73 protein-coding genes and 1 tRNA gene (2 of these 74 cut by a window edge) are annotated in these 50,250 nt (G+C 61.7%); 33 read left to right on the top strand and 41 right to left on the bottom strand.

Annotation, left to right across the window (positions count from 1 at the left end; genetic code table 11):
- The 3 genes from CIT25_RS03755 to CIT25_RS03765 all read left to right on the top strand — a co-directional run.
- On the top strand, positions 1-381 hold the 3' portion of the coding sequence (locus CIT25_RS03755; RefSeq protein WP_095483213.1) for a hypothetical protein. The gene continues 237 nt to the left of window position 1, outside the view; the window shows 381 of its 618 coding nt (coding positions 238-618); the start codon falls outside the window, past its left edge; it ends in the stop codon at positions 379-381.
- 3 nt (positions 382-384) lie between these two features.
- The gene (locus CIT25_RS03760) at positions 385-1,230 is read left to right on the top strand and encodes a 23S rRNA (adenine(2030)-N(6))-methyltransferase RlmJ (RefSeq protein ID WP_095483214.1); all 846 of its coding nucleotides are present in this window, start codon (positions 385-387) and stop codon (positions 1,228-1,230) included.
- A 132-nt stretch (positions 1,231-1,362) separates the two neighbouring features.
- A complete protein-coding gene (locus CIT25_RS03765) occupies positions 1,363-1,815 on the top strand; it encodes a hypothetical protein (RefSeq protein WP_095483215.1) in 453 nt (150 codons plus the stop codon).
- On the opposite strand, the gene CIT25_RS03770 is transcribed toward CIT25_RS03765, so the two are convergent.
- Positions 1,785-2,126, bottom strand: coding sequence for a transcriptional regulator (locus CIT25_RS03770; protein WP_167391031.1), 342 nt, complete (start codon positions 2,124-2,126; stop codon positions 1,785-1,787). The two genes, CIT25_RS03765 and CIT25_RS03770, sit on opposite strands and share 31 nt — an antisense overlap.
- Positions 2,127-2,387: 261 nt before the next feature.
- Here CIT25_RS03770 and CIT25_RS36140 point away from each other — a divergent pair, with 261 nt between their 5' ends.
- The 4 genes from CIT25_RS36140 to CIT25_RS03785 all read left to right on the top strand — a co-directional run bounded on the left by CIT25_RS36140 (position 2,388) and on the right by CIT25_RS03785 (position 4,738).
- Entirely contained in the window at positions 2,388-2,573 is a 186-nt protein-coding gene (locus CIT25_RS36140; protein WP_158302506.1) for a hypothetical protein, read from the top strand.
- A 116-nt stretch (positions 2,574-2,689) separates the two neighbouring features.
- Entirely contained in the window at positions 2,690-3,169 is a 480-nt protein-coding gene (locus CIT25_RS03775; RefSeq protein WP_095483217.1) for a histone, read from the top strand.
- A gap of 335 nt (positions 3,170-3,504) precedes the next feature.
- Positions 3,505-4,101: a glutathione S-transferase gene (locus tag CIT25_RS03780; protein ID WP_095483306.1), complete on the top strand. Its 597-nt coding sequence runs from the start codon at positions 3,505-3,507 to the stop codon at positions 4,099-4,101.
- 25 nt (positions 4,102-4,126) lie between these two features.
- Complete coding sequence (locus CIT25_RS03785; RefSeq protein ID WP_206072913.1) at positions 4,127-4,738, top strand: Pr6Pr family membrane protein; 612 nt, start codon at positions 4,127-4,129, stop codon at positions 4,736-4,738.
- Between the two features lie 137 nt (positions 4,739-4,875).
- Here CIT25_RS03785 and CIT25_RS03790 read toward each other — a convergent pair whose 3' ends face one another.
- The gene (locus CIT25_RS03790) at positions 4,876-5,526 is read right to left on the bottom strand and encodes an outer membrane protein (RefSeq protein ID WP_095483218.1); all 651 of its coding nucleotides are present in this window, start codon (positions 5,524-5,526) and stop codon (positions 4,876-4,878) included.
- 407 nt (positions 5,527-5,933) lie between these two features.
- On the opposite strand from CIT25_RS03790, the gene CIT25_RS03795 reads away from it, so the two are divergent.
- From CIT25_RS03795 to CIT25_RS03815, 5 genes are all read left to right on the top strand, one after another.
- Positions 5,934-6,710: an SDR family oxidoreductase gene (locus CIT25_RS03795; RefSeq protein ID WP_095483219.1), complete on the top strand. Its 777-nt coding sequence runs from the start codon at positions 5,934-5,936 to the stop codon at positions 6,708-6,710.
- Positions 6,707-8,797, top strand: a complete 2,091-nt coding sequence (gene uvrC, locus CIT25_RS03800; RefSeq protein ID WP_095483220.1) for an excinuclease ABC subunit UvrC — start codon at positions 6,707-6,709, stop codon at positions 8,795-8,797. The genes CIT25_RS03795 and uvrC overlap by 4 nt, the downstream gene beginning before the upstream one ends.
- Before the next feature lie 97 nt (positions 8,798-8,894).
- Entirely contained in the window at positions 8,895-9,491 is a 597-nt protein-coding gene (pgsA, locus tag CIT25_RS03805) for a CDP-diacylglycerol--glycerol-3-phosphate 3-phosphatidyltransferase (RefSeq protein ID WP_095483221.1), read from the top strand.
- Position 9,492: 1 nt separating this feature from the next.
- Complete coding sequence (moaD, locus tag CIT25_RS03810) at positions 9,493-9,750, top strand: molybdopterin converting factor subunit 1 (protein ID WP_095483222.1); 258 nt, start codon at positions 9,493-9,495, stop codon at positions 9,748-9,750.
- Position 9,751: 1 nt separating this feature from the next.
- On the top strand, positions 9,752-10,240 hold the full coding sequence (locus CIT25_RS03815; RefSeq protein ID WP_095483223.1) for a molybdenum cofactor biosynthesis protein MoaE: 489 nt from the start codon (positions 9,752-9,754) through the stop codon (positions 10,238-10,240).
- 34 nt (positions 10,241-10,274) lie between these two features.
- On the opposite strand, the gene CIT25_RS03820 is transcribed toward CIT25_RS03815, so the two are convergent.
- From CIT25_RS03820 to CIT25_RS03835, 4 genes are read right to left on the bottom strand one after another with little or no spacing between them, the layout of a single operon-like run.
- Complete coding sequence (locus CIT25_RS03820; RefSeq protein WP_095483224.1) at positions 10,275-10,772, bottom strand: DoxX family protein; 498 nt, start codon at positions 10,770-10,772, stop codon at positions 10,275-10,277.
- A 2-nt stretch (positions 10,773-10,774) separates the two neighbouring features.
- On the bottom strand, positions 10,775-11,575 hold the full coding sequence (locus tag CIT25_RS03825) for an HvfC/BufC N-terminal domain-containing protein (RefSeq protein WP_095483225.1): 801 nt from the start codon (positions 11,573-11,575) through the stop codon (positions 10,775-10,777).
- Positions 11,562-12,485, bottom strand: coding sequence for an MNIO family bufferin maturase (gene bufB, locus CIT25_RS03830; RefSeq protein WP_095483226.1), 924 nt, complete (start codon positions 12,483-12,485; stop codon positions 11,562-11,564). The genes CIT25_RS03825 and bufB overlap by 14 nt, the downstream gene beginning before the upstream one ends.
- A gap of 33 nt (positions 12,486-12,518) precedes the next feature.
- Positions 12,519-12,842 carry a BufA1 family periplasmic bufferin-type metallophore gene (locus CIT25_RS03835; protein WP_095483227.1) on the bottom strand — a complete coding sequence of 108 codons (324 nt, stop codon included), beginning with the start codon at positions 12,840-12,842 and terminating at the stop codon, positions 12,519-12,521.
- A gap of 282 nt (positions 12,843-13,124) precedes the next feature.
- On the opposite strand from CIT25_RS03835, the gene CIT25_RS03840 reads away from it, so the two are divergent.
- The gene (locus CIT25_RS03840; RefSeq protein WP_095483308.1) at positions 13,125-13,886 is read left to right on the top strand and encodes a YbaY family lipoprotein; all 762 of its coding nucleotides are present in this window, start codon (positions 13,125-13,127) and stop codon (positions 13,884-13,886) included.
- Between the two features lie 146 nt (positions 13,887-14,032).
- Here CIT25_RS03840 and ndk read toward each other — a convergent pair whose 3' ends face one another.
- The 3 genes from ndk to CIT25_RS03855 form a co-directional block, all read right to left on the bottom strand.
- A complete protein-coding gene (gene ndk / locus CIT25_RS03845; RefSeq protein WP_095483228.1) occupies positions 14,033-14,455 on the bottom strand; it encodes a nucleoside-diphosphate kinase in 423 nt (140 codons plus the stop codon).
- A gap of 102 nt (positions 14,456-14,557) precedes the next feature.
- Complete coding sequence (gene bluB / locus CIT25_RS03850; RefSeq protein ID WP_095483229.1) at positions 14,558-15,193, bottom strand: 5,6-dimethylbenzimidazole synthase; 636 nt, start codon at positions 15,191-15,193, stop codon at positions 14,558-14,560.
- Between the two features lie 197 nt (positions 15,194-15,390).
- Positions 15,391-16,083 carry a glutathione S-transferase family protein gene (locus tag CIT25_RS03855; RefSeq protein WP_095483230.1) on the bottom strand — a complete coding sequence of 231 codons (693 nt, stop codon included), beginning with the start codon at positions 16,081-16,083 and terminating at the stop codon, positions 15,391-15,393.
- Positions 16,084-16,254: 171 nt separating this feature from the next.
- Between CIT25_RS03855 and CIT25_RS03860 the strand changes: the two genes are divergently transcribed.
- Both CIT25_RS03860 and CIT25_RS03865 read left to right on the top strand, forming a co-directional pair.
- Positions 16,255-16,767, top strand: coding sequence for a DinB family protein (locus CIT25_RS03860; protein ID WP_095483231.1), 513 nt, complete (start codon positions 16,255-16,257; stop codon positions 16,765-16,767).
- A gap of 185 nt (positions 16,768-16,952) precedes the next feature.
- Positions 16,953-17,901 (top strand): IS630 family transposase gene (locus CIT25_RS03865; protein ID WP_095483232.1). Its coding sequence is split into 2 segments (ribosomal slippage): positions 16,953-17,288 and positions 17,290-17,901, totalling 948 coding nucleotides; the frame shifts between segments, so codons are not numbered across the junction.
- Between the two features lie 17 nt (positions 17,902-17,918).
- Here CIT25_RS03865 and CIT25_RS03870 read toward each other — a convergent pair.
- The 3 genes from CIT25_RS03870 to CIT25_RS36775 all read right to left on the bottom strand — a co-directional run bounded on the left by CIT25_RS03870 (position 17,919) and on the right by CIT25_RS36775 (position 20,731).
- Complete coding sequence (locus tag CIT25_RS03870; protein ID WP_095483233.1) at positions 17,919-18,221, bottom strand: DUF982 domain-containing protein; 303 nt, start codon at positions 18,219-18,221, stop codon at positions 17,919-17,921.
- Between the two features lie 157 nt (positions 18,222-18,378).
- Positions 18,379-20,460, bottom strand: a complete 2,082-nt coding sequence (locus CIT25_RS03875) for an ATP-dependent helicase (protein ID WP_095483234.1) — start codon at positions 20,458-20,460, stop codon at positions 18,379-18,381.
- A 100-nt stretch (positions 20,461-20,560) separates the two neighbouring features.
- Entirely contained in the window at positions 20,561-20,731 is a 171-nt protein-coding gene (locus CIT25_RS36775; RefSeq protein WP_095483309.1) for a hypothetical protein, read from the bottom strand.
- A 131-nt stretch (positions 20,732-20,862) separates the two neighbouring features.
- Here CIT25_RS36775 and CIT25_RS36780 point away from each other — a divergent pair, with 131 nt between their 5' ends.
- From CIT25_RS36780 to CIT25_RS03910, 5 genes are all read left to right on the top strand, one after another.
- The gene (locus CIT25_RS36780) at positions 20,863-21,036 is read left to right on the top strand and encodes a hypothetical protein (protein WP_095483235.1); all 174 of its coding nucleotides are present in this window, start codon (positions 20,863-20,865) and stop codon (positions 21,034-21,036) included.
- Between the two features lie 392 nt (positions 21,037-21,428).
- Entirely contained in the window at positions 21,429-23,306 is a 1,878-nt protein-coding gene (locus tag CIT25_RS03890) for an ABC-F family ATP-binding cassette domain-containing protein (protein ID WP_095483236.1), read from the top strand.
- Between the two features lie 48 nt (positions 23,307-23,354).
- Positions 23,355-25,463 (top strand): molybdopterin oxidoreductase family protein, encoded by a 2,109-nt coding sequence (locus CIT25_RS03895; RefSeq protein WP_095483237.1) that lies wholly within the window; start codon positions 23,355-23,357, stop codon positions 25,461-25,463.
- Between the two features lie 57 nt (positions 25,464-25,520).
- Positions 25,521-26,219, top strand: coding sequence for a DUF2270 domain-containing protein (locus tag CIT25_RS03900; RefSeq protein ID WP_095483310.1), 699 nt, complete (start codon positions 25,521-25,523; stop codon positions 26,217-26,219).
- A gap of 369 nt (positions 26,220-26,588) precedes the next feature.
- Positions 26,589-26,861 carry a DUF680 domain-containing protein gene (locus CIT25_RS03910; RefSeq protein ID WP_095483239.1) on the top strand — a complete coding sequence of 91 codons (273 nt, stop codon included), beginning with the start codon at positions 26,589-26,591 and terminating at the stop codon, positions 26,859-26,861.
- Between the two features lie 186 nt (positions 26,862-27,047).
- On the opposite strand, the gene CIT25_RS03915 is transcribed toward CIT25_RS03910, so the two are convergent.
- The 5 genes from CIT25_RS03915 to purM form a co-directional block, all read right to left on the bottom strand.
- Complete coding sequence (locus CIT25_RS03915) at positions 27,048-27,563, bottom strand: SixA phosphatase family protein (RefSeq protein WP_095483240.1); 516 nt, start codon at positions 27,561-27,563, stop codon at positions 27,048-27,050.
- A 71-nt stretch (positions 27,564-27,634) separates the two neighbouring features.
- Positions 27,635-27,928, bottom strand: a complete 294-nt coding sequence (locus tag CIT25_RS03920) for a type II toxin-antitoxin system RelE/ParE family toxin (RefSeq protein ID WP_095483241.1) — start codon at positions 27,926-27,928, stop codon at positions 27,635-27,637.
- Positions 27,921-28,211 carry a type II toxin-antitoxin system ParD family antitoxin gene (locus CIT25_RS03925; protein WP_095483242.1) on the bottom strand — a complete coding sequence of 97 codons (291 nt, stop codon included), beginning with the start codon at positions 28,209-28,211 and terminating at the stop codon, positions 27,921-27,923. The genes CIT25_RS03920 and CIT25_RS03925 overlap by 8 nt, the downstream gene beginning before the upstream one ends.
- A 58-nt stretch (positions 28,212-28,269) precedes the next feature.
- Positions 28,270-28,980: a phosphoribosylglycinamide formyltransferase gene (gene purN / locus CIT25_RS03930; RefSeq protein ID WP_095483243.1), complete on the bottom strand. Its 711-nt coding sequence runs from the start codon at positions 28,978-28,980 to the stop codon at positions 28,270-28,272.
- Positions 28,977-30,041 (bottom strand): phosphoribosylformylglycinamidine cyclo-ligase, encoded by a 1,065-nt coding sequence (purM, locus tag CIT25_RS03935; RefSeq protein WP_095483244.1) that lies wholly within the window; start codon positions 30,039-30,041, stop codon positions 28,977-28,979. The genes purN and purM overlap by 4 nt, the downstream gene beginning before the upstream one ends.
- Before the next feature lie 622 nt (positions 30,042-30,663).
- Between purM and CIT25_RS03945 the strand changes: the two genes are divergently transcribed.
- The 3 genes from CIT25_RS03945 to hdaA are packed head-to-tail and all read left to right on the top strand — an operon-like array spanning position 30,664 to position 33,102.
- Positions 30,664-31,221: a CDP-alcohol phosphatidyltransferase family protein gene (locus CIT25_RS03945; RefSeq protein ID WP_095483311.1), complete on the top strand. Its 558-nt coding sequence runs from the start codon at positions 30,664-30,666 to the stop codon at positions 31,219-31,221.
- Positions 31,193-32,392, top strand: coding sequence for an AI-2E family transporter (locus CIT25_RS03950; protein WP_095483246.1), 1,200 nt, complete (start codon positions 31,193-31,195; stop codon positions 32,390-32,392). The genes CIT25_RS03945 and CIT25_RS03950 overlap by 29 nt, the downstream gene beginning before the upstream one ends.
- A gap of 5 nt (positions 32,393-32,397) precedes the next feature.
- Positions 32,398-33,102 (top strand): DnaA regulatory inactivator HdaA, encoded by a 705-nt coding sequence (gene hdaA / locus CIT25_RS03955; protein WP_095483247.1) that lies wholly within the window; start codon positions 32,398-32,400, stop codon positions 33,100-33,102.
- Here the strand turns inward: hdaA and CIT25_RS03960 are convergent.
- Positions 33,099-33,563 carry a hypothetical protein gene (locus CIT25_RS03960; RefSeq protein ID WP_095483248.1) on the bottom strand — a complete coding sequence of 155 codons (465 nt, stop codon included), beginning with the start codon at positions 33,561-33,563 and terminating at the stop codon, positions 33,099-33,101. The two genes, hdaA and CIT25_RS03960, sit on opposite strands and share 4 nt — an antisense overlap.
- A 343-nt stretch (positions 33,564-33,906) precedes the next feature.
- Here CIT25_RS03960 and CIT25_RS03965 point away from each other — a divergent pair, with 343 nt between their 5' ends.
- Complete coding sequence (locus CIT25_RS03965; protein WP_095483249.1) at positions 33,907-34,164, top strand: type II toxin-antitoxin system Phd/YefM family antitoxin; 258 nt, start codon at positions 33,907-33,909, stop codon at positions 34,162-34,164.
- Positions 34,161-34,544: a type II toxin-antitoxin system VapC family toxin gene (locus CIT25_RS03970; protein ID WP_095483250.1), complete on the top strand. Its 384-nt coding sequence runs from the start codon at positions 34,161-34,163 to the stop codon at positions 34,542-34,544. Before CIT25_RS03965 ends, CIT25_RS03970 begins: the two co-directional genes overlap by 4 nt.
- A 268-nt stretch (positions 34,545-34,812) precedes the next feature.
- On the opposite strand, the gene CIT25_RS38055 is transcribed toward CIT25_RS03970, so the two are convergent.
- A complete protein-coding gene (locus tag CIT25_RS38055; RefSeq protein WP_280953346.1) occupies positions 34,813-34,941 on the bottom strand; it encodes a hypothetical protein in 129 nt (42 codons plus the stop codon).
- Between the two features lie 51 nt (positions 34,942-34,992).
- The gene (locus CIT25_RS03980; protein ID WP_095483251.1) at positions 34,993-35,994 is read right to left on the bottom strand and encodes a GlxA family transcriptional regulator; all 1,002 of its coding nucleotides are present in this window, start codon (positions 35,992-35,994) and stop codon (positions 34,993-34,995) included.
- Positions 35,995-36,122: 128 nt separating this feature from the next.
- On the opposite strand from CIT25_RS03980, the gene CIT25_RS03985 reads away from it, so the two are divergent.
- Positions 36,123-36,950, top strand: coding sequence for an alpha/beta fold hydrolase (locus CIT25_RS03985; protein WP_095483252.1), 828 nt, complete (start codon positions 36,123-36,125; stop codon positions 36,948-36,950).
- A gap of 129 nt (positions 36,951-37,079) precedes the next feature.
- Here CIT25_RS03985 and CIT25_RS03990 read toward each other — a convergent pair.
- The 21 genes from CIT25_RS03990 to CIT25_RS04080 all read right to left on the bottom strand — a co-directional run bounded on the left by CIT25_RS03990 (position 37,080) and on the right by CIT25_RS04080 (position 46,452).
- Positions 37,080-37,153 (bottom strand) — tRNA-Ser (locus tag CIT25_RS03990).
- Positions 37,154-37,264: 111 nt separating this feature from the next.
- Complete coding sequence (locus tag CIT25_RS03995; RefSeq protein WP_095483253.1) at positions 37,265-37,825, bottom strand: GIY-YIG nuclease family protein; 561 nt, start codon at positions 37,823-37,825, stop codon at positions 37,265-37,267.
- Positions 37,818-38,870 (bottom strand): site-specific integrase, encoded by a 1,053-nt coding sequence (locus CIT25_RS04000; RefSeq protein WP_095483254.1) that lies wholly within the window; start codon positions 38,868-38,870, stop codon positions 37,818-37,820. The genes CIT25_RS03995 and CIT25_RS04000 overlap by 8 nt, the downstream gene beginning before the upstream one ends.
- A 181-nt stretch (positions 38,871-39,051) precedes the next feature.
- The gene (locus CIT25_RS04005) at positions 39,052-39,429 is read right to left on the bottom strand and encodes a hypothetical protein (RefSeq protein ID WP_095483255.1); all 378 of its coding nucleotides are present in this window, start codon (positions 39,427-39,429) and stop codon (positions 39,052-39,054) included.
- The gene (locus CIT25_RS04010) at positions 39,426-39,809 is read right to left on the bottom strand and encodes a hypothetical protein (protein WP_095483256.1); all 384 of its coding nucleotides are present in this window, start codon (positions 39,807-39,809) and stop codon (positions 39,426-39,428) included. The genes CIT25_RS04005 and CIT25_RS04010 overlap by 4 nt, the downstream gene beginning before the upstream one ends.
- On the bottom strand, positions 39,806-40,201 hold the full coding sequence (locus CIT25_RS04015) for an HNH endonuclease signature motif containing protein (RefSeq protein WP_095483257.1): 396 nt from the start codon (positions 40,199-40,201) through the stop codon (positions 39,806-39,808). Before CIT25_RS04015 ends, CIT25_RS04010 begins: the two co-directional genes overlap by 4 nt.
- Complete coding sequence (locus tag CIT25_RS04020) at positions 40,202-40,396, bottom strand: hypothetical protein (RefSeq protein ID WP_095483258.1); 195 nt, start codon at positions 40,394-40,396, stop codon at positions 40,202-40,204.
- A complete protein-coding gene (locus CIT25_RS04025) occupies positions 40,393-40,797 on the bottom strand; it encodes a recombination protein NinB (protein ID WP_095483312.1) in 405 nt (134 codons plus the stop codon). Before CIT25_RS04025 ends, CIT25_RS04020 begins: the two co-directional genes overlap by 4 nt.
- A gap of 55 nt (positions 40,798-40,852) precedes the next feature.
- On the bottom strand, positions 40,853-41,332 hold the full coding sequence (locus tag CIT25_RS04030) for a hypothetical protein (protein ID WP_095483259.1): 480 nt from the start codon (positions 41,330-41,332) through the stop codon (positions 40,853-40,855).
- Between the two features lie 228 nt (positions 41,333-41,560).
- Positions 41,561-41,770, bottom strand: coding sequence for a hypothetical protein (locus CIT25_RS04035; protein WP_095483260.1), 210 nt, complete (start codon positions 41,768-41,770; stop codon positions 41,561-41,563).
- Positions 41,767-41,955 (bottom strand): hypothetical protein, encoded by a 189-nt coding sequence (locus CIT25_RS04040; protein WP_095483261.1) that lies wholly within the window; start codon positions 41,953-41,955, stop codon positions 41,767-41,769. The genes CIT25_RS04035 and CIT25_RS04040 overlap by 4 nt, the downstream gene beginning before the upstream one ends.
- A gap of 258 nt (positions 41,956-42,213) precedes the next feature.
- Complete coding sequence (locus CIT25_RS36145) at positions 42,214-42,387, bottom strand: hypothetical protein (RefSeq protein WP_158302507.1); 174 nt, start codon at positions 42,385-42,387, stop codon at positions 42,214-42,216.
- On the bottom strand, positions 42,387-42,680 hold the full coding sequence (locus tag CIT25_RS04045; protein WP_095483262.1) for a hypothetical protein: 294 nt from the start codon (positions 42,678-42,680) through the stop codon (positions 42,387-42,389). The genes CIT25_RS36145 and CIT25_RS04045 overlap by 1 nt, the downstream gene beginning before the upstream one ends.
- Positions 42,677-42,874: a hypothetical protein gene (locus CIT25_RS04050; protein ID WP_095483263.1), complete on the bottom strand. Its 198-nt coding sequence runs from the start codon at positions 42,872-42,874 to the stop codon at positions 42,677-42,679. The genes CIT25_RS04045 and CIT25_RS04050 overlap by 4 nt, the downstream gene beginning before the upstream one ends.
- Before the next feature lie 50 nt (positions 42,875-42,924).
- Entirely contained in the window at positions 42,925-43,245 is a 321-nt protein-coding gene (locus CIT25_RS04055; protein ID WP_095483264.1) for a hypothetical protein, read from the bottom strand.
- A 45-nt stretch (positions 43,246-43,290) separates the two neighbouring features.
- Positions 43,291-43,527: a hypothetical protein gene (locus CIT25_RS04060; RefSeq protein ID WP_158302508.1), complete on the bottom strand. Its 237-nt coding sequence runs from the start codon at positions 43,525-43,527 to the stop codon at positions 43,291-43,293.
- Entirely contained in the window at positions 43,524-43,742 is a 219-nt protein-coding gene (locus tag CIT25_RS04065; RefSeq protein WP_095483266.1) for a hypothetical protein, read from the bottom strand. The genes CIT25_RS04060 and CIT25_RS04065 overlap by 4 nt, the downstream gene beginning before the upstream one ends.
- Entirely contained in the window at positions 43,739-44,224 is a 486-nt protein-coding gene (locus CIT25_RS04070; RefSeq protein WP_095483267.1) for a hypothetical protein, read from the bottom strand. The genes CIT25_RS04065 and CIT25_RS04070 overlap by 4 nt, the downstream gene beginning before the upstream one ends.
- Positions 44,221-45,006: a hypothetical protein gene (locus CIT25_RS04075; RefSeq protein WP_095483268.1), complete on the bottom strand. Its 786-nt coding sequence runs from the start codon at positions 45,004-45,006 to the stop codon at positions 44,221-44,223. The genes CIT25_RS04070 and CIT25_RS04075 overlap by 4 nt, the downstream gene beginning before the upstream one ends.
- The gene (locus CIT25_RS36150) at positions 45,003-45,170 is read right to left on the bottom strand and encodes a hypothetical protein (RefSeq protein ID WP_158302509.1); all 168 of its coding nucleotides are present in this window, start codon (positions 45,168-45,170) and stop codon (positions 45,003-45,005) included. The genes CIT25_RS04075 and CIT25_RS36150 overlap by 4 nt, the downstream gene beginning before the upstream one ends.
- Before the next feature lie 598 nt (positions 45,171-45,768).
- Complete coding sequence (locus tag CIT25_RS04080; RefSeq protein ID WP_095483269.1) at positions 45,769-46,452, bottom strand: S24 family peptidase; 684 nt, start codon at positions 46,450-46,452, stop codon at positions 45,769-45,771.
- A 55-nt stretch (positions 46,453-46,507) separates the two neighbouring features.
- On the opposite strand from CIT25_RS04080, the gene CIT25_RS04085 reads away from it, so the two are divergent.
- The 7 genes from CIT25_RS04085 to CIT25_RS04120 all read left to right on the top strand — a co-directional run.
- Positions 46,508-46,687 carry a helix-turn-helix domain-containing protein gene (locus CIT25_RS04085; RefSeq protein WP_095483270.1) on the top strand — a complete coding sequence of 60 codons (180 nt, stop codon included), beginning with the start codon at positions 46,508-46,510 and terminating at the stop codon, positions 46,685-46,687.
- A gap of 300 nt (positions 46,688-46,987) precedes the next feature.
- Positions 46,988-47,509: an HNH endonuclease gene (locus CIT25_RS04090; RefSeq protein WP_095483271.1), complete on the top strand. Its 522-nt coding sequence runs from the start codon at positions 46,988-46,990 to the stop codon at positions 47,507-47,509.
- Positions 47,510-47,810: 301 nt separating this feature from the next.
- Complete coding sequence (locus CIT25_RS04095; protein WP_095483272.1) at positions 47,811-48,230, top strand: hypothetical protein; 420 nt, start codon at positions 47,811-47,813, stop codon at positions 48,228-48,230.
- A 435-nt stretch (positions 48,231-48,665) separates the two neighbouring features.
- Positions 48,666-49,076 (top strand): hypothetical protein, encoded by a 411-nt coding sequence (locus CIT25_RS04105; RefSeq protein WP_158302510.1) that lies wholly within the window; start codon positions 48,666-48,668, stop codon positions 49,074-49,076.
- Entirely contained in the window at positions 49,077-49,424 is a 348-nt protein-coding gene (locus CIT25_RS04110; RefSeq protein WP_095483275.1) for a hypothetical protein, read from the top strand.
- 3 nt (positions 49,425-49,427) lie between these two features.
- Positions 49,428-49,802 (top strand): DUF4326 domain-containing protein, encoded by a 375-nt coding sequence (locus CIT25_RS04115; protein WP_095483276.1) that lies wholly within the window; start codon positions 49,428-49,430, stop codon positions 49,800-49,802.
- 45 nt (positions 49,803-49,847) lie between these two features.
- Positions 49,848-50,250 carry the 5' portion of a DNA cytosine methyltransferase gene (locus CIT25_RS04120; RefSeq protein WP_245329756.1) on the top strand. 356 nt of this gene lie beyond the right edge of the window, so the window shows 403 of its 759 coding nt (coding positions 1-403); its start codon is at positions 49,848-49,850; its stop codon lies beyond the right edge, outside the window.

Here is a 50,250-nt window from a genome sequence, read left to right on the forward strand (position 1 = left end):
CTGACCGCCGCCACCGGCGGCAGGACGGTGCTCGCCTCGACGCTGCAATTCACCCATTCGGAAAATCCGCGCCAGGTCAGCCCGCAGCTGCCGGACAAGATCTTCCGCGACGAGGCAGGCCTGATCCCGACAGTCAGCCCCGGCCCTTACATCTTCACCGTTGGCGCCGGCGACGCCGAGGGCATCGAGATGCGGGCGGTGGACCTCTTGCTGCGCTCCGGCGTCGGCGAGATCGACAGCCGGGCGCGGCCGGTCGGGTTTTCGCTGATGGCGGCCGGCCTGATCGGATTGCTGTTGGCGCTGCGTTTCGGCGGCGGCGGCCGGCCGCAAAATCCGAATTCGCAGCCGCCACCGCCGCGCTGGGGCAGGGGCTCGAATTAGCTCGTGAATTATCGCCACGCCTATCACGCCGGAAACTTCGCCGATGTCGTCAAGCATGTCGTGCTGAGCCGGCTCGTCGAATATCTGAAACAGAAGGACAAGGCGTTTCGCGTCATCGACACCCATGCCGGCATCGGCCGCTACGACCTGTCGTCGACCGAAGCGCAAAAGACCGGCGAATGGCAAGGCGGCATCGGCCGGCTGGTCGATGCCGCATTGGATGTGCCGGCGGCAGCACTCCTGGCGCCTTATCTGGAAGCCGTCCGTTCGCTCAATCCCGAAGGCGGCGTGAAAAAATATCCGGGCTCGCCGCTGATCGCGCGTCATCTCATGCGCAAGCAGGACCGGCTGACGGCGATCGAACTGCATCGCCAGGATGCGGCGAAGCTGGGGGCGCTATTCCAAGGCGATTTCCAGACCCGGGTGATCGAGCTCGACGGCTGGCTGGCGCTCGGCGCGCATCTGCCGCCGAAGGAAAAACGTGGCCTCGTGCTGGTCGATCCGCCATTTGAGGCGGAGGGTGAGTTTGCCCGCCTGATCGAGGGGCTGCGCAAAGCGCACAAGCGCTGGCCGGGCGGCATCTATGCGCTGTGGTATCCGGTCAAGGACCGCAAGGCGGTCGCCGCCTTCCGGAAGGCGCTGGTGCAGTCGGGCATTCCGAAGCTGCTCGACATCGGCTTCGAGATCAGGCCGCTATCGGCCGAGCCCAGCCTCGACGGCAGCGGCATGGTGGTGGTCAACCCGCCGTTCACGCTGGAAGGTGAATTGCGCACGCTGCTGCCGGCGCTACATAGGCTTCTCGTGGTCGAACAGCCGGCGCACTGGACGCTGGAATGGCTGGCGGCATAGGGCGGCAGAGGTATTCGCGCGCCTGCCTCGGTTGAAGGCAATTTCAAACTAAGAAACCATCGTCTCTACAACCGCTTGACCGCGCGCAAGCGAATCCGCACAGTGCGCGCAAATCGACCATAAGAGGCTGCCATGACTCGCTTCGCCCAATCCGCCCTTGCCGCACTGATCGCCCTTTGCACGCCGCTCGGCACATCCCTCGCTGTCACTCAGGCAGCAAAGGCGGCCGACCTTGCCGTCTATACCGACGAAGACAGCGGCGTTTGCGGCGAGGCCTGGGTGCTGAACAAGATCACCAGCCGCTTCTCCTACCAGGTGCACCACGTGCCGAATCTGCCCGATGTGGAGATCACCGATTTCCAGCGCATCCACCAGCACCGCTATTTCCCGGCCAATGACACCTGGCCGATCGGCCGCCGTTATTGCGGCGCCACCGTCAGCCTCTCCGACGGCCACGCCCGCACCATCTGGTATCTGATCGAGGAAGGGCAGGGCTTTGCCTCGATCGGTGACAATGTCGAATTCTGCGTCTCGGGCTTCGACCGCTGGATGGTCTACAACGGCCGCTGCCGCGTCCTGCGCTGACCGCGTTTAACTGGCTGCTCCGCCTCATCGAGAATTTTGCGAAGGAACGCGACGTGACCGCGAAAGGCGCGTCGTCCAATTGACGTCGCCTTGACGCGCGTTCGCGGCCGGCGTCCGACGAACAGCTTTTCGACATCGATATATCCCGCCTTGGCAAGCGTATCGATATGCGCGCCGAGATTGCCGTCAGTCGCATCGACGATGGCCTTCAATCGGGTGAATTCCAGCGCTTCGCGCCTTTCCAGAGAATTCAGCGCCGCCATGATCCTGAGCCGCACGCTCTGGTGGATGATTTCGTCGGCAGCCATCATCGGGCCTGCTGTGGTGTCCGGCGTTCAGTCTCACTGATCTTGGCCAGCGCTGCTCGATCTTGCGCGAATGACATTGCGCTTCTCCCGCATACTGCAGAATACTCTGCGACATGGAGTAATCTGTCAATCTTAGCAAAAAGGGATGATGCGAGCGAAGGCCGTTGCCCTCATAGAGCTCAGGCAAGCTCATGGCGCAGAACGGATCGCGCTTTGCTTTTGTCGCTTGTGTAGACCGTCCGTTTGCACAAGACGACGAGATCAATGAAGCAGCGCATCATGGTGTTGCCGGTCGATGATCAACGAGCAAAAACGCTTGCTAACCTTCAGCGTTTCGTAGCGGGATTGGTTCCGGTAAAGCGGGCAGAATGTCTGTCGCAAACCCTCGGCAAAGGTCGAAGAGCAGCACCGGCATTTTGTGAAATCAGCACGAGCTTGTGTCGCCTGTAACCAAAACTTAAACTGCAAAATTCATGCTGATGCTTCGCTGGCTAGCAAGCCGCGAGTCAGATATGCATTGCACGCCGGGTCACTAATGGCCGTCGGCACAACGGAAGGGGCATGACATGGCTAAACAGTCATCCAAAGCGCCGGCATCCAAGTCACCGGCAAAGAAGTCACCGGCAAAGAAAGCACCGGTAAAAGCAGCGGCGGCGAAAGTCGCAACCGCTGTGAAGAAAGCGGCACCTGCTGCCAAGCCGAAGGCCGCCGCGGCCAAGGCAAAAGCAGCGCCGGCCAAGAAGCCGGCCGCGAAAGCCGCGGCAAAACCGGCAGTGAAGAAAGCAGCGCCTGCCAAGGCCAAAGCGGCACCTGCCAAGGCCAAGGCTGCGCCGGCCAAGGCAAAAGCAGCTCCGGCCAAGAAGCCAGCTGCAAAGGCCGCGGCAAAGCCGGCAGTGAAAAAAGCTGCACCTGCCAAGACTGCACCGGCCAAGAAGGCTGCGCCCGCAAAGAAAGCGGCGGCAGCGAAGTCTTCCGCAGCCGTGAAGAAAGCAGCGCCTGCGGCCAAGCCGAAGGCGGCGCCTGCGAAGGCGAAGGCCAAGAAGTAAATCGCCTTTCTTCGCACGCGGAGGGCAGTACTGAGGACAGTTGAGGGCGGGTGCCGGACAGGCGCCTCGCTCGCTGGTTCGGTGCTCGGGCGAGCAGACAGAGGCGGAGGGAAGACAGCTTTTCGCAGCTCCCAGGACTTCGCCCTACGGCGAAGTCCGGTGGGGCATTTCCTTGCGCCCGGAAGGACAGATCTGCTCACGTCTGCTCTGCTTATCGCGTCTAGATCGATGTTGAGACAACTGCTGCTTGCTGGCGGCTGGTTTTCCCGCTTTTGGCCGTTGATCGGCGGAAGCTGATCGGTCAACAGTGCCCGCTGGCAAACAGGAACCCGATCATGCCCAGACTGCTCTACGCTGCCACGTCCCCCTACAGTTCAAAGGTGCGCATGGCCGCGCTTTATGCCGGCATTGCCGTCGATCTCGTGCCGGTAAAAACCGAAGACAAGCCGGCTGAGCTGATTGGCGCCAACCCGCTCGGCAAGATTCCAACGCTGGTGCTCGACGACGGTCGTTCGATTCACGACAGCCGCGCCATTACCCAGCATCTCAATCGCGTGTCGAAGAACGCGCTGTTTCCGCGCAATCCCGACAAGCGCCTTGAGGCGGAAGTGCTTGAAGCGCTGGCCGATGGCATCTGCGACTGCGCGCTGTCAATGGTCTATGAGCGGCGCACGCGCCCCGAAGACATGGTGTACCAACCCTGGCTCGACCGCCAGTGGGCGAAAATAACCGGTGCGCTCGATCTGCTCAACGCCAATCCGCCAAAGCTGCCCAAGAAGATCACCGCCGGCCAGATGGCGCTGCGCGCCTGCCTTGGCTATCTCTCACTGCGCTTTGCCGGAAAATGGGAAAAGGGCCGCAGCCGGCTGGTCCGCTGGGCAGCGCGTTTCGACGAGAAGTTCCCGGAGCTGAAACCCTGCGTTCCGGGGTGAGTGCCTGAAGCGGGGCTGCCGACCGATGGGTGGCGATTTGATCTGTCGTTTACTTGCCCTGATCATTTGTCTGTCCGCTTGTACTGGCATTGGCCTTGAACTCAGCACCTTGATGAATGGTGGCGCCTCGATATTCGGCTCGCTATGGGTGTTGATTGGATATTTCACGATCCTGACCAACGGTCTGGTCGCCGTCGTATTCGGAGCCGCCGCATTCCTCGGGGAGCGTTTCGATCACCCACGGTTGGTGGCGGGGGTTGCCGCCGTCATGGCCTTGGTCGGCGTGATTTTCGCGTTGCTGCTCCAAGGGCTGCGCACCTTGGCTGGCGCCACCGCTGAAGCAAACTTTCTGCTCCATCAGCTCAACCCTGTTCTTGTCGTATTGTTCTGGCTGCTGTTCACGCGAAAGGGGACGCTCTCGTGGCGCGATCCGCTTCTCTGGGCGCTCTATCCCCTGGTGTATCTAGCCTATGCCCTGGCTCGTGGCGCCGCTGAAGGGAAATACGCTTACCCGTTCATAGATGTGCCCGCGAATGGCTGGGTCGGGGCGATGTCAAATGCCGTCGTGATCGCTCTCGGTTTTGTCGCAGCAGCCGAAGCCCTGGTCTTGATCGACCGAATGCTGGCCCGACGCTGACCTCGAGATCATGCGTGGTTGCGTCGACAGGCAAGATGCCCTCGCACCGCAAGGTGACGTATCGGCGGCAAGGCAGGCGCCGGGCAAAAAAAAGCCGGGCACGAGGCCCGGCTTTTTCGTGTCGTGGCTTGGACGACTTAGAACTTCATACCGACGCCGAAGGTGACGCGGTTGTCGCTGGACTTGACCTTGCCAACACCGTCAAAGTCCTTGTCGCCGAAGTCGGTGTAGCGATACTCGACACGGCCGAACACATTGTCGGTGATCTTGATGTCGGTGCCGACGCCGGCCGTCCAGCCGAGCATGGTGTTTTCGTCGCTGACGCCAGCGGCTTCGATCTCCTGGTTCTTCAGCGCGCCGCCGGCGGTGCCGTAGAGCAGGATCTCCGGGGTGACGGCGTAGCCGAGGCGGGCGCGCAGCGAGCCTTCGAAGCCGCCTTTAGCCTCGATGCCAGCGTCGTCGCCCTCGATGCCGCTATAGCCGATATCGGCTTCAGCACCGTACACGAAGTTGTCCTGCTGCCACTGATAGCCGCCGAAGACGCCGCCGACAAAACCGTCGGTGCCGACGTCGACGCCGGCATCCGTGGCATCGGCATGGCCGCTGAAGCCGTAGCCGACGCTCACACCGGCATAGGGACCGGCCCAGGATGCGACGGGAAGTTCGGCGATCGGGGCGGGTGCCGGCGGCTCTTCCGAGATCACGTCAGCAGCATAGGCGGTTCCGCCGAGGGCGAAAAGCCCGAACGCCACCGCCAGCGGTCGCGCAAATTTAAGATTGGCTTGCATTGTTCTTTACTCCTTAAGCCACAGGCACAGGCTTGCTTTTCACGAGCGCCCTCAACCCGCCGGGGGGAGAAACGGATCTGGCGCTCAACGGTTCCGAATGTCGTGTCGAAATACGGCTGAAGCGAACCTGAACTTGGGTCATTACCGGGCACGAATGAGGCCGAACTTTGACGTTGCATCTGCGCAACAGATGGTGTCAGGAGGCTTTGCAATGCTGCGCTGAACACGGCTTGGAGCAAGGAGTCCAGCACCCTATATTGCGGTCTGGCGGCCGAGTCCCCGGCCAGTTGCGAAAGACCGATCCGGCCGCTTTGCCACAATGCTGCCCAAGGTACGAACGGCATTTAACGCTTGGCCGGCCATATTTCGCCGTCGGGCTGAAATCGAGGCCATTGAGGATTGACAGGATGAGCAAGGCCGCTGGAACGGCACTGGTGACGGGCGGGGGCAAGCGGATCGGCAAGGCTATCGTCGAGGATCTTGCCGCGAACGGTTTTGCCGTCGCCATCCATTGCAACCGCTCGCGGGCCGAGGCGGAAGCCCTGGCCGCGCGGATCAATGACGGCCATTTTGGCCAGGATGGCCGCGCCGCTGTGGTCGCCGCCGACCTGACCGATATGGCCGCGGTCGGCGACCTGGTCGGCCGCGCCGAAGCCGCGCTCGGACCTGTTACACTGCTGGTCAACAATGCCTCGCTGTTCGTGGACGATACGGTTCAGGACTTCGACTGGCTTGCCTGGGACCGTCACTTCGCCATCCATGTGAAGGCGCCGGCACTTTTGGCGCAAAAGTTCGCCCGCGCGCTGCCGGAAGGCCAGGAAGGGCTGATCGTCAATATGATCGACCAGCGCGTCTGGCGCCCGACGCCACGCTATTTCTCCTATGCGCTGTCGAAATCGATATTGTGGACAGAGACGCAGATGATGGCGCAGGCGCTGGGACCCCGCATTCGCGTTAACGCCATCGGTCCCGGCCCGACGCTGAAGAGCGCGCGCCAGGACGACAGCGATTTTGCCGCTCAGGTCGACGGCCTGATCCTGAAGCGCGGCCCGGAATTGCCTGAATTCGGCGCCACCATCCGCTATCTCTGGGGCGCGCGCTCGGTCACCGGCCAGATGATAGCGCTCGACGGCGGCCAGCACCTTGCATGGCAGACGCCGGATGTGACAGGCATTGTCGAATGAGTCCCATGGACCAGAAACACAAACGAGGCAGCGCCGCCGACGACCTGCCCCCCGATATCGACATCGAGGACGAGGCGACGGAGGAGAGCGTCGAGCCGTCAGCTCCCGGTTCCGGCGGCCCGGATGTCGCCTTCACCGCCATCGATTGGACGCCGCATGCCGGCGATGCCGACGGCATGGTCGGCGCCGAAGTCATCCAGACACTGGTCAAACGGCTGCCCAACGCGCCCGGCGTCTACCGCATGATGAATGCCGCAGGCGACGTGCTCTACGTCGGCAAAGCCCGCAGCCTGAAGAAACGGGTGACCAATTACGCGCAAGGCCGTTTCCACACCAGCCGCATCGGCCGGATGGTGCGCGAGACGTCGACGATGGAATTCGTCGTCACCCGCACCGAGATCGAAGCGCTGCTGTTGGAAGCCAACCTTATCAAGCGCTTGCGGCCGCGCTTCAATGTTCTGATGCGGGACGACAAGTCGTTCCCCTATATCCTGCTGACCGGCGATCATGTCTCGCCCGGCATCTACAAGCATCGCGGCGCGCGTTCGCGCAAGGGCGACTATTTCGGCCCCTTCGCCTCGGCCGGCGCGGTCGGCCGCACCATCAATTCGCTGCAGCGCGCCTTCCTGCTCAGGAGCTGCACCAACTCCTTCTACGAGAACCGCACCCGGCCTTGCCTGCTGTTCCAGATCAAGCGCTGCGCCGGCCCGTGCACCGGCGAAATCTCGCATGGCGACTATGCCAGGCTGGTCGCCGAGGCGAAGGACTTCCTCTCCGGCCGCAGCCAGAAGGTGAAGACCGATATCTCCGCCGCCATGCAGCAGGCCTCGGAAAATCTTGATTTCGAGAGGGCCGCCATCTATCGCGACCGGCTGGCGGCGCTGTCGCATGTGCAGAGCCACCAGGGCATCAACCCGCAGACCGTCGACGAGGCCGATGTCTTCGCCATCCACCAGGAAGGCGGCCAGGTCTGCATCCAGGTGTTCTTCTTCCGCACCGGCCAGAACTGGGGCAACCGCGCCTATTTCCCCAAGGCCGATCCGGCGCTGGAGGGATCGGAAGTGCTGGGCTCGTTCCTGGCGCAATTCTATGACGACAAGCCGACGCCGCGCGCCATCCTGTTGTCGCATGGTGTCGAGGACCAGGAATTGCTGGCGGAGGCTCTCTCCACCCGCGCGGGTCGCAAGGTGGCGATCTCGGTGCCGCAGCGCGGCGAGAAGAAGGATTTGACTGACAACGCACTGCAGAATGCCCGCGAGGCGCTCGGCCGCCGACTGGCCGAAACCTCGACGCAAGGGCGGCTGCTCACTGGCTTCGCCGAGACCTTCGGCCTGAAAAAGCCGCCGGCGCGCATCGAGGTCTACGACAACTCGCACATCATGGGCACCAATGCCGTCGGCGCCATGGTCGTCGCCGGGTCGGAAGGCTTTGTCAAAAACCAGTACCGGAAATTCAACATCCGCTCGACCGAGATCACGCCGGGAGACGATTTCGGCATGATGCGCGAGGTGATGGAGCGGCGTTTTTCGCGGCTGCTGAAGGAACATGGCGATGTGCCGCAGAGCGAACTGCCGGCGGACGACGCCGCCCCGAGTGATCAGGAGGACGACATCGAGGACACCAGCGGTTTCCCGGCCTGGCCCGACGTCATCCTCATCGACGGCGGCCAGGGCCAGATGACGGCGGTGCGAAAAGTACTCGCCGATCTCGGCATCGAGGACCGTGTCGTGGCAATCGGCATCGCCAAGGGACAGGACCGTGACGCCGGCCGCGAACGCTTCTTCGTCAGGGGCAGGGATTCGTTTTCGCTCCCAGTTCGTGATCCGGTGCTCTACTTCGTCCAGCGGCTGCGCGACGAGGTTCACCGCTTCGCCATCGGCTCGCACCGCGCCCGCCGCAAGAAGGAGATGGTCAAGAGCCCGCTCGACGAGATCAGCGGCATCGGTCCCGGCCGCAAGCGTGCGCTGCTCATGCATTTCGGCACCGCCAAGGCGGTTAGCCGCGCCGCGATCGAGGATTTGGTCAAGGTCGATGGTATATCCGAGCAGGTGGCGAAGCTGGTCTACAACCATTTTCACGAGAGTTGATGGATTGCTATTTTCGGTTGGTCCATCGACTATCGCCTGTTGACCCCCCACATTCGCTTCTGATTTGAGTACGCAGGCAGAAAGAGTTCCCAAAAATATGGCCCAGCGCGCATTCAACCTGCCCAACATGCTCACCTACGCCCGCATCCTTGCGGTGCCGCTGGTTGTGCTGTGTTTTTTTCTCGAAGGGCATCTGAAGTCGAGCGACTTCGCCCGCTGGTCGGCGCTGATCATTTTCCTGCTCGCCTCGATCACCGACTATCTCGACGGCTATCTGGCGCGCGCCTGGCAGCAGACCTCGAATATCGGCAAGATGCTCGACCCGATCGCCGACAAGTTGCTGGTCGCTACTTGCCTGCTGCTGCTGGCGGCCGACACCGATCGCCATGCCGGCATCGCCGGCTGGTCGCTGTGGGCGGCGATCATCATCCTGTGCCGCGAGATCCTGGTCTCGGGCCTGCGCGAATATCTGGCGGCGCTGAAGGTCTCGGTGCCGGTGACGCAGCTGGCAAAGTGGAAGACCGCCATCCAGATGGTCGCCATCGCCTTCCTGCTGGCGGGACCTGCCGGCGACAAGATCTTCCCGCTGACCACGCAGACCGGGCTGGTGCTGTTGTGGATCGCCGCCTTAGTCACGCTTTATACCGGCTACGACTATTTCCGCGCCGGCCTCAAGCACATCATGGACGAGTAGGATGTCGACGAAGCTCATTTATTTCGCCTGGGTGCGCGAGCGGATCGGCAAGCCGGAAGAGGATGTCGAATTGCCCGCCGGCATCGAGACCGTAGCCGACCTGCTGCGCTGGCTGAAATCGCGCGGCGAGGAGTACGAGCACGCGCTGCAATATCCTGATGTGATCCGCGTCGCCATCAACCAGGAACATGTCGAGCACCGCGAGAAGATATCAGGCGCGCGCGAGATCGCGCTGTTCCCGCCGATGACGGGTGGCTGAAATGCCTGGCGCGGTCGTGCCGACGGTGCGTATCCAGGCGGAGGATTTCGATGTCGCCGCCGAGATCATCAAGATGACGCAAGGCCGCGCCGACATCGGCGCCGTGGTGACTTTCTCGGGTCTCTGCCGCGATGAGGCGGGCAGGCTCGCGGCACTCGAGCTCGAGCACTATCCCGGCATGGCCGAGGCCGAGATCGGCCGCATCGCCGCCGAGGCGGTCGCCCGGTGGCCGCTGCAGGGCCTCACCGCCATCCATCGCCATGGCAGGATCGCGCCGGGCGAAAACATCGTGCTGGTGGTCGCAGCCTCCGCGCACCGGCAGGCGGCGTTCGAGGCGGCGAATTTCCTGATGGATTACCTGAAATCGCGCGCGCCGTTCTGGAAGAAGGAACACCACACCGACGGCTCGCAAGGCGGCTGGGTCGAAGCCAAGGAGGCCGACGACGAGGCCGCAAGCCGCTGGAAGCAGGCCGTGCCGAAACGAAATTGATGCTTCGCGTCACCGCCAGAGGCGTGGAAGCCCATCAGCCCTTGTCGGCGCCGATCCAGTGATCGAGCGCAATCCGGCCGGGTCCCCACGCCATGATGCCAAGCGCCATCGCCGCCCAGGTGATGTGCAGCGGCCAGCCGTCCGGCACGGTGAGCTGTATGACCAGCGTCATCAGCAGCAGGCCGAATGCCGCCAGTCGTGTCGCCAGGCCGAGGACAAGAAGAATTGGCAGCAGGATTTCCGCCGATCCTGAGACGAACGCCACCAGCCCAGGTGCGGGGAAATCGTAAGGGCCGCCGGGCAGATGCAGCTTGAGTTCCGAGCTGAAAAGCAGCACTGCGACGTCATTCAGCTGCAAAACACCGTCCCATTTGTTGATGCCCGACCGCCAGAACGGGACGGCGAGTGCGCAGCGCAGGACGAGCTGCGTCAGCGACGGTGTGGCACTCGTGCGAAGGGCTCTATTCACCCTCTCGACGAGGGCGGCGATCCCTCGCGGCTCGGTGCTGGCGTTCTGCCCATGGTTCGTCATGGTCACCCTCCCTGGTGTGCCGCTGTGAAGGCGCCCGCTTGCAGCAGTCCGGCAATGTTGGCGGAAAGATCGAATTCGGCACGCTCCGCAAATGCCGCCGCGGCCGCCGCGCCGAGCGGCTCGCCCGTCATGAGACGATCCAAGAAAACTGCGCCGCCGGGCGGCAGGTGGCGAACATAGACTTCGAGGCCGGGCCGCGTGACCAGGGCATCTTCAGGGCCGCCCGCCTCGATCCGCCCGACAGGACCGTCGCTCCGGTTTGTCGCAAAGATCGTCACGACCGGATAGCGCGAGCATATGGCGCGCGTTGCCGGGTGCGGCACGAACACGGTATCGGCCAGTCGCTCGGGCGGGATCGACGCCAGTGCTCCGGAAGCCAACGGTTCCGCGTCAGCGGCATGATAGGCATCGAGCCAAGCCCGCTCCAGGCGCGCCACATCGGCCAGCCACGGCATCGATTGCGCGTATTCGTAGCACTCGATGAAATCGGGAAAGTCGCGGCCGTATTCGAACAGAAGCGGCGAGGTGGGCGGCGTTTCGCGAACATGAAAGCGCGCCATCGCGCGAAAGAAGTCCGGGCCGGTGATGCGCATCGTCGCCGGAAAGCTGGCGGCCAGCGCATCGATCAGACTGACCGTGACGTTGTTGCGGTAGACGGCATATCGCTTGACCGCAGCTTTGCCGTTTGGCCCCGAGACAGCGCCAGGCGGGGCACGGTCAGGATCGAGCAAACCGGCGGTGAATGCCGCGGCATAGTCGAACCGGCGGCCGAGATCGCCCGATTGGAGCTCATCCTGCGGCATGGGCTTTTCCGAACAAGCTGTCGGCATGACGGTCGAGGATCGCTTGGGCGGCGACGGCTTCCGCCTTGAGCACCGGCCACTCGGGAATGTCGCTGTCCCATTCGATCAGCGTCGGCAGCGGCCCGCATCGGCCGATAACGATATCGAAAAGCGTCCAGACCGCGTCGGCGACCGGGCCGTCATGGCTGTCGATGAGCAGCAGATCGCCCTCGTCATCCTCCTGCTCGGCGTGCCCGGCCAGATGGATTTCGCCGACATGATCGAGCGGGAAATCCGCGAGGTAGGAAAGCGCTGAGTAGCCGTGATTGGTGGCCGAAACGAAGACGTTGTTGATGTCGAGCAGCAAGCCGCAACCGGTACGCCGCACCAGCTCGCGGATGAAATCCGTCTCGCTCATCGTCGCTTCCGGAAAAAGGACGTAGGTCGAGGGGTTCTCGAGCAGGATCGGGCGGCCGATCGCTCCCTGCACTTCATCGATGTGATCCGCCACGCGCGAAACCGTTGCCGGCGTATAGGGCAGGGGAAGCAGATCGTTGTAATAGGTGGTGTCGTGGGTCGACCAGGCGAGATGCTCGGAAACGAGCGCCGGCTCATAGCGGTCGACGAGCGCCTTGAAACGACCGAGATGGGCTTTGTCGAGCGGCCGCGGCCCGCCAATCGACATGCACACCCCGTGCAGTGAAACGGGATAGTCGCGGCGGATCTTTGTCAGCGCATCGTGCGGCGGGCCGCCGGCGCCCATGTAGTTTTCGGCGTGGACCTCGAAGAAACCGTCTTTTGGGTCGTCGCCGAGGATCGCGGGTAGATGTTCATGCTTGAAACTGGTGCCGGCAAGGCCGGCGACCCGGTGCGCCGGAAAGCGCGAGGTTTTCGACATGCGCGACGTTGGGTGAATGGCCAGACCGTACATCTTCGTCTCCGCTTTCCGGGCAGGTTGCATTGCTTAGGACGGGATGTCGCGGGTCAGCTCCGTGGGCGAGCCCTTGCGGTCGCCGGGCAGGTCCATCGTCGTGCAGGTGCCGCCATCGACAAACTTCCAGGCGTTGCCCTGGTAATCGACAGTCGAGGTGCCTTGGCAGGTCGTGCCAGGTCCTGCTGCGCAGTCGTTCTGCCCCTTCAGGGCGACGCCAAAGCACTTCTCCTTGCCGGCATCCATCGCTGCCTTGACCTCTGCCTCGGACAGCGGCGCGGCTGTCGCAAAAGAAGCAAGAGCCGTGGCAACGGCGCCGGCCAGAAATGCCGCGCTCACGGTTGATCTTGTTGACATGATTTCACCTCCGGTTGGGTTGTTGAGCGCGCCGTTCCTCAAGCGCGCATTGGTCAGTTCGGTCCCGAGGCTCGCTGTGTTACATCTTTTGGGAACACGACTTCGTGATCGCGAGGGGCCTGGCTCAAGCAAAATTTTGCCGGTCACGCCAAAAGAGACCGACGACAAGCCCGCAAGCCGCCGGAACGCACCGTCGTGCGAATAGTCCGTGTGGGCGCCACGGAACCACCGCAATCCTGCGAGACCTTCCGACCAGTTTGGTGCGCTATGGGGAGCAGGATCATGCTGGGCAGGATCGCCGAGTTCTTCATCTTCGGTGTCATGCCGCTGGTCGTTGGTATACTGGTGGTGCCTGAGTTGTCCGTTGCTGCCGAGAGGACCCTGAAGGGCGAGGTGATGTATCGCGAGCGCATCGCGCTGCCGCCCAACGCCGTGCTTTCCGTGCAGCTTGCCGATGTCTCGCTCGCCGATGCGCCAGCCACTGTCATCGGCGAGCATAAGGTCGCGCCGGCCGGCCAGGTGCCGATCAAGTTCGAGATCAGCTTTGATCCCCAGGTGATCCGGCCTGGCATGACCTATGCGCTGCAGGCGCGCATCACCGTCGACGACAGGCTGTTGTTCATCTCCGATACGCGCCACCAGGTCGATCCGCTGAGCAACGCGCCGCAGACCATCATGCTGAAGATGGTGAGCGAAAAACCGGCATCGGCCCCGGTATTCGGGCAGAGCTGGCTGATCGAATATATCGACGGCATTGGTGTGATCGCCGAGCCGCAGGCGACGTTCAGGATCGACGAGGCCGGCAAGGCCGGCGGCAGCGGCCCTTGCAACGTCTACTTCGCCACCGCAAAAGTCGATGGTTCGACCATCGCCATCAGTGACATCGGTTCGACCTTTAAGGCCTGCGCGTCCGACGTCATGGCCGAGGAAAAGGCGCTGTTCGAGGCGCTGGCCAAGGCGGCATCATATCACGTCGACGCCGGCAAGCTCATCATCGTCGACAAGGACGATCGCGTCATCCTGCGCTTCAATGCCGCGACCTGATCGCTCAAAAAACCGGTTTCGGTTTTTGAGCATCATGCGCAGTTGGAGGTGTCGGCCCCTGCCTCCGGTGCTGGATCGCCGCAACGAAAAAAGGCCAGCATTGCGCTGGCCTTTTTTCATATGACATGTTGATCTGGACTATCAGCTCAGCCGACGATCTCGGTGTCCGAGAACCAGTATTTGATTTCCTGCGCGGCGGTTTCCGGCGCGTCGGAGCCGTGTACCGAATTCTCGCCGATCGACAGCGCGTGCACCTTGCGGATGGTGCCTTCGGCGGCGTTGGCCGGGTTGGTGGCGCCCATCACGTCGCGGTTTTTGGCAATGGCGTTCTCGCCTTCCAGCACCTGCACGACGGTCGGGCCCGACGACATGGACTCGACCAGCTCGCCGAAGAACGGCCGCTCCTTGTGGACGGCATAAAAACCTTCCGCCTCGCGGCGGCTCATCCACACCCGGCGCGAGGCGACGACGCGCAGGCCGGCTTCTTCGAGCATCTGGGTGATGGCGCCGGTGAGATTGCGCCGGGTCGCGTCCGGCTTGATCATGGAAAATGTGCGTTCGAGCGCCATGGGGTCGTCCTTGTGATGGAGAATGGAATTGAGGGTGGCGGGCTCTATACAAGCCGCCCGGCTTGTTGCCAAGGGGAGGTGCTCGACAGGGGAGGTGCTCAGTCAGCGCGTTATGATGGTCGAAGCGCGCCGGACCTCCCAGCCCTCCCGTTCCAGCTCCGGCACGCTGTGGTTCTCGCAGGGGTAGCCGACGCAGAAGTAGCCGATCAGCGTCCACTCGGGCGGCGCGTCGAGGATCGTCGCCATCTCGGCCGGATCGAGGATCGAGACCCATCCCATGCCTATTCCTTCGGCGCGCGCCGCCAGCCAAAAGGTATGGATCGCCATCACCGCCGAATACTCGATGGTCGCGGGCATGGTCAGGCGGCCGAGGCCATGCCCCTGTTCTGTCGCGCGATCGGCGAAAACCGCGAATTGACAAGGCGCCTCGTTCAGCCCGGCGAGCTTCAGGCGCGCATAGAGCGCGGCGCGTTCGCCGCCGAACAATGCGAGCGCCTCCGCATTGCAGTGCTCAAAGCAGGCCCTGACGGCGGCACGGCATTCCGCACTCTCGACCATGACGAAACGCCAGGGCTGGCTCAGCCCGACCGAGGGCGCAATGCTGGCAACATCAAGCAGCCGCTCCAGCGCGCCTTCGGGAAGCGGCGTTGGCTTGAATCGCCTGACGTCCCGCCGCCACCGGAAGAGGTCGACCAGCTGGGCGCGAAAATCTTCCGGGAATTGCGGGCCTGACGTCATGGTGTCGTGTTGCCTTTGGGAGGGAGTAGGGGAATAGGGCAGTAGGGGAGTAGGGGAATAGGGCAGTAAGGCAGTAAGGCAGTAAGGCAGTAAGGCAGTAAGGCAGTAAGGTAGTAAGGTAGTAAGGTAGTAAGGGAAGTCACGGCGACGCGCATACCTACTGCCCTACTGCCCTACTCCCCTATTCCCGTATTCCCCTATACAGCCGCCGCCACCTTGCGGCCGAGGCCGTCATGCAGATCGAGGCAGCGCTCTAGCCACTGCGCCACCGCATCGCTGTCGTCGAGCAACCGGTAGGGCGAGGCGATGCGCGCCCATTGCAGCGCGCCGAAGACGATGTAGTCGGCAAACAGCGGTGATTGGCCGCCGATGAACGGCTGATAGGCGAGCGTCGAGCGCAACGGCTCCAGCGAGGCGCGGAAGGCGTCTAGGCCGGTGTCTCGCGCCGCCATCACCTCTTCCAGCCTCTTGCCGAAGCGCTGCTCGCGGCTCTGGCGGAAATAGGCGGCGTTCGCCTCGTCCTGCATGGCGTGGAGGTCCATGATCGCCGCAGTGGTGACATAGGGGTGGATGGTCAGTTGCGACCAGCGTTCGATGAACCGCGCCATCGCCTTGCCGCCGTCGCCGGAAAACAATGTCGGCCGCTCAGGATAGGCCTCGTCGAGATAGAGCGCGATGGCGAAGGAATCGGCGACCACCTTCTGGCCGTCGCGGATCACCGGAACGAGCTTTGAAACGCCGCCTTCGACAGTGGGCACTTCGAGAAAGCGTGTCGGCACGGTTGAGACGTCGAGCCCTTTGTGGGCGAGCGCCATCGCCGCCTTCCAGCAATGCGGGCTGAACGGACGGGCAGCATCGCGTCCGACGAGGTCATAGAGCAGAATGGTCATTGGCGGCGGCTTCCTTGCGGTCTACTAGAACGAGGTGCGTCCACGTGGATGCACAAAGTATGCTCTAGCGTTTTTGAATCTACGCATCGTGTTTTTTCCGAAAAACGGTACCGATTTTTGGGCCGATGCGGTAGGCACCCGGAACGGGGTCTTGCGGGTCGGGAGAAAAAGATGAGACAGCACTTCATGATGTTTGCGGCCTACAATCAGTGGGCCAATAGCCGCATCTACGATGCCGCGGCCGATCTCGACGACGAAGAATTCCACCGTAATGTCGGTGCTTTCTTCGGCTCGATAATGGGCACGCTCAACCATGTTCTGACCGCCGACCGCATCTGGATGAGGCGGTTTACCGGCGAGGGCGACGCGCCGGCCAGGCTCGACACGATCCTGCACCGCGCCTTGCCGGGCTTGCGGCTGGCGCGCGAGGCCGAAGACAAGAGGATCATCGACTGGGTCGGGGCGTTGAGCGACAAGGCTTTGTCCGGCCGCTTCTCCTACATGACCGTCTCTGACATGCGCACCGTGTCGCAGAGATTGGCGCCGGCGCTCGATCATTTCTTCAACCACCAGACCCATCACCGCGGCCAGGCGCACACGATCCTAACCGTTCTGGGCCGGCCTTCGGTGTCACTCGACCTGACGCTGTTCCAGCGTAGCGACGAGGGGCGCGCCTACGCCTGATTTGGGATCATCCGGATCGATCATGATCGATTGAAAGTAAAACCCGTCGAAGATGTGCAGCATCTCGACGGGTCACGCTCGCAAAGGAGGCCTAGAGCGGTTCACGGCTTGATGGAATCGAAGGGGATTCTAGATTTGTGGGTTTTGTGATTCAAGATGCTGGCTGGAGTGGAGGCCAGCATCTGATGACTCGACCCCTTTCCAATGATCTTCGCGAGCGGGTGGTGGCGGCGGTTTTGAGTGGTGAAAGCCGCCGGTCTGCCGCCAAACGGTTCGGCATTTCGGCTTCGGCGGCGGTGAAGCTGTTGCAGCGCCATGAGGCAACCGGCTCGGTGGCACCGGGCAAGATGGGCGGACATCGCAAGAGGGTGCTGGAGCCGCACCGTGCCTTCATCGAGGCGCGTATGCGCGAGACGCCGCATCTGACGCTGCACGGTCTGAAGGATGAGTTGGCCGGGCGCGGAGTCAAGGTCTCGCACAATGCGGTGTGGCTGTTCCTGCGCCGCGAGGGCCTGAGCTTCAAAAAAAACGCTGTTCGCCCTTGAGCAGGCGCGTGCTGATATCGCCCGCAGGCGCCAACGATGGCGATCCTGGCAGGCCAACCTCGATCCGCAGTGCCTGGTCTTCATCGATGAGACCTGGATCAAGACCAACATGGCTCCGCTGCGAGGTTGGGGGCCGAAGGGCAAACGGCTGCGCGGCCTGGCTCCGCACGGCCACTGGCGCACATTGACCTTCCTCGGCGCGCTGCGCTGCGATCGGCTCGCGGCACCTTGTGTCTTCGACGGCCCGATCAACGGTCAATGCTTCCGCGCCTATGTCGAGCAGCAGCTCATCGCCGTGCTAAAGCCCGGCGACATCGTCGTCATGGATAATCTGGGAAGTCATAAGTCGGCGGCCATCAGGCAGATGATCAAGGCTGCCGGCGCCAGGCTTTGGTATCTGCCGCCCTACTCTCCGGACCTCAACCCGATCGAGCAGGCCTTCGCCAAGATCAAACACTGGATGCGTCAGGCTCAGAAACGCACCATCGAGGACACTTGGCGACACATCGGCCATCTCGTCGCAACGATCGAACCCGGCGAATGCAAGAACTACTTCGCAAACGCCGGGTACGCTTCCGTCAAAACGTGAAAGACTCTAGCCAGGCGTCAGGCGGCGTATCCGCCCTGGCCTCGGGCGACCGGCTTGACTGAGACCGCCGGCTGCGCCGAAGGCCAGAGAATGCCTGCCGTCACCGCGAAGGTGATCAAGGCATCGCGTGCCGCTTCCGGCGAGATCTCGCCGGCGCGTGCTGCCTCGCAGGCCTTCACCGCCGCGCCATAGCTCAGGCGTCGTCGCGATGGCGGGAACTCGGTCAGGAACTCATGCATGTCGAAGAGCGAAGCGATCATGCGCTTATGGCCGGCGCCGACGGTAACGGCGACCGGGGTGAAGGGCATCGTGTCGTGCATTCTGGCCTCTCGTATTGGGCGGAGGTGACGGCGGACGCCGCTCTCCGATCTGGGTCGGACGCCCAGAAACGCGGATTGCGGCATCAGGTTCCATGTTGCCGAGATTTGATTTTCGCCACCAAGCTCAGTGGCATGAGCGCCGTGCCGAAGAGGCGGCCTACTTCCACATGTCACGCATGCGGGCGCCGAGGTCGACGCGCACTTGCGGCTGGCGACGCGGATCGTCCTTGGCCTGGACGCTCGCCCATGATGTCTGTTCGAAGGCACCGAGGATCGAGGCTGGGATGAAGCGGGTGCGCGAGGCGTAAACGTGGCGATCGCCACGCGCCGCCTGGCCGTGGACGAAGAAGCGCTGCGGCATGACCAGATGCAGGCCGTCCTTGGCCCGCGTCATCGCCACGTAGAGCAGGCGGCGCTCCTCGTCGATATCCTCCTTCGAGCCGACGGCGAGGTCGATCGGGATGCAGCCGTCTACGGTGTTGAGCACGAAGACGTTCTTCCATTCCTGGCCCTTGGCCGAATGGATGGTCGACAGGATCAAATAGTCCTCGTCGCGATGCGGCGGTCCGGCCTCGTCGCTGGTTGCATCCGGCGGATCGAGCGTCAGCTCGGTGAGGAAACGCTCGCGCGAGGCATAGCCCGAGGCGATCTGCTCGAGCTGCAGAATATCGGCCCGGCGCGTCGTTGCGTCCTCGTGGATGCGGTCGAGATGCGGCTCATACCAGAGCCTGACCTGTTCGAGATCAACAGGCCATTTTCCCGACCCGGTGCGAAGCTGCGAGAACAGCGTGACGAAACCCTGCCAGTCGTCGGCGGCGCGTTGCGGCGGCCGGTAGCGCGCCAGACCCATCGCTTCGTCGAGCGACGTGGCCATGGTGTCGACGATCTGCGAAGCTGCCGAAGGGCCGATGCCGGGCAAGAGCTGCAGCACGCGAAAACCGGCGACGCGGTCGCGCGGGTTTTCGGCGAAGCGCAGCACCGCCAGCACGTCCTTGACATGGGCGGCGTCGAGGAATTTCAGCCCGCCGAATTTGACGAACGGGATGTTGCGGCGCGTCAACTCGATCTCCAGCGGCCCGCTGTGGTGCGAGGCGCGAAACAGCACGGCCTGCGCCTTCAGCGCCGTGCCGGCCTCGCGCTCGGTCAGGATCGCCTGGCAGACGTAACTCGCCTGCTCGGCCTCGTCGCGAACGCTGACCAGCTTCGGCTTTTCGGCCGATTTACGCTCCGTCCATAGGTTCTTGGTAAAGCGCTCCGAGGCCTCGCCGATCACCGCATTGGCGGCGGCCAGGACGGTCTCGGTCGAGCGGTAGTTGCGCTCAAGCATGACGATCTCGGCCGGCCGCGCGAACTGTTTTGGGAAGTCGAGGATGTTGCGCACTTCCGCCGCGCGAAACGAGTAGATCGACTGCGCATCGTCGCCGACCACCGTCAGCCCGGATCCGTCCGGCTTGAGTGCCGTGAGGATCGAGGCCTGCAGCCGGTTGGTGTCCTGGTATTCGTCGACCAGAACATGGTCGAAGCGCCCACCCAGATGCGCCGATATCTCCGGCTCGCCCCCCATCTGCGCCCAGTAGAGCAGCAGGTCGTCGTAATCGAGCACGTTCTGCGCCTGCTTGGCCTCGACATATCGGGCGAACAGCGCCTTAAGCTGTTCTGCCCACCCCGCGCACCAGGGAAACACCGAACCCAGAACCTCGCCAAGCGGCGCCTGCGCGTTGACGGCGCGCGAATAGATCGCCAGGCACGTGCCCTTGGTCGGAAAACGGCCTTCCGTCTTCGAGAAGCCGAGCTCGTGCCTGATAAGGTTCATCAGATCGGCCGAATCCTCGCGGTCGTGGATGGTGAAGGCCGGATCGAGGCCGATCTCCAGCGCGTAGTCGCGCAGCAGCCTGGCGCCGATGCCGTGGAATGTGCCGGCCCAGGTGAGAGCATCGGTGATGACGGATGCATCGCGACCGAGCACCTCGCCGGCGATCCGCTCGACCCGCTTGGCCATTTCCGATGCGGCGCGACGCGAAAACGTCATCAAAAGGATGCGCCTGGGATCGGCGCCCCTGACGATCAGATGCGCGACGCGATGCGCCAGCGTGCTGGTCTTGCCGGAGCCGGCCCCGGCGATCACCAGCAACGGCCCGGCGACCTTGCCGTCGCCATGCTCGACGGCAAGGCACTGCTCGGCATTCAGCTTCGCGAGATAGGCAGGCCGGAAGGTCGAATCACGGGCAGCGAGGTTCATTGCCCATCAAGCATCGTTTCTGCTTTGTTCGCAACGGTTTCGACGTGAGAGTTGCGATCGACGCGCCGACCCTATTGACGCACCAGCCGATGAACTCGATCTAGCGCTCTGGCTCTACGCCCATCGCCGCCGACTGCCGCCGCAGCGACTTGTCGTCATCGGGAGGCGGCAGCAACAGCGGATCGAAGTCGTCGGGCACCTCGTCGACGATTTCCCTGACTATGCGGTAGGCCACGTAGACGGCGGCCCCGGCTATGAGCAGACGGATCATGATTTTCTCCATTGGTGTGGACCAACCGAAGAGGCGGCTTTTTGTTCCCCCGTTCTCCAAACGCCCCGAGCTCTGTCTGAGCGTGCAACCAAATCGGCACCGTCTCGTTTGCCCGGTGACAGGAGGTTGCGATGAATAAGCTCTCAATCTTGCTGGCTTTAGCCGCAGCCCTGGCTGTGGCGGCTTGCGACAACAATATCCCGCCGACGAAGGCCCCTGGCACCGTCGATCAAATCCCGCAGGTCGACCCTGCACCCAAATCGACGTCAGGCGGTGATCAACCCGGCACACCGCCGGCACAGTGAACGCTGCGGGAAAAAATGGCCGGCGCCGCTTGGGAGGAGATGGCGCCGGCCAGGCGGGTATCAGGTCCGCCGCACACCTAGACATAGCTGAGTCTTGCCCTTGCGTCATGGTGCGATCGCTGAAGACGACCGCGTTGCACGGCAATTAACTGACAAATGCGCAACTTTCGGATGCGAGTAGTCGATGCTCGCCAGGCGACGCGCCGTCGCTGCAGGTTCCCGGCCCAATTCAGAGTCGGCCCTCTGATCCGGCGAGGCCGGCGATTGGATCGATCGTCTTCCCCTCCTGCGGCATCAGGCAACCTGCCGCCGCCGGCCATTTTCATGCCTTATGCGACCAACCGGCGCTCAAGGTCTTGCGAAGCGCCGACGTCCCGTGCAAAAGCGCGGCCATGCTGATCATTAACGACCTTTCGCTCCGTATGGCCGGACGCCTGCTTCTCGACCATGCCTCGCTGACCTTGCCGGCCGGCAGCAAGGCAGGGCTTGTCGGCCGTAACGGCACCGGCAAGACCACCTTGTTCAAGGCGATCACCGGCGATCTCGCCTCCGAGACCGGCTCGATCAGCCTGCCGAAGAACACGCGCATCGGCCAGGTGGCGCAGGAAGCGCCCGGCACCGAGGAGCCGCTGATCGAGATCGTGCTCAAGGCCGACCTTGAACGCTCCGCATTGCTCGAAGAAGAAAAGACGGCGACCGATCCGCACCGCATCGCCGACATCCACATGCGGCTGGCCGACATCGACGCGCATTCGGCCGAGTCGCGCGCCGCCACCATCCTCGCCGGCCTCGGCTTTGATGACGACGCCCAGCGGCGGCCGGCCTCGTCCTTCTCCGGCGGCTGGCGCATGCGGGTGGCGCTGGCGGCAGTGCTGTTTGCCGAGCCCGATCTGCTGCTGCTCGACGAGCCGACCAACTATCTCGACCTCGAAGGCACGCTGTGGCTGGAAAACTACGTGTCGAAATATCCGCACACCGTGCTTCTGATCTCGCACGATCGCGACCTGCTTAACCGCGCCGTCAACTCGATCGTCCATCTCGACCAGAAGAAGCTGACCTTCTGGCGTGGCGGCTACGACCAGTTCGAGCGCCAATACACCGAGCAGCGCGAGCTCCAGGAGAAGGGCAGGGTCAAGCAGGAAGCCGCGCGCAAGCACATGGAGTCCTTCGTCGAGCGCTTCCGGGCCAAGGCCTCTAAGGCGAGACAAGCGCAGTCGCGTATCAAGGCGCTGGAAAAGATGAAGCCGATCGCCGCGATTGTGAACGACAACGTGCGGCCGTTCTCCTTCCCCGAGCCGGTGAAGACCGTGGCCTCGCCGATCATTGCGCTGAACAATGTGAATGTCGGCTATGTCGAGGGTGAGCCGATCCTGAAGAAGATGACGCTGCGCATCGATGCCGACGACCGCATCGCGCTGCTCGGCGCCAACGGCAACGGCAAGTCGACCTTTGCCAAATTGCTGTCGGGCCGGCTGAAGCAGGAGAGCGGCACCATGACGGTGGCGCCCGGCCTGAAAGTGGCGATCTTTGCCCAGCATCAGCTCGACGACCTCCGACCGAACGAAAACGCCTATGAGCATGTCCGCCGGCTGATGCCGGAAGCACCGGAATCGAAGGTGCGCGGCCGTGTCGCCCAGTTCGGCCTGACCACCGAGAAGATGAACACCGCCGCCAAGGACCTGTCCGGCGGCGAGAAGGCGCGGCTCTTGATGGGCTTGTCGGCCTTCGAAGGACCAAACCTGTTCATCCTCGACGAACCGACCAACCATCTTGATATCGACAGCCGTGAATCGCTGATCCATGCGCTGAACGAATTTCCCGGCGCCGTCATCCTGATTTCGCACGACCGCCATCTGCTCGAGGCGACGGCCGACCGGCTGTGGCTGGTCAAGGACGGCGCGGTCAATCCCTATGACGGCGATCTCGAGGACTACAAGACGCTGGTCACCGGCGTGTCCGGCGACCGCCGCGGCAAGCGCGAGGCCGAAAAAGCCTCGAAGGCCGACCGTCGCCGCGACGCGGCCGCACGCCGCGCGGCCTTCGAGCCGCTGGCCAAGGAGATCCGCGCCACAGAAGCGCTGATGGACCGCATCCGCAAGCGCATCGACTTGATCGAGGACGAGTTCGCCAATCCGGCGGTCTATGAAAAAGACCCGTCGACGGCGACACAGCTGGCCAAGGAGCGCTCGCAGCTTGCCCAGACGCTGGCCGCCCACGAAGAAAAATGGCTGTCGATGTCGGCGGAATACGAGGAAGGCACGGCGGAGTAGCGCCATCTGGCCCTACACGCCGCTGCCATATACGGCTAGTTTGGCCCTATGAATCAGCACGCCAAGCTCAGAATCGGCCATTCGGCCTGTCCGCATGATTGCCCGTCGACCTGCGCGCTCGAGGTCGAGCTGCTCGACAGCAGGCGCATTGGTCGCGTCCATGGCGCCAAGGCCAACAGCTACACATCAGGCGTCATCTGCGCCAAGGTCGCCCGCTATGCAGACCGCGTCCATCACCCCAAGCGCCTGCTGAAGCCGCTGATCCGCGCCGGCGCCAAGGGCGAGGGCCTTTGGAAGGAAGCGAGCTGGGAGGCGGCACTCGACCTCGTCGCCGAAAAGTTCATCGCGGCCGAGGCAAAATACGGCTCGGAGACGGTCTGGCCCTATTACTATGCCGGCACGATGGGGTTGGTTCAGCGCGACGGCATCGAGCGGCTCAGGCACGCCAAGAAATATTCCGGCTTCTTCGGTTCGATCTGCACCAACCTGGCCTGGACCGGCTGGATGATGGGCGCCGGCGCGTTGCGCGGTCCCGACCCGCGCGAGATGGCCAAGTCCGACTGCGTGGTGATCTGGGGCACCAATGCCGTGGTCACCCAGGTCAACGTCATGACCCACGCGATCAAGGCGCGCAAGGAACGCGGCGCGAAAATCGTCGTCATCGACGTCTACGAGAACGCGACGATGAAACAGGCCGATCTCGGCCTGGTGCTGAAGCCCGGCACCGACGGCGCGCTGGCCTGCGCAGTGATGCATGTGCTGTTTCGTGACGGCATGGCCGACCGCGCCTATTTGGAAAAATACACCGACGACCCGCACGGTCTGGAAGCGCATCTTCAGACGAGGACGCCGCAATGGGCGGCTGATATAACAGGGCTTTCTGTCGGCGAAATCGAGGCATTCGCCCACATCGTCGGCACGACGAAGAAAACCTATTTCCGCCTCGGCTACGGTTTTTCGCGCCAGCGCAACGGCTCGGTCAACATGCATGCTGCCGCCTCGATCGCCGCGGTCACCGGCTGCTGGCAGTATGAGGGCGGCGGCGCCTTCCATTCCAATTCAGGCATCTTCAAGCTCAACCAGGAACTGCTGGAAGGCACGCGGATGCGCGACCCCGCGATCCGCCATCTCGACCATTCGCGCATCGGCCCCGTGCTGACCGGCGCTGAGGATGCGCTCTATGGCGGCCCGCCGGTGACGGCGCTGCTGATCCAGAACACCAATCCGGTCAATGTCGCGCCGGAGCAGCGGCTGGTGAAGCAGGGTTTTTTACGCGACGACCTATTTTCCTGCGTGCACGAGCAATTCATGACCGACACCGCAAAACTTGCCGATGTCGTGCTGCCGGCGACGATGTTCCTCGAGCATGATGACGTCTACAAGGGCGGCGGTAACCAGCATATCACGCTCGGTCCGAAGCTGATCGACCCGCCGGAAGGGCCGCGCACCAACCATTTCGTCATCGAGGAACTCGGTAAAAGGCTGGGCGTTGGCGAAAAGCCTGGCTTCGGCATGACCGAGCAACAGCATATCGACATCATCCTGGGCAAGCGGGACCTGGGCAGTTTTTCGAGCCTCAGGGACGAAAAATGGGTCGATTTGCAGCCGGATTTCGAGGCGGCGCATTTCATCAACGGCTTCGGCCACGCGGACGGAAAATTCCGCTTCCGCGCCGACTGGACCGGTCAGGCGGCGCCCAACCGGCCGCCGAAAAGCATGGGCCTGTTCGGGCCGGTGGCAAGCCTGCCGGAATTTCCCGACCATATCGACCTGATCGAGGTGGCGGATGCGGCGCATCCGTTCCGGCTGACCACCTCGCCGGCGCGCAATTTCCTCAACTCGACCTTTTCGGAGACGCCGGTGTCGAAGGCCAAGGAGGGCCGACCGGAACTGCTTTTGCATCCGGACGATGCGGCAGCTTATGGGCTGGCCAACGGCGACCGCGTCGAGATCGGCAATGCGCGCGGCGAAGTCGTGCTGCACGCAAGATTGTTCGATGGCCTCAAGCGCGGCGTCGTAGTGGCCGAGGGCATATGGCCGAACAGCGCCCATGAGCGGGGCGAGGGCATCAATGTGCTAACCGGCGCCGACGCGCCAGCGCCCTATGGCGGTGCGGCTTTTCACGACAACAAGGTCTGGCTGCGCTCGGCCAATTGAAGCGTCGGAACGATATATCCCTCCAGCCGTTTTTGCGTGGCGGGTGGAGGCATGGTGATGGCAGATGTGTCGGCAGCGCCGGACCCCATTGGAAGAACGCTTTCGCCCGGCGAACTCGTAACCACGATGTCACACTTTCATCGCGCCGAGATTCTACGCATGACGGGGTGGCGCGACCGCCTGGACCGGACGAGCAATTGGGCGATAACGGTCGTCGCGGCGATGCTGTCCGTCTCGCTTTCGACGGCTAGCGCGCATCACGGCGTGCTGCTTTTTGCCATGCTGCTTGTCCTGTTGCTGCTGTGGATAGAAGCGCGGCGATATCGCTTCTTCGACGTTTACCGGGCCCGCGTGCGCCAGTTCGAACGGCACTATTTCGCGCAGATATTCTCGCCGCAGCCGGATTTTGCGTCCGATTGGCTATTGATCGTCGGCGAAAGCCTGCGCGCTCCAAAATTCCTCATTTCGCAGCGAGCGGCGTTGGCGCGCCGTCTGCGTCGAAACTACATCCACATGCTGCTGATCCTGCTGATGGCCTGGATCCTCAAACTGTCGACACCCAGTCTTCTAACCGAGGGTGTCCGCATCGGCTTCGTCGGTTCGGTGCGCGAGGCCGTCACCGGCGCTGCCTTGGGGCCCATTCCCGGCGTGGTCATCGTCGTGCTGGTCGCCGCCCTCTATGCCGGCCTGCTGGTCACGGCCTTCCTGGCTGCTGGCGACGAGGGCGAACTCTCCTTTGGTGACGTGCACGTCTAAGGCGGCAACGCAAAGCCGGTAGCTCTGCGAAATTTCATTTGCGCATCAGCGGAGGAATCGAACCGATCGGTTCGTTTCTGTTGACGCATCGTGCAGGACCGGGTGAACGCCGGCTCAGCAAATGCCTGCGCCTCGCGGCAGGAAAATTCGCTTAACAAATTGAAAAGAATGCAAAAGATTGTGGCGAAGGAAGCCTTTTGGCGGATTTCAAGCACCCGATTCCGGGCTTAGCCGGAACATCTTCGTGATTGGAAATCGCGGCACTGCCAACCCACCTCACACTAGTCCGAACGACGCGAGATCCTCCCAAGGCACGCCACTAGACGGACAACAACACTGAAAACATGGAAATACTGGAGTACCTGAAAAATGACCAAGATTGCTCTTACCGCCGCTGCCGTCCTCATTGCTACAGGCAGCGCCTTTGCCGGCAGCGACCACTATGGTTCGGACGGCGTCAACCAGCCGGCTGCGCCGGTTGGCAATGCGCCTGTTGGAAATGTCGACAACACGCTCACGGGTTCGATCCGCAAGCTGCTCCCGACCGAGCATAATGCCGTCAACACCGATGCGACGCGCCAGTCCGGCTCGGATCAGTCCGTCGCGCCTCAATCTGGCCGGGGCAACTGGGGCCGCCGCTAAGTCCTCAAGCTCCGGAACTCAAAGAGCGGCGGGTTTGGCCCGCCGCTCTTGCTTTTGCATATCGAGTCACCGTCAGCAGCGCCGCCCTTTTTGGGACGCACAAATGACGCTTTGATTTTTGCGCATGATCCTTTCCGAACTGAAAGTCAGCGCAGCAAAAATCGATTCCGATTTTCGGGCCATGCGCTAGCGCAGATCCTTCGGCCAAACGCAGTGTGTCAGCCGCGCCTCGTCGAGGGCCAGCCGTGCCCAGTCGCCGTCAAAAACGAAGCGGGCAAGCGCCGCCGTCGGAAATTTTTCTTCAAGCCTTTTGAGTGCCGCGGCATCCGATCCGGCGCTGGCAAGCCGGCGCGCGAATTCCTCCAGACCGGGATTGTGGCCAATCACCAGAAGGGTGCTTGTTACAGCATTTGCCTGCCGTACCTTGGCGAGAACGTCTGCCGCACTGGCCTCGTAGAGCGCCTGAACAAATTTGGCCGGCGTTTTCGCCGGCAATTCCGCCGAGACCAGCCGCCATGTGTCGCGGCTGCGCAGCGCTGGAGATACCAGCGCCACATCGGGCAGCCAGCCCTGCCTGGCCAGTTCGCGCCCGATCAGCGGGGCCGCCTTCAGCCCGCGCCCGGAAAGCGGCCGGTCGAAGTCGATGAGGTCAGGATCGTCCCAACTCGACTTGGCATGACGCAGAAGAAGGAGTTGTTTCATTGTCGCCATGCCAGCCTCTGCTCAGGGCGTGATGTCCGCCAGCTGCTGCCAATTGCAGTTGCCATGATCTTTCAAAATAGCGCCGAGACGTCGCGCGCGCCATGCACGAAGCGAACGACCTCGACGCGTTGTTTTGCCAAGCGATAAAGCACGAGATAATTGCCGATCGTCAGCGCTCTCACCTCGGCGCCGATGTCCGGTCTCTTGGGGCCGGATTCAGGGAAGCTGGCCAATTGCAAGATGCGCGCCGCTATGGCGTCCAGAAAGCGATCCGCGGCAAGCGGGCTGTCCGTCGCAATGCCAAACCAGATTTCGATCAGATCGTTTTCGGCGGCCGGGCTGCGGACAATGAGGATGTCAGCCATTCCGCTGTGTTTTTTTGGCAGCGTCGCTGAACCGGCTGTGCGCCTTCAGCTTGATGTCCTCGATGTCGAAAGGCGCGAACGGGCCGCTCTCCAGCCCTTCCGTCCAGGCTTTCCGCAGCCGCTCCGCTTCCGCTTCGCGCAAGGGCTGGCGAAGGCGCCATTCGCGGAGCGCTTCGCGGATTACTTCGCTTGCCGAACCGTATTGCCCGCTGGCCACCGCGCCCTTGACCATGTCCAGCAGTTCGGGGGAAAGCGCCACGCTGACTTTTTCGACTGTCGCCATCAAACTGTCTCCTTGTGAAGATGGTAGCAATATTTGCCACCATCTTCAAGGATGGCTCTCATGGTGTGATGCGCGCCAGATGCTCGAGATCGGTCTCCTCGCGCAGCGGATCGGGCGCCATGACCACGGAAGTGCTGTTGTCTGCATCGTCGGCGAAGTGGGCAAGCACGGTACGGCCGCCTTCCATCCGCGCCTTGCCTTCGGCGACCAGCCCGAGCGCCAGCGGATAAAGCCGGTGCTCGGCCTTCAGCACGCGGGCGGCAAGCGTATCCTCATTGTCACCGACCATCACCGGCACGGCAGCCTGGGCGATGATCGGGCCGTCATCCATATCGAGCGTGACGAAATGCACCGTGCAACCATGGATGCGAATGCCCGCGCGGATAGCTCGCGCATGCGTATCCAGCCCCTTGAAAGCAGGCAACAGGGCAGGGTGGATGTTGATCATCCGTCCCAGCCACTTCTCGACGAAGCGCGCGCCGAGGATGCGCATGTAACCGGCCAGCGTCACGATCTCGGCGCCGAACGAGACAAGTGCCGCGTCGATCGCTCCGTCATGCGCTTCCTTGCTGGTATGGTCGGCCCGCGAAATCACCTTGGTAGGGATGCCGCGCGCCGCGGCGATGCCTAGACCGGCGGCATTGGCCCGGTCGGAAATGACGCCGACGATCTCGGCCGGATAGTCCGGGTTGCTGGCCGCGGCGATCAGCGCCGTCATGTTGGAGCCGCGTCCCGAAATCAGCACCACGGTGCGTTTGCGCGTGCTCATAGGCCGATCGAGCCCCGATAGATGACGCCGGCGTTGCGGCGCGGCACGATGCGGCCGATCGGCGCCACAGTCTCGCCGGCCTCCTGCAGCACGGCCGCGACCTGTGCGGCCTGGCCGGAGGCGACGGCGAGGATCATGCCGACGCCGCAATTGAAGGTGCGCATCATCTCTTCGGGCGCCACGCCGCCGGTCTTCGCCAGCCATGAGAATACCGGGGGCACCTCGATGGCGTCGAGGTCGAGTTCGGCCGAAAAATCCTTCGGCAAGACGCGCGGGATGTTTTCAGGAAAGCCGCCGCCGGTGATGTGGGCCAGCGCCTTGATGCCATGCGTGCCGCGGATCGCCTTGAGGATCGACTTGACGTAGATGCGTGTCGGCTCGAGCAGCGCCTCGGCCAGCGTGGCTTCATCATTGAAGGGCGCCGGATCGGACCACGCAAGGCCGCTTGTCGCGACGATGCGGCGGACCAGCGAAAAGCCGTTCGAATGCAGGCCCGACGAGGCCAGTCCCAACAGCACGTCGCCCTCGACGATGTCGTCTGTCGGCAGTAGCTGGCCACGTTCGGCCGCGCCCACGGCAAAGCCGGCAAGGTCGTAGTCCTTGCCGTGATACATGCCGGGCATTTCCGCCGTCTCGCCGCCGATCAGCGCGCATCCGGCCTGTCGGCAGCCCTCGGCGATGCCGCCGACAATCGAAGCACCCTGGTCGGGGTCGAGCTTGCCGGTGGCGAAATAGTCGAGGAAGAACAATGGCTCGGCGCCTTGCACGACGATGTCGTTGACGCACATGGCGACGAGATCGATGCCGATCGTGTCGTGCTTGCCCGCATCGATGGCGATCTTCAGCTTGGTGCCGACGCCGTCATTGGCGGCGACCAGCACCGGGTCCGTGAAGCCGGCGGCCTTGAGGTCGAACAGGCCGCCGAAGCCGCCGATCTCGCCGTCGGCGCCCGGCCGGCGCGTCGCGCGCACCAGCGGCTTGATCTTCTCGACCATGAGATTGCCGGCATCGATGTCGACACCCGCCTCGGCATAAGTGAGCCCGTTCTTGCGCTTGCTCATTTCTGGCGCCTGCTCATCTCTGTTTCCACTTGCTTGAGGGCTCTTCGCATGAACGCTTTTGCCTCGCAAGGCAAGCGAGCGATGGCGATGTTCAATTGGAGATCGGCCGAACCGGGCTCCCTACGCTCCAGCAGTAGAAAGAAATGCCCGCCAGCGCAGCGGCGAGGACGCCGACGGTCGCTAAGGACCTGACCTCGTCGCTCGGGAGGGCCCCGTAGGAGAAACCGGCGGCGATCAAACTTGCCGCCACAGTCCAGACACCCGGGTTTACGGCGACTGACCGCCCGAAAACGAACGCCACGACGGCAGCCACCAGCCAGAGAGGCCAAGACGCCAGAAGGCCGACCACCAAGGCAAGAACGAAACTGATCAAAAGGTCATGCATCGACGCGTCGCGGTGTGGAGTTGTAAAAGATGCGAAACCTAGGAAGCTTTCTGTTACTCCGGCCAAATAGCAAAGTGTGACACGCAGGGCGATTGTAAATCTCTGTGCCATCGTCATTCGCTAGGTTCGTTTTTTCGGTCTGGGGTGGAGCAGGTGAGCGAGGAGAGAGCGTCGCCACTTGCCGTAGCGTCCCATCTCCATCATGTATCATTAAAACAGAAACGACGGGACATGCGTTTGACCATCCCCAACATGATCACGATCATGCGTTTCGTGCTGGTGCCGGGCGTGGTGCTGGCCATGCTGCAGGCGCACTGGGACTGGGCTTTCGCCGGCTTCCTCATCGCCGGCATTTCCGACGGTGTCGACGGCTTCATCGCCCGCCATTTCAACCAGTTTTCGCAACTTGGCGCCTATCTCGATCCGATGGCCGACAAATTGCTGCTGGTTTCGGTGTTCGTGGTGCTGGGCTTCATCGGTGAATTGCCGCTGTGGCTGGTCGTCACCATGGTGTCGCGCGATGCGCTGATCGTCTGCGCCGTGCTTTTGTCCACCGTCATGGCCCACCCGGTCGAGATGAAGCCGCTGTTCGTGTCCAAGGCCAACACCGCCATCCAGATCGTGCTGGCGGCGGTGGTGCTGGGCGAACTGGCTCTCGCCCTCGACCTCGATCCGCTCAGGCCGGTGCTCATATTGCTGTCCGGGGTCTTGACCGTGGCTTCGGCCGCGGCCTATCTCGTGGCTTGGCTGAGGCATATGAGCGGCTATGGCGAAGGCTCCACACCGGACACCTGACCAGGACATCGACGCGGCAGCCGAGGCTGCGGCCGCCGATGCCGCCGCGTCTGGCGTGTTTCGCCGCCAAATCCGCTTCTGGCTGATCAGCGCCATCATCCTCGCGGTCTTCCTCTATGTCTTCAGCGGCATCCTTTTGCCGTTCGTCGCCGGCATGGTCCTCGCCTACTTCCTCGACCCGGTCGCCGACCGGCTGCAGCGGCTCGGCCTGTCCAGGCTGATGGCGACGGTTGTCATCCTGTTCGCCTTCATCGTCGTTCTGGTGCTGGCCTTCGTCATCCTCGTTCCGGTGCTGGCCTCGCAGATGGCCGATTTCGCCAGCAAGCTGCCGGAATACCTGACCCGGCTGCAGACCCTGATCACGAGCTTCGATCCGAGGTGGCTGGAAGAGAAATTCGGCGTCGACGCCAATGGCCTGCGCGAAGGCTTGAATTCGCTGCTGACCTCCGGCTTCGGCCTCCTGACCACGGTGTTCACATCGATCTGGAGCTCCGGCGTGGCGCTAGTGTCGGTGGTCAGCCTGTTCGTGGTGACACCAGTCGTTGCCTTCTACATGCTGCTCGACTGGGACCGCATGGTGGCGATCGTCGACAGCTGGGTGCCGCGCGACTATGTCAAGACCGTCAGGGCGATCGCCAACGACATCAACACTGCTACCGCCGGTTTTGTGCGCGGCCAGGGCACGCTGTGCCTGGTGCTGGGCGCCATGTACGCCACCGGCCTCACGTTGACCGGCCTGAATTTCGGCATCCTGATCGGCCTGTTCGCCGGGCTGATCTCCTTCATTCCCTATGTCGGCTCGCTGACCGGGTTGGTCCTGGCCGTCGGCGTTGCCTTCGTTCAGTTCTGGCCCGACTGGACCATGATCGCGGCGGTGGCCGGCGTGTTCTTCGTCGGCCAGTTCATCGAGGGCAACATCCTGCAGCCGAGGCTGGTGGGAAAAAGCGTCGGCCTGCATCCGGTGTGGCTGATGTTTTCGCTGTTTGCCTTCGGCGCGCTGTTCGGCTTCGTCGGCCTGCTGATCGCCGTGCCGGCCTCGGCCGCCGTTGCCGTGCTGGTGCGTTTTGCCATCGCCCGTTATCTGGAATCGCCGCTCTACAAGGGCCACAGCACCGAACCTGTCCCGCCGCTGCCGGCGCGTCGCCGCGGGAGCGGTGGGCCGCGCAGTTGAGCCAGATGCCGGACAACAAGATCGACCCGCCGCGCCAGTTGCCGCTCGATCTCGGCCACGGCACCGGCTACTCGCGCGACGAGCTCGTCGTCTCCGGCACCAACAGCCAAGCGGTGGCGCTGGTCGATCGCTGGCCGGACTGGCCGTCGCCGGTGGTCGTGCTCGCCGGTCCGGCGGGCTCTGGAAAAACCCACCTGGCCTCGATCTGGCGCGCCCGCGCCGGGGCCGTGACAGTCGATGTCAGGCGCATCGGCGACTGCATGGCGGGCCTCGGCGCGCGGCCTGCCCTGATCGACGACGTCGATGCCGGCGCGGTCGATGAAGAGGGGCTGTTCCATCTGATCAATGCGGTGCGCGGGGCCGGCTCGACCTTGCTCTTGACCGCGCGGCGCTTTCCGTCCGCCTGGGGCGTTAGGCTTCCGGACCTCGCTTCGCGGCTGAAAGCGGCGGCGACGGTCGAGATCCACGAGCCCGACGATCTCTTGCTGGCCGGCGTCATCACCAAACTGTTCGCCGACCGCCAGGTCGAGGTCGAGCCACATGTCGTGCAATATCTGGTGCGCCGCATCGAACGCTCGCTGGGCACCGCGATGCGGGTGGTGGAGCGGCTCGATCGCACGGCACTGGAGCGCAAGACGCCGATCACGAGGGCGCTCGCCGCCGAAACCGTCAGCGCCATGGATGAGGGGCAGGGCGAGTTCGAGATTTAGACTGTAGTGGGCTTTGGCGTGCTGCCTCGGAGGGCTGCAGGCTCTTCCACTTTCGCCGCAACTTCATTTAAAGTCGCTATCAGCCTGTTGATTTGCGACAGGGCGGTGGTCATCTCTGGACCGTATCGCGTCACTAAATATTCTCGGTTTCCAGTAAGTTGGGACAGATGGTGTGCCGTGCGTTTCCGCAGGACCAGTCCCGAGGCGATTGCCTTTGCGGTACGTGTCGCAAAATCGTGCTGCAGGCCACGCAACGCCTTATGATCAGAACCAGTCAGGAGGAGATGGGCATTGAGGTAGAGTTCGATTGCGTGAAGGGCGGTGAAACGGCAGGGCACCAGGGAAAGCGCGTTACCCTTGCGTCGATGTTCCAGCAGGCGGATCGCTGCATTTCTGAATTCGCTTGCGAGTCCCAGTACCTGTTCGGCTGTTGCCTCTTCACCAGGGTAGGAAGCATTCATTCTACTTGCCCCGCCTCACATCGGCGTCCCGCCGTTCCCGCAGGATGACACGACGCCGGACGCTACGTCAAAGTCGAAACACCGATTGGTCGAACGCGGAAAACGACCACCCCTGCCGGTGTTCCATTTCGGGAAACGAAGACTGGCATCTGTCTTGCAACGTCAGTCTTGCCGGCTAACCCCGGTCCTGATTGCGTATCAAATCAGGTTGTAGGCTCGCCGGGAGACGGGGCGGTTGGGGTTCTCCTCCCGGCGAGCTTGCCTTTGGCCGTTGTAATGGACCGTTGAATGGTCTATTTTCACTGCAAATATGGACCAGAGGATGGCCCATAGAGGAGTGGCGATGCAGGTATCCGTTACAGACGCCAAGGGACAGCTGACCGAATTGGTGCGTCGTGCCGAGGCAGGCGACGAAATCATTCTGACCCGTCACGGTCATGCGGCCGTGCGCCTGGTTCCCGTCAAGGCAGTGCCGGACAGGAAAAGCCGTCGGGCACTGCTGGAGGCGATGCGCGCATCCGGCGCCGCGAGGGCGAAGGCCGGGCCATCCGCCGCGCGAAGCCAGGATTTCCTCTACGGTGATGATGGCCTGCCTGAATGATCGTGGTCGATACCTCGGCGCTGATGGCGATCGTTCTTGACGAGCCGGAGGCTGATGTCTGCATCGCGGCGCTCGAGGCTGAAGACGACATTCTGATTTCCGCCGGCACCGTGGCCGAAGCGCTGATCGTCGCGGCGCGGCGCAATGTCGGCGAAGAGCTGTCCGGCCTGATCGACGGGCTTGGTTTCGAAATTGCGGCAGTAACGCCGGCCTCTGCGCGTCGCATCGCCGAAGCCTACGCAAAGTGGGGTAAGGGCGTTCACCCGGCCGCGCTCAATTTCGGTGACTGCTTCGCCTATGAGGTGGCCAAGGAACATGCCTGCCGCCTGCTTTATATCGGCGACGATTTTTCGAGGACCGATATCGAAAGCGCTCTCTAAGCATGGGTTGTCTGCGCCACATGCGCGCGACAAGGCGACAGGGTCGACGCTCCCACCTGTGAGCTTTCCCTTGAAATAATGCCGGCGATATATTTTGACCGAGAGCCGTCCCACCCGCAGGCTGTGCATCGGCCGTTTTTGAACTGATGTTCGCAGGCGGGGTATCCATAGAGATGAAACGCGCATTCAGCACAAAGGCTGGCCATTGCACTGCTTTCGACGAAATATATGCTGCCGCATTCGTCGCAACTCGTGATTGATCGGTCAGTCATTGGCTCACCTCGCACTTCCGCTTCAGCCCGATCGCCTGGCGCGGCCACCGCAACAGCCACAGCGGCTTGGGCTTCCTCTGCATCATCGTGCGGTTGGTCGTGGCATCATAGACCTCATCAAACACACGCATCCTCCAGCGGCAGTCGACGCGGGGCAAGCACGGCTGGGCCACCGCTCAGCGCTCGCCGGCCACAAGCGCGGCTCGTTCCACGCCAAAACGCCTGCGGTAATCGCCCGGCACCAGGCCGGTTATCCTGGCGAACACTTTGCGGAAGGAGCCGGGATCGTCATAGCCGACATCCCAGGCGATCTGGTCGATTGATCGGGTCGTCGCTTCCAGCATCTCACGCGCCTTGCCGACGCGCAGGTGCTGGCAATACTCGGTCGGCTTGAGGCCGGTGGCGTTGCGAAAGCGGCGCAAAAAAGTCCGCTCCTCCAAAGCCGCATGCTCCGCCATAGTGGCAAGCGTCACATCGCGCGCGCCTCTCGCCTGGAGCCAGTGCTGCACTTTGAGAATGGCCTCGTCGCCATGGTTCAGCCTGGGAGCAAAGGGGCTGTAGAAGCGCTGCTCTCGTCCCGGCGGATCCACCAGCATGAAACGGGCAGTGTCCATCATGACGGTCGGCCCGAGCACCCGGTCGACGAGTTTTAGGCCGAGATCGGTCCAAGCCATGTAGCCGCCGGCAGTGATGATGTCGCCATCATCGATGACCAGCTTGTCGACATCCAGTGCGATGTCGGGAAAGCGCATCGCCAGCGCGTCGCGATAGGCCCAATGCGTGGTCGCAGCACGGCCAGACAGCAGGCCGGCCTCGGCAAGCACGAAGGCGCCGGCGCAGACCGAGCCGAGCGTCGCGCCTGCCGCATGGCGGGCCCTGAGCCAGTCGGCGTAGGGCGCGGCCACCCCGCGAGCGATCGGATCGCCTAGGGTCGGAGGCAAGATGACCATGGCAGGTGCATTGCCGGGTCCGGGCTCGCTGTCGAAGGTGCGGATGACCGTTTGGCTCGCCTCCTGCCACTGCCAATGGCTGACACGAAGCCTCAGCGCGTCCGGCGACCGTTCGGCAGCCAGCCGGTTGGCCAGCTGGAAGAGATCGGTCAGGCCAAGAACAGCCGCTTCCTGAACGCCGGGATACACAACGAGGCCGATTTCGACCGGATCACGCGCCGCAACCATCTGTCAGTTTTGCCATGTTCAATGTCTGTTTTGCCAATCCACACCATGACTGCGTTGCGATAGCTTGTCCACAGAAGGAACGAACCTTCCCCCAACCAATTCAGCTAACCACATCAAGGAGTACGACGATGAGCACATTCACCACCAAGGACGGCACCGAGATTTTCTACAAGGATTGGGGCACGGGTCAGCCCATCGTGTTCCATCACGGCTGGCCGCTCAGCGCCGATGACTGGGACAACCAGATGCTGTTCTTCCTCGACAAGGGCTATCGCGTCATCGCGCATGACCGGCGCGGACATGGCCGCTCGACGCAGACGGCGACCGGCAACGAGATGGACACCTATGCCGCCGATGTCGCGGCTCTGGTCGCTCATCTTGATCTCAAGAACGCCGTCCATATCGGCCACTCGACCGGCGGCGGCGAGGTGGCGCGTTACGTTGCCCGTTACGGTGGCGAAGGACGCGTCGCCAAGGCGGTGCTGATCGGCGCGGTGCCGCCGATCATGCTCAAGACCGACAAGAACCCCGGCGGCCTGCCGATCGAGGTCTTCGACGGCTTCCGTGCCGCTTTGGTCGCCAACCGCGCCCAGTTCTACAGGGATGTGCCGGCCGGCCCGTTCTACGGCTTCAATCGCGAGGGCGCCAAGGTCTCGCAAGGGGCTGTCGACAATTGGTGGCGCCAGGGCATGATGGGCGGAGCCAAGGCCCATTACGACTGTATCGAGGCTTTTTCCGAAACCGACTTCACCGAGGACCTTAGGAAGATCGACGTGCCTGTCCTGATCATGCACGGCGATGACGACCAGATCGTGCCGATTGCCGACTCCGCTCTGCTTGCAGCCAAGCTGGTGAAGCACGGCACGCTCAAGGTCTACAAGGGCCTGCCGCACGGAATGTGCACCACCCACCCGGAGATCATCAATCCGGATATCCTGGCGTTCATCCAAGGCTGACGCTTCGGAGCTTCAGGCGGGCACGCGGAAATCCGCGCCGCCCGTCGGTCGCTTCCGTGCTTCGCCAGTCGCAGATGCTGCCCGGCGCAGGTGCGCCGGCAGCATGGCCGATGATTTGCTGTGAATGAATGGTCGGAGTGGAGAGATTCGAACTCCCGACCCTCTGGTCCCAAACCAGTATATCGGCCGGTTTGTTCATTCCCGAGACGCCTTATGTCCGCTGTTCGTTCACGTTGGTTTCGGTTGATGTCGGTTGTTTCTGTGCGCGCGCACAGGATAGCTGTGCGCTAGCCGGGTCGAACTCCTCGGCGCNCTTATGTCCGCTGTTCGTTCACGTTGGTTTCGGTTGATGTCGGTTGTTTCTGTGCGCGCGCACAGGATAGCTGTGCGCTAGCCGGGTCGAACTCCTCGGCGCCGTAAGTGTCGGATTGTCCCGGCAGCCCTCCAATGTACTCGATCAGTTCATCACTACGAAGGAACCACTCGCCTCGCACATGAAGGTGCGCGAAGTACCGGTGGAGCTTGCCTTCGTCAGTCTGGCGCCCGACTAGCGTTCCCACGACGGTCAGCATGTTCGGGTTGCCGCACTGAAGCATCGGCAACCGCAACTCTGCCATCGATGCTGACCAGCCGATTTTGATAGGGTAGTGCGGGGACGACAGACACGTAATGAAATAGATGAAGCCGACCGGCTTGCCACGGTTCGGCTTGAACTCGCCAGCGATATAGGACCGGAGCAGTGCTTCCGCCTTGTCTCGCTCTCCGTAGGCGAAGCCGGTGCGGGTATCGCTCCCGCCGTCACGGATAATCCAGACCTTCTGGCCTGCCCTGTCTTTGCGGAGATAAAGGCGAGGACCGACCGATTTCCTAGGCATGCAATCTCCTTGCCGCTATCGCTGTCGATGCGGCTTTCTGGAAGTTCGGGCTTTGATGCCCATAGGTACGCTCCAGCATCTCAACCGTCATGCCCAAGAACCCGGCTGCCTGCCATGGCTCGACGCCTGCCTGCATGAGCCACGTAGCGCAGGAATGGCGCAAAGTATGCGGGATAACATCGTTGGAAAGCTTAGCATTTTGCCTTGCAGTCCGGAAGGCTTTCTTCACTGAAAGCACCGAAGATCCGTTCCAGTTGATGACGTGGCGGATGTTCTTGTCCAGCCGCTTCCACCGCCTCATATGGGCGAGGAGCCGTTCAGGAATCGCGGCCGGCGGCTGACGCTTGTTCGACTGGCGTTGACTGCTTCCGCTGCGGTGCATGATGCCCTGCTCCAGGTCCAGCCAGCCGGTCTTGACCGATGGCAGCCAGGACAGGCCAAGGATGGCGCCAGAGCGCGTTCCTGTGTAAAGGCCAATGAGGACGAAGCGCGCAACGTGCGGCGTCCTGCGGGCGTTCCAGAGCAGCGCTGCGGCCTCGGCGCGTGTCAGCCATCTTTCACGCGCACGGTGCTTCCCCGGCATCGTGAAAGCCGGGACGGGATCAAGCCCATATTCCTTGTGGAAGTAGTTCACCGCAGCTCGCAGCGTTTCGAGCTCGTGACGCGCCATCGACGGTGTAGTTCGTGACGCAGCGAAATCCCGGCAGGTCTTGCCCTTGATGCTCGACACCATCCGGTGCGCCCAAAACGGCGTCATCCCCTCGATGTGGTCGGCTATCAGTTTCGGCCGACCAACCGAAGGCGCGTGTTCCATCACGTAGACCCGGAGGACTTCCGCGATGGAAATGGAATCGGACTTCCCGCCTTTTGATGGTCGCGTGGTGTGCTTTTCCGCAAGGTACTCAGCGAGCCGGATTTCAGCGCGCTGACGCTCGCCTTCAGAGCAGCCAGTTCGCTTGTCTTTTCCCCCGTCGCGGATGATCCAGACGCTTTGACCGCGGTCTTTTCTGAGGTATAGTCTTGGTGGTTCGGCATGACGCGGCATTTTTCCCTCATCTCGCGGATCGCGGCTGGCGTCGTGTAGAGGTTTTTCCCGATCCGTTCGACGCTAAGGTTTCCACGCCTGATTTCCGCACGCAAGGCGTTTACGGAGACGATCCCCCGCAGAACGAGCTTGCTGGCCTCTGTCAGGGTGATCGGGTCGCTGTCAAGCAGATCGGCGCGGCTCACTCTATCCTCCCCTTCGATGAAAGACGGGCGGCGCTAAGGGCTTCGTCCCATACCATTTGCGCGGCTTTTAATGATTGGAGAGAACCGCGATCTGCAACGCCTCGTTGATCGATATTGTAGGCCACATTCGCAAGTTGCGCCCCGGCCTCCCGCAGACGCATGTTCTCGCCTGCCACGGTCGGATAGTGCTTCGCCTGTTCCGTCGCATTCTCCAACGCCGCTTCAAGGGCGGCAATGTGGTCTGCAGCGCGAGCCATTATGGTTTCGGCGCTGTCGATGTCATACAGGTCAAAACCGTCTCGATTAGTGCCTTCAGTGGGCACGCCAGACCGCAGTTCCGCAATCAGATCCGATGGGGATGTATCGCCGCTCATGGCTGATCTCCGGCGAGGGCGAGGGCTGCCGCAGCGTCGTCAGACAACCTCTTGGCGATCGGCTCCATAACCAGCGGCATGGGGCGTAGGCCGTCGAAAGCGGCCTTCATATTGGTCAGCGCCTCCCGCAAAGCCTCCACCACTCCCTCCTGTGGCTTGGGAGGGGAGGCGGCATCCATAAGCGCTCGCGCAAGCTGCTCGAATGGGTCAGTTCCCGCGTGACGATGAACGGCGGCCTCTTCCTCGGAAAGCGGCCTGCGAACGACTGCGAAGATGTGGTCGCTGTCGCCATGGCGGATGATGCCCCAATCATCGTATTTCAGTGGCCTGTAGCGCAGCCATTGCACAGTCTCAGGCAACGGTGTTGCTTCTTCGGTCATGGCGAAGTCCTCACGATGTAAAGCGACCGACGCGGGCACGCATGGCCCTTCGGTGCTGGCTTCTCGGGTTTTGGTGCGCTGGGGATCTTGACTTTGATCCTGGTCTTCATGCCCATGAGCGATTGCGCGACGGTCTTCGCCGCGGTAGGCGTGTCGTGCTTGGCTGTCTTGTGACGATGGCAAGGAATGCAGACTGCCGCGCAGTTCTCCAATCTGTTATCCTTGGAGTTCGCATCGAGAATGATGTGGTCGTACTCGACGCCGCGCGCCAGATCGTTGGCGCAGCGTTCCCCTGTGGGAAGGCCGTACCAGGCACCCACAGCCTCACAGCGCTTGCCAGAGCGCAGCAGAGCCGCTTTGCGGGTCTTGCCGGCGAACTCGCGGCGAGCCATTCACGCCACCCGCTGCAATTCGTGCAGGTCATGGTCCAGCGCTAATTCGATTTCCGCGACCATCACAGCGACGGCAGATTCGAATTTGCGATCTCGCTCCCATGCTGCGATCATCTCGGAATGGACCAGCGCATACTCTGCCGAGAAAGGACGGGAGCGGACATGCTGTGAGACGTGAATCTGTGCCCGGTTCATGCTGCTGCGCTCCTCTGCTCTGGCTCATGGAAGGTGACGCCGTGACGCGCGCCATATTCAAAGATCAGTTCGATCAGATCAGTCATTTCAGCTTTGGAAAGGTCGGAAGACGATCGGCCTAGGCTGACAAACCCGTTGCCGTCCAAGTTCGGCACCATGCGAACCTCACGCTTTAGCGCGTCGAGGAAGATCAGCTTCCAGTCGTCTGGCGTGAGCTTCAGACCGTGGTAGGGGACTTGCTGCGCCACTTCCGTCAGCAGCACCCACATCTTTGAATTTTGGTCGACAGAACGCTTCGGCGCCTTGAACTCCAGCCGCGTCCCATAGGGAGCCTGGCTGATCCAGTTAGTCGCCTTCTGGCGTTGCGTTGCGGTGTCGAGGATAAGCGTTGCGCGGCTCATGTCTTTGGCCTTCCCGCCCGGACCATTTTCGATCCGGGCTTTTCTGGTGGCGATTTCAGAACGGAATGTCACTGTCGGCCGGCGGAGGCGCGGGCGGGTTGAAGTCGCCACCGACCGGCTCAAGAGGCCGCTGCGGCGACTGCGCGTAAGCCTGCCCAGCGTTCATGTTTGCCTGCGGCTGCATCTGTCCCGGCTGGCGCTGTGGCATAGCCTGCTGCTGCGCTGGGGCGCGGGCCCGGATTGCCTGCACCTTCTTGCCCTGGTAATCGACGGGCATGGTCATGAGCATGATCTGCCGGCTGATCCAGCCATCCGTGTTCTTGCCGTACAGATCCCCGAAGGTATCCGCATTGGTCTTGTTCAGCACCAGACCCTTGTCGAGTTCCTGAAACATGACGAGCAGCTTGCGGCTGCCGTCATCGAAGCTCTTCATGTCCACTTTACTGACCGTGACAGTCCAGAAATTGGCGCCGATGTCCTCGGCCTTGAGAAAGTCACTGTTGCTCTGGTAAACTTCACCGATATCGTATCCCATGTTACTTTTCCTGTTCCTGCCCATCCGGGCGCTTGACGAATTGAGGGCAAAACCCTCCGTTGATGTGGACGCATCGCATGAACGGTTCTTGATCCGCCCAGACGGTCGGGGCCACAAACCCGCCCCCTTCAACTCGGGGGAATTTCAGACACACCCAGCCGGAGGGCGAACGCTTCCGTGAAGACGGTTCAACGTTGTCGCAGTCCTCGCAGTAGGTGTAGTTTCGGCTCACTGCGCCGCCCTCACGGCTTCGGCGTAATGGTGCCAAAAACGAATTGCTCTGCGCATCTCAAGCCGGTGGATGAAGCGCCAGCCGGGCGTCTTGTGGCGGAGATAGATCCGTGCAGTGAGCCGGCATTCCCTTGCGGTCTGGAAGTCGGCATGAGCCCGCCAGCGAGCGACGGTATCGGGGATGACAGACAGGTCAGCTCGGGTCATTGCGGTAGCCTTCCATCGGTCAAATCGAGATAGCGGGCACGACATGCGGCGCGCAGAACCGGGCATTCATCCAGCTTCATCAGGTTTTCAAGCGCCGCCAAGATCACGCTCTGCTTGAGCAGCGCTCTCAGTTCGGCCGATGTCAGCGGCGGTGTGCCTGGCACTTGGGAGGTATGCGCGGTCATGGCTGCGGCTCATCACAAGAAAAGCCGACGTACCGCCCTTTTTCGTCTCTGGCGCGGATGACTGTGTCACCCTTACATTCCCGGCAAGCATCAGGCTCGCCAGCCATATTGAGACCCATCCCTGTGCCATCGCACGACGGGCAGTCTTCCCAAGCCAAAGTGATTTTGATCGGGGGTTTCATAGCGTCACCCATCCTGCCAACAGGGGCAGTCCGAATAGAATGATGATGCCGCAGTAGAGATGGGAGAGGGGCCACATCACGCGGTTTCCTTTGCGATATCGGCGCGGGCCAACACCTCTACTAGAACCCGCAACAATGCGTTTTGCTCGATGCGCGCCTGCCCCGATATGCTCTGCGCAAGCGCGCCGTTGATTATGGCGAGCTTCTTCAGCGCCATGATTTCGATATGGCTGATTTCGACGGTAGCCATCAGTCTGCCTCCTCTTCCTCTTCGACAGGGATGATTTCGAGGCTCTTGCAAGTCTCGTCGCTCTCCCTCAAAGTGTTCAGCAAATGCCGGTTGATGTGGTAAATCTGGCCGTCCTCAAGCACGCGGTACTGGATGCCAACGGGCGAGGTAAAACAGCCGATGACGTTGACTTTCAGCGTTTCAGTGGCTCGGCCGGCGAGCTGGCGGTGCATGTCAGCTATGGGCTTGGTGTGCGTCAGTCTGTGCAGCGCTGCGCCGAGATCGCGGGCAGTTTGTCTATGGGCGGCGTTCATGGTTGAACCTGTGCGGCGTGGGCAGATGCCAGATCAACCTGCAGAAGCTGGTCAGCATACTTGCTGAATTTGTTGATACGAATCGCTTCGTCCAGCGCGTCTTCAAGGCTGGTGAAGGACTTCCCCTTGATCGGCACGGACCTGAGCCTGTCTCGATCAAACCGGGTGATGACGTATCCCGTTGCGCTGGTCATATTCCGTTTCCTACTGTTCAGGTGCCAGAGGTAGAAGGGTTGGGAGGGGGTTAACGCGCGACCGATTTTCGCCCGTATTCCTTGTCGTCAGGGAAGACGATGCCTTCCGCGCCCTGTTCGACGGCCTCTTTGATGGCGTCGTCAAACATGCGATGGACGATGGTGGTCCCATCCTCCTCCTCGTCGTTCAACTGGTGATAGACAGCTTTAGCAAATGCGGCAGGGTCGGTGACTTTCGGCACAAGAATGTCGCCAGACTTCTCGTCGTAATGTTCGAATTCGGTAAGCCAGACGGCGGCCCGCTTAAGGTCGGCCTTGCGAACACGGATAGTGATCGCGCCCGATTTGCTGATTTTGACTGTGAGGGCCATCTGTTTCCGTTCCTATTGAGATTCTGTTGAAAGGGGATGGGAGGGTCAGGTTGCGTTAAACAGTCGTTTCAGCCAGTTTCGGCTTTTGAGCCATTTGGCGTATTCGTGTAGGTCCGCGAGGTCGTCGCCAGCATTTTGGGCAGCGTCCCGTGTCGCAACGACCTCCTTGGCGTAGGTAATCAGGTCCTCCTTGTCGCCCGCGCTAGGAGTGATGGCGCGGCGAATTCGAGCCATTTCGTCTATGACTGATGGCGGCACAGTCCGTTTAGCAGTCTCAGTCATGGCGCGCGCTCCTGCCATGCCCATTCAGCGTCATTCAGCGCTGCGAAAGGCGGGGTGTTTGGCTCGACAAAGCAAGCGACATTGCCGCAACCGATACGGAACTGCATGTCGGTATCGCTCTCGGCCAGTCGAACCTGCTGAACGGATTTTGTGTTGCAGAACGGGCAGGTCTTCAGGTCGTTTCGCTGCTTGGTTCCGGTCCAGTTTTGGGTCATGTTCGTTCCTCGTGTTCGGGGGAGGGCACCGATGCGGCAGCCGCGGCAAGAATTGCGGCCGGAACGTCTTGATCAAATCTGCCAGTCAGTATCTGGCCGACATCGCGCAAGTCGCACTCGCCGCTTTTCATGCGCTTTCGGATCAGCGCTATCGTTTCTGCCATATCTCCCGGCATTGGCGCAGGAAGGGGGGCGAGAGCTCGGGACGTGGCGAGATAGGCACGGATCGCCGCGCTGACCTCGTTCGCGTAGTCCTCCGGAAGGCCGGCTTGGTCACCAAGCACCGCTAGCATTACCTCGCAGGCGGTATAGAGCGCAGTCGGATCTAGCGGCTCTTCCGAGCCAATAGCCTTCTGGCCGATTATCCTCGCGTGATAAGCGCCGATCGCGGCTTGAAGGCTGTACCCACGGTTTGCAGGGTTACATAAGGCAGCGTGTGCAGCTTCGAGTGCCTGCAGGGGTTTTATACCGTCATCAATCACGATACGGCCTCCGCTTTGGCGATTGCTTCGCGAGCGGCGGCCATCGCCTCCAGTCCGGCCGTGTTCGTGGTGGGGGTGTCGAAGCCGTCAAACCATGCAGAAACCATATTCTTGAGCGCTGCCAGCAGTTCGTCTCTTTGGCTCCGCAACTCGTTGACTTGATCGTTGAAATCGTTGCAGCGCTTGGCAAGTCTGTCGATCTGTTCACGGTCTTCCATTTCTTTGACCTTCTCCTCGGGTGTTTTGGCAGACTCCTTTCGGTAAACAGTGCCTTCGATGTAAAGGAAGTCTGGCTTGGGCAGCGGCGGGTCACACGGTGACCTGACCACGTAGTTCTGCGGGAAGAGGCCGGTAACGGTGACCACGACGTCATTCGCCCACCGCGCTTGCTCCCGCTCGGCAACTCGACGCCAACGGTCTCTGTCCATTGCTATTTTGTCATCGCTGGACGGAGGCGGTTGCAACTCAGCATGCCGGATTAATTCCCCAGCAGCCTCAATGGCCGCATCTACAAATTCATCGATCCGCTGCTTGTCGGAAAGAGCTTCAGCTCCTGGGCTGGCAAGCGCAAAAAGACGCCGAGCCATCCTAGGCGCTTCCGCATGGCTGCCTTGTAGCCATTCCATCGTTTTGTCGTGCAGTGCCATGATGTCTGTTGCGGTTGTCATAGGGGCGGTCCTCATCTGGTGTGCGGGCTCTGCGGTTTCGTAGCGGCGCTGCATGTCTTCCAAGTCGCCGCCGAATTGGGCGTGAGCGGCGAGAATGTCGGGGTGGATTTTCATGGCCTGCTCCCAAACCGAGCGGCAGTGCGATCCAGCTTGGCGAGGATGACGGCGGCTCGTTCCTGAGCGTCCTTGATCTGCTGCTTCGTGAGGGGCGGAACTTTCGTCCCCTTCATGAAGCCCTGACGCATCAGGTCTAGGTGGCGTTCAAGAGCGGCGTTCATCTGTCTTTCCTCATCTGGTGTTGATGAGAATATGCGCTACGCATAAACAATATGCAAGAGGAAAAATGCACAGCGCATAAATTATCTTGCAGCGACATACCGCGTCGCCTATAAGAAAAAGGCCCCACGCGGTGTCGATCCGCTGGAGCCTATGGTTGATGACAAATTTCTTTGGCAAGATTTGACAGTCATCAACAGGTGGTAGTGTTATAACGTTACACCGCTGCTGTCAATCTCAAAACCTTGCCAGTGGGTTGCCGATCCTTCCGAAAATCGGGCTTACGTGCAGAGACGCCACTTTCGAGGGCTAACCCGCATATGAACTGGCATAAGGCAAGACACGCGGGCTAGGACGGCCCTGAACGCCCCGCAAGGGTGGATAAACGACGAAAGCGGTGAGGTCTGGGCGGAAATGCCCACCTGCCAGGAGTGCGAGACCCTCAGGAGCCGCCGGGAGCATCCGGCATCCATCTCGGTCGATAATGCGTGTAGAGCCTAAGCACTGTACTGGAATAGGACGGGATAGATGTGAGATACCTCACCCTCCGTCTTTGATAGAGCTTTGCCATAATTCTGGTGGGAGTGACTCCCCGCAAAATCATGGGCGCTTCATGATCCACAGGACTTTGGCCCGCACCTCGATGTTGTCCCCGTCCTTTGCCCCGTCGAGCCGCAACGGCTCTTGAAAGGCTGGGTCGTTGCTTTCAGGCCATAGCTCGATGCCGGTTGTCGCGCGCCTGATCCGCTTGGCGGTACGTTCGATTATCTGGCCATCAAAGCGAGACCATTCAACAATAACAAGATCGCCGTCTTGGATGTCTATTCGCGATTTGATGCAATCAAGACAAACCAAGATATCGCCAGGCTGTGCGATCTTATCTAGTGAAGTACCTTCAACTGTAAATGCATATTGCCATTCAGCCGGGGCATCCGGTGCCGCTGGCACCACTTCGTACAATGAACCATCCCCCGCGCTGACATCTTGCCAAATCCCAGCTCTAACTATTCCGATGACTGGCACCGAAGCAAGGGGCGTTCTGGGCAGTTGGCTAACAACGCCGCCTTTGCCTGTGAGCAGCCATTCAATGGGCACTTTGAATTTCCTCGCATAAACAACCGCTTCGTCAGCCTCGTATTGACGCGAACCGTTTTCATGTGCCGCATAAGTTGGATAAGGAATCCCTAACGACCGAGCCGCATCTGTAGCGGTTCGGAACCCAGCATCCAGTCTGGCCTTCTTGAGCCGCTCACCTCTGGTCCCCATCGAATCAAGATATGCCATATTGACCTATGCGATGGGTATTGACAGACTTATGCGATGCGCATAGATTACGCGCATGCAAATAGACAACCCAATTCTCGAAGCCCGCAAATCCTTGGCGATGACCAAGACCGCTTTGGCTAAGGCGCTTGGCGTAAACCTCTCGACGGTCTGGCGCTGGGAGAAAGGGCAATTGCCCATCAGCCCAGTCGTGAAGAGGGCGCTAGAGCAGCTCGTTGCGGAAAAGGCAGCATAGCCATGAGCACCGAACCGAACCACACGCCTCTCTTCGGTGACGCTATCGGCCCTTGGCACGATCATTTCGCGTGGCTCCCGATCCGCACCTACGACCAGCGCCTTGTCTGGTTTCGGTGGGTACGTCGGCGCAGCGTTCAAAAACACCAGTACCTCCATGGCGGCGCTGATTTCTGGTTCCAGTATCACAACGAGGTCGCAGCATGACCGCCCTGCGCGAACACGTCGGCAATCACGATAGGCTCGGTCAATGCTGGGTCCTCTTCATCGGCCATGATCATTTCTCCGAGGGGAATGCAGCATGAAAAAATGGAGCGACCACCTCACGAAAGAGGAGACGCGAGCTTTTGTCGGGCGCCTTCGGGAAGGTCTGAGCTATGACCCGGAGACAGGCCTTTTTACGAACCTCAAAAGGCGTACCAGTTGCAGCGTCGGCACCATTGTCGGTGGGCTGAACGACCAGGGATACGTCATGATCTCGTTCGAAGGCAGAGGGCACAGGGCTCATTGCCTTGCGTTCGCCTACATGACCGGGGCTTTTGCGCCTCACGAGATCGACCACAAAGACCGAGACCGGGCCAACAATAAATGGGGCAATCTACGCCCAGCTACCGTGGCCGAAAACAAGGCTAATACAAAGGTTAGGGTGGATAACGCCACTGGTCTGAAAGGCGTTAACAAAAAGAGGCGCCGGTTTGCAGCAAGAATACACATATCTGGCCAGGTTCTCCATTTAGGTGTGTTCGACACGGCCCAAGATGCTCATCAAGCATACTTGAAGGCAGCCAAGGCCCATTACGGCGAATTCGCGAGGGCAGCATGAACGCGCCATCTCCCGAGTTCTTCAGCCCCTGGACAGTCCACCCACTAGACCGCCCGCCGCTGTGCGTGGCGCACCATTCCCAAGCGAAAGCCTCCGAAGACAACGGCAGGACCAGCGCCATTGTGAGCGCCCCTGTGACGGGAGAGGCGAGTAGGGCGAGCGTCGGCGCCGGTACCGACGCAACCAATTCAAATTCGCCAAGGCATCTTTCCTCCTCCCGAGAAGCTTTGACGAACGGCCCGGCGAAGGTGATCCCCCTCCAACCTTCGCTGGGCCACCACCTTTCGCAGGAGCCGCAGCTATGAGCTACCTCGATTGGAAAGTCGGCGACCAGGTTGTCTGTGTAGACACGTGGGCACGGGAAAACGACGGGAACGGATACGGTGATGAAGTCGGGCCTATTGCCGGGCAGATATACACCATCCGCGAGATAGGTTTTCTCCACCCCACAATTCATCGGCTGCAAGTCAGGCTGTTCGAGATTGAGAACGTGGTCCACCGGTACAATGATATCGGCATGTGGGAACAGACCTTCTACGCCTCCCGCTTCCGCCCCGTTCAAAAGCGCTCCACCGACATCAGCCTGTTCCGCGCGCTGCTCAATCCAACTCCAGAGCAGGCCGAGCAATTCATCAAGGCCGATCACGACGAGCAGCACCAGGTAGACGCGGAAGTCCTCCGCGCATTCATCCTCGCAAATCGGGATGGATCGTACCCATGACCGCATCACCCTTTACCCCGGCGCACGGCTCGGCTCTGAGATCCCTCAAGCCCTGTCGTGAACATGTAACGGTTCGAATCTGCGTCGGGAGCGGGCGAGCGCATCGTTACCTCATTGGGTTCAACAGGCCCAACGCACTTAACCTCGCCCGCATCCAATCCGCTGCCAACCTCCCCGGCCGCGGCAATTGGGACCGGACCATTGAGCGTACGCACACCCCTGTCGCTCTGGCCCGGTCCCTCTTTCTCCAGCTTCAGCGCTGGATATGCAATGAGTGCCGGCCCCAACTTGCCGCCGGCTTGTTTTTTCGCATTCGCTCGCTCGTCCATCTTCGCCAAAAGTCGACGCGCGGCATCCTCCAAGCTTTCAGTCTCTCGCCAGTCCTTTCGTCTGCGCTGTTGTTCCATGACCAAACAAGAGCATGGAGTGACGAGCATGGGACGCAGAGAAACCAAGCATTACGTGCAGCAGGAGAAAAAAATGAGCTCGGTTGATATGGCCGGCGAGGCGAGCGGTTTCGTTCGCCGCATGGTCGAAAACGAAACGCGGGGATGGGGCGACATGGATAACGCCCTGACCCGCCTTGAGGCGAAATACGGATTGCCCTTCTGGACACTCCAAAACCTCCGCACAGGCCGCGCCAAGACGGTCGAAGCATCCATGTTCAATAGGATCAAGATAGCCTTTGTGGACCAGTGCAGGCGCCACGCAGAGCGGCTACTCCACGAAGCAGAAATGGCGAAGGTAGGAAACCCGAATGTCGATCTGGCGGATATTGAGAATCAAATTCGGGCTCTGGCTGCAAAGCTGGCGGCTGCGAAGGGCAATCAGGAAAGGGCGGCGTAAGTGAACATTTTCAACAAGATACTTGAAGACTACTACGCGAACGACACGCGCCTAGGCTGTCCGTCGAAGGACTATGCGGCACAGCGGCGTCGCATGAACGCCATGGCGACGATGACTATGAGCAACGGCTTCAGCATTCCACCGAAGGGCCGCAAGCTCTCGAAGGGTGGCAAGACCCGCACCGAATTGGAAGCCGCCGGCAAGGCCATTTTTGAGCGGAATCTTGCCGCCGAAGTCTCATTCCGAGAAGCGCATGCGAACCAGCCTGGATGGGGCATTCGCCGGATCAATGCGGCAATCGAGAAGCGACTGCATCTGAAGCCGTCCGCAACTCAGGGAAGGGAATGACGAATGAGCGAGCCAGTCCGAGTTCAGCTTTCTCGAAGCAAAGGTTGGCGGATGCCTGAGAACACGGTGAAGGTCGATCGGTCATCGGGCTTCGGAAACCCGTTCCCCATCATCAATGGCACCTCGACCACCATGGGCAAGACCTCCGATGTTTGGCAGGTCGGCACGTGGGAGGGCCCGGCGATGTGGTTCAGGGACACCAAGCCTGAGGCCGTCGAATTGGCTGTGCAGGCGTTCCGCGCATGGGTCATGCACCCGGCTCAAGAAAGCTTGCTTAACAAGGCGAAGACATCCCTGCGCGGCAAGAACCTCGCCTGTTGGTGCAAGGAGGGCGAGCCTTGCCACGCTGACGTTTTGCTCGAACTCGCCAACGCCTAGCCCAGCCACTTCCCCACTCCTACACACCCAAAGAGGAAGACGCGCGTGAACGGACTTGTGCTCTCACTTTTCCCAGGCATTGGCCTTCTCGACATGGCTTTCGAGGAAGCGGGGTTCTGCGTCGTTCGTGGGCCAGATCCAATCTGGGGAGGGGACGTTCGCAGCTTTCATCCGCCGGCAGGGCGGTTTGATGGCGTAATTGGCGGGCCGCCATGCCAGCCATTCTCACAGCTTGTCCACATGGTTCGCGCAAACGGCTTTGAGCCTAAGCATGAGAACCTAATACCTGAGTTCGAGCGCATTGTCGCCGAGACTGCTTGCGGCTGGTTTCTAATGGAAGAAGTGCGAGCCGCACCTCGTCCTGTCGTTCCTGGCTACATTGTCCACGATCAAATCGTTAACGCTCGGCATGTCGGCAGCACTCAAAACCGTGAGCGCAGAATATCAT

The organism is Mesorhizobium mediterraneum, from assembly GCF_002284565.1.
Taxonomy (GTDB): Bacteria; Pseudomonadota; Alphaproteobacteria; order Rhizobiales; family Rhizobiaceae; genus Mesorhizobium; species Mesorhizobium mediterraneum.

Bases quoted from the DNA above. Each gene is read 5' to 3' on its own strand.
- CIT25_RS03840 (WP_095483308.1), top strand. From the start codon at position 13,125: ATGCTGGGCAGGATCGCCGAGTTCTTCATCTTCGGTGTCATGCCGCTG.
- bluB (WP_095483229.1), bottom strand. From the start codon at position 15,193: ATGACGTCAGGCCCGCAATTCCCGGAAGATTTTCGCGCCCAGCTGGTC.
- CIT25_RS04010 (WP_095483256.1), bottom strand. From the start codon at position 39,809: ATGACCGAAGAAGCAACACCGTTGCCTGAGACTGTGCAATGGCTGCGC.
- bufB (WP_095483226.1), bottom strand. From the start codon at position 12,485: ATGTACGGTCTGGCCATTCACCCAACGTCGCGCATGTCGAAAACCTCG.
- purN (WP_095483243.1), bottom strand. From the start codon at position 28,980: ATGAGCACGCGCAAACGCACCGTGGTGCTGATTTCGGGACGCGGCTCC.
- CIT25_RS04095 (WP_095483272.1), top strand. From the start codon at position 47,811: ATGAGCTACCTCGATTGGAAAGTCGGCGACCAGGTTGTCTGTGTAGAC.
- CIT25_RS03980 (WP_095483251.1), bottom strand. From the start codon at position 35,994: ATGGTTGCGGCGCGTGATCCGGTCGAAATCGGCCTCGTTGTGTATCCC.
- CIT25_RS04005 (WP_095483255.1), bottom strand. From the start codon at position 39,429: ATGAGCGGCGATACATCCCCATCGGATCTGATTGCGGAACTGCGGTCT.
- CIT25_RS03870 (WP_095483233.1), bottom strand. From the start codon at position 18,221: ATGCACGACACGATGCCCTTCACCCCGGTCGCCGTTACCGTCGGCGCC.
- CIT25_RS03890 (WP_095483236.1), top strand. From the start codon at position 21,429: ATGCTGATCATTAACGACCTTTCGCTCCGTATGGCCGGACGCCTGCTT.
- CIT25_RS03900 (WP_095483310.1), top strand. From the start codon at position 25,521: ATGGCAGATGTGTCGGCAGCGCCGGACCCCATTGGAAGAACGCTTTCG.
- CIT25_RS04000 (WP_095483254.1), bottom strand. From the start codon at position 38,870: ATGCCGCGTCATGCCGAACCACCAAGACTATACCTCAGAAAAGACCGC.
- purM (WP_095483244.1), bottom strand. From the start codon at position 30,041: ATGAGCAAGCGCAAGAACGGGCTCACTTATGCCGAGGCGGGTGTCGAC.
- ndk (WP_095483228.1), bottom strand. From the start codon at position 14,455: ATGGCGCTCGAACGCACATTTTCCATGATCAAGCCGGACGCGACCCGG.
- CIT25_RS04030 (WP_095483259.1), bottom strand. From the start codon at position 41,332: ATGGGATACGATATCGGTGAAGTTTACCAGAGCAACAGTGACTTTCTC.
- CIT25_RS04020 (WP_095483258.1), bottom strand. From the start codon at position 40,396: ATGAACCGGGCACAGATTCACGTCTCACAGCATGTCCGCTCCCGTCCT.
- CIT25_RS03855 (WP_095483230.1), bottom strand. From the start codon at position 16,083: ATGACCATTCTGCTCTATGACCTCGTCGGACGCGATGCTGCCCGTCCG.
- CIT25_RS03895 (WP_095483237.1), top strand. From the start codon at position 23,355: ATGAATCAGCACGCCAAGCTCAGAATCGGCCATTCGGCCTGTCCGCAT.
- CIT25_RS03765 (WP_095483215.1), top strand. From the start codon at position 1,363: ATGACTCGCTTCGCCCAATCCGCCCTTGCCGCACTGATCGCCCTTTGC.
- CIT25_RS04090 (WP_095483271.1), top strand. From the start codon at position 46,988: ATGAAAAAATGGAGCGACCACCTCACGAAAGAGGAGACGCGAGCTTTT.
- CIT25_RS03915 (WP_095483240.1), bottom strand. From the start codon at position 27,563: ATGAAACAACTCCTTCTTCTGCGTCATGCCAAGTCGAGTTGGGACGAT.
- CIT25_RS03970 (WP_095483250.1), top strand. From the start codon at position 34,161: ATGATCGTGGTCGATACCTCGGCGCTGATGGCGATCGTTCTTGACGAG.
- moaD (WP_095483222.1), top strand. From the start codon at position 9,493: ATGTCGACGAAGCTCATTTATTTCGCCTGGGTGCGCGAGCGGATCGGC.
- uvrC (WP_095483220.1), top strand. From the start codon at position 6,707: ATGAGTCCCATGGACCAGAAACACAAACGAGGCAGCGCCGCCGACGAC.
- CIT25_RS36145 (WP_158302507.1), bottom strand. From the start codon at position 42,387: ATGGCTACCGTCGAAATCAGCCATATCGAAATCATGGCGCTGAAGAAG.
- CIT25_RS03795 (WP_095483219.1), top strand. From the start codon at position 5,934: ATGAGCAAGGCCGCTGGAACGGCACTGGTGACGGGCGGGGGCAAGCGG.
- CIT25_RS03835 (WP_095483227.1), bottom strand. From the start codon at position 12,842: ATGTCAACAAGATCAACCGTGAGCGCGGCATTTCTGGCCGGCGCCGTT.
- CIT25_RS03995 (WP_095483253.1), bottom strand. From the start codon at position 37,825: ATGCCTAGGAAATCGGTCGGTCCTCGCCTTTATCTCCGCAAAGACAGG.
- CIT25_RS04080 (WP_095483269.1), bottom strand. From the start codon at position 46,452: ATGGCATATCTTGATTCGATGGGGACCAGAGGTGAGCGGCTCAAGAAG.
- CIT25_RS04060 (WP_158302508.1), bottom strand. From the start codon at position 43,527: ATGACTGAGACTGCTAAACGGACTGTGCCGCCATCAGTCATAGACGAA.
- CIT25_RS04105 (WP_158302510.1), top strand. From the start codon at position 48,666: ATGGGACGCAGAGAAACCAAGCATTACGTGCAGCAGGAGAAAAAAATG.
- pgsA (WP_095483221.1), top strand. From the start codon at position 8,895: ATGGCCCAGCGCGCATTCAACCTGCCCAACATGCTCACCTACGCCCGC.
- CIT25_RS03860 (WP_095483231.1), top strand. From the start codon at position 16,255: ATGAGACAGCACTTCATGATGTTTGCGGCCTACAATCAGTGGGCCAAT.
- CIT25_RS04015 (WP_095483257.1), bottom strand. From the start codon at position 40,201: ATGGCTCGCCGCGAGTTCGCCGGCAAGACCCGCAAAGCGGCTCTGCTG.
- CIT25_RS04055 (WP_095483264.1), bottom strand. From the start codon at position 43,245: ATGGCCCTCACAGTCAAAATCAGCAAATCGGGCGCGATCACTATCCGT.
- CIT25_RS03925 (WP_095483242.1), bottom strand. From the start codon at position 28,211: ATGGCGACAGTCGAAAAAGTCAGCGTGGCGCTTTCCCCCGAACTGCTG.
- CIT25_RS03875 (WP_095483234.1), bottom strand. From the start codon at position 20,460: ATGAACCTCGCTGCCCGTGATTCGACCTTCCGGCCTGCCTATCTCGCG.
- CIT25_RS03775 (WP_095483217.1), top strand. From the start codon at position 2,690: ATGGCTAAACAGTCATCCAAAGCGCCGGCATCCAAGTCACCGGCAAAG.
- CIT25_RS04035 (WP_095483260.1), bottom strand. From the start codon at position 41,770: ATGACCCGAGCTGACCTGTCTGTCATCCCCGATACCGTCGCTCGCTGG.
- CIT25_RS03785 (WP_206072913.1), top strand. From the start codon at position 4,127: ATGGGTGGCGATTTGATCTGTCGTTTACTTGCCCTGATCATTTGTCTG.
- CIT25_RS03960 (WP_095483248.1), bottom strand. From the start codon at position 33,563: ATGAATGCTTCCTACCCTGGTGAAGAGGCAACAGCCGAACAGGTACTG.
- CIT25_RS03820 (WP_095483224.1), bottom strand. From the start codon at position 10,772: ATGACGAACCATGGGCAGAACGCCAGCACCGAGCCGCGAGGGATCGCC.
- CIT25_RS03770 (WP_167391031.1), bottom strand. From the start codon at position 2,126: ATGATGGCTGCCGACGAAATCATCCACCAGAGCGTGCGGCTCAGGATC.
- CIT25_RS04040 (WP_095483261.1), bottom strand. From the start codon at position 41,955: ATGACCGCGCATACCTCCCAAGTGCCAGGCACACCGCCGCTGACATCG.
- CIT25_RS03965 (WP_095483249.1), top strand. From the start codon at position 33,907: ATGCAGGTATCCGTTACAGACGCCAAGGGACAGCTGACCGAATTGGTG.
- CIT25_RS03790 (WP_095483218.1), bottom strand. From the start codon at position 5,526: ATGCAAGCCAATCTTAAATTTGCGCGACCGCTGGCGGTGGCGTTCGGG.
- CIT25_RS03825 (WP_095483225.1), bottom strand. From the start codon at position 11,575: ATGCCGCAGGATGAGCTCCAATCGGGCGATCTCGGCCGCCGGTTCGAC.
- CIT25_RS36140 (WP_158302506.1), top strand. From the start codon at position 2,388: ATGAAGCAGCGCATCATGGTGTTGCCGGTCGATGATCAACGAGCAAAA.
- CIT25_RS03815 (WP_095483223.1), top strand. From the start codon at position 9,752: ATGCCTGGCGCGGTCGTGCCGACGGTGCGTATCCAGGCGGAGGATTTC.
- CIT25_RS36150 (WP_158302509.1), bottom strand. From the start codon at position 45,170: ATGAACGCCGCTCTTGAACGCCACCTAGACCTGATGCGTCAGGGCTTC.
- CIT25_RS36775 (WP_095483309.1), bottom strand. From the start codon at position 20,731: ATGATCCGTCTGCTCATAGCCGGGGCCGCCGTCTACGTGGCCTACCGC.
- CIT25_RS04045 (WP_095483262.1), bottom strand. From the start codon at position 42,680: ATGAACGCCGCCCATAGACAAACTGCCCGCGATCTCGGCGCAGCGCTG.
- CIT25_RS36780 (WP_095483235.1), top strand. From the start codon at position 20,863: ATGAATAAGCTCTCAATCTTGCTGGCTTTAGCCGCAGCCCTGGCTGTG.
- CIT25_RS04115 (WP_095483276.1), top strand. From the start codon at position 49,428: ATGAGCGAGCCAGTCCGAGTTCAGCTTTCTCGAAGCAAAGGTTGGCGG.
- CIT25_RS03985 (WP_095483252.1), top strand. From the start codon at position 36,123: ATGAGCACATTCACCACCAAGGACGGCACCGAGATTTTCTACAAGGAT.
- hdaA (WP_095483247.1), top strand. From the start codon at position 32,398: ATGCCGGACAACAAGATCGACCCGCCGCGCCAGTTGCCGCTCGATCTC.
- CIT25_RS04065 (WP_095483266.1), bottom strand. From the start codon at position 43,742: ATGACCCAAAACTGGACCGGAACCAAGCAGCGAAACGACCTGAAGACC.
- CIT25_RS04085 (WP_095483270.1), top strand. From the start codon at position 46,508: ATGCAAATAGACAACCCAATTCTCGAAGCCCGCAAATCCTTGGCGATG.
- CIT25_RS04075 (WP_095483268.1), bottom strand. From the start codon at position 45,006: ATGAAAATCCACCCCGACATTCTCGCCGCTCACGCCCAATTCGGCGGC.
- CIT25_RS03780 (WP_095483306.1), top strand. From the start codon at position 3,505: ATGCCCAGACTGCTCTACGCTGCCACGTCCCCCTACAGTTCAAAGGTG.
- CIT25_RS04050 (WP_095483263.1), bottom strand. From the start codon at position 42,874: ATGACCAGCGCAACGGGATACGTCATCACCCGGTTTGATCGAGACAGG.
- CIT25_RS03950 (WP_095483246.1), top strand. From the start codon at position 31,193: ATGGCGAAGGCTCCACACCGGACACCTGACCAGGACATCGACGCGGCA.
- CIT25_RS03910 (WP_095483239.1), top strand. From the start codon at position 26,589: ATGACCAAGATTGCTCTTACCGCCGCTGCCGTCCTCATTGCTACAGGC.
- CIT25_RS03920 (WP_095483241.1), bottom strand. From the start codon at position 27,928: ATGGCTGACATCCTCATTGTCCGCAGCCCGGCCGCCGAAAACGATCTG.
- CIT25_RS04025 (WP_095483312.1), bottom strand. From the start codon at position 40,797: ATGAGCCGCGCAACGCTTATCCTCGACACCGCAACGCAACGCCAGAAG.